At 60.1% G+C, this 55,626-nt stretch carries 58 protein-coding genes (2 of these 58 running past the window's edge); 25 read left to right on the top strand and 33 right to left on the bottom strand.

The window, feature by feature from the left end:
• From aspS to ACR0J8_RS06140, 4 genes are all read right to left on the bottom strand, one after another.
• Nucleotides 1–216, bottom strand: partial view of an aspartate--tRNA ligase gene (aspS, locus tag ACR0J8_RS06155; RefSeq protein ID WP_480524345.1) — the 5' end (the start) only. It extends 1,560 nt beyond the left edge of the window; 216 of the gene's 1,776 nt are visible here — the first part of the coding sequence; its start codon is at nt 214–216; its stop codon lies beyond the left edge, outside the window.
• Nucleotides 217–295: 79 nt separating this feature from the next.
• Nucleotides 296–967 carry a CPBP family intramembrane glutamic endopeptidase gene (locus tag ACR0J8_RS06150; protein ID WP_480524343.1) on the bottom strand — a complete coding sequence of 224 codons (672 nt, stop codon included), beginning with the start codon at nt 965–967 and terminating at the stop codon, nt 296–298.
• Nucleotides 964–1,611 carry an aminotransferase class IV family protein gene (locus ACR0J8_RS06145; protein WP_480524342.1) on the bottom strand — a complete coding sequence of 216 codons (648 nt, stop codon included), beginning with the start codon at nt 1,609–1,611 and terminating at the stop codon, nt 964–966. The genes ACR0J8_RS06150 and ACR0J8_RS06145 overlap by 4 nt, the downstream gene beginning before the upstream one ends.
• Nucleotides 1,566–2,693, bottom strand: coding sequence for an aminodeoxychorismate synthase component I (locus tag ACR0J8_RS06140; RefSeq protein ID WP_480524340.1), 1,128 nt, complete (start codon nt 2,691–2,693; stop codon nt 1,566–1,568). Before ACR0J8_RS06140 ends, ACR0J8_RS06145 begins: the two co-directional genes overlap by 46 nt.
• 178 nt (nt 2,694–2,871) lie before the next feature.
• On the opposite strand from ACR0J8_RS06140, the gene carB reads away from it, so the two are divergent.
• Complete coding sequence (gene carB, locus ACR0J8_RS06135) at nt 2,872–6,225, top strand: carbamoyl-phosphate synthase large subunit (RefSeq protein ID WP_480524338.1); 3,354 nt, start codon at nt 2,872–2,874, stop codon at nt 6,223–6,225.
• Nucleotides 6,226–6,445: 220 nt separating this feature from the next.
• Nucleotides 6,446–7,570, top strand: a complete 1,125-nt coding sequence (locus ACR0J8_RS06130) for a beta-ketoacyl-ACP synthase III (RefSeq protein ID WP_480524337.1) — start codon at nt 6,446–6,448, stop codon at nt 7,568–7,570.
• A 65-nt stretch (nt 7,571–7,635) separates the two neighbouring features.
• Here the strand turns inward: ACR0J8_RS06130 and ACR0J8_RS06125 are convergent, their stop codons facing one another.
• Nucleotides 7,636–8,097 carry a hypothetical protein gene (locus tag ACR0J8_RS06125; RefSeq protein ID WP_480524335.1) on the bottom strand — a complete coding sequence of 154 codons (462 nt, stop codon included), beginning with the start codon at nt 8,095–8,097 and terminating at the stop codon, nt 7,636–7,638.
• Between the two features lie 355 nt (nt 8,098–8,452).
• Between ACR0J8_RS06125 and ACR0J8_RS06120 the strand changes: the two genes are divergently transcribed.
• The gene (locus ACR0J8_RS06120) at nt 8,453–9,031 is read left to right on the top strand and encodes a thymidine kinase (RefSeq protein ID WP_170680897.1); all 579 of its coding nucleotides are present in this window, start codon (nt 8,453–8,455) and stop codon (nt 9,029–9,031) included.
• On the opposite strand, the gene ACR0J8_RS06115 is transcribed toward ACR0J8_RS06120, so the two are convergent.
• The 5 genes from ACR0J8_RS06115 to ACR0J8_RS06095 all read right to left on the bottom strand — a co-directional run bounded on the left by ACR0J8_RS06115 (nt 9,028) and on the right by ACR0J8_RS06095 (nt 12,240).
• On the bottom strand, nt 9,028–9,978 hold the full coding sequence (locus tag ACR0J8_RS06115) for a 2-hydroxyacid dehydrogenase (RefSeq protein WP_480889178.1): 951 nt from the start codon (nt 9,976–9,978) through the stop codon (nt 9,028–9,030). The genes ACR0J8_RS06120 and ACR0J8_RS06115 overlap by 4 nt on opposite strands.
• Nucleotides 9,978–10,316 carry a tRNA-binding protein gene (locus ACR0J8_RS06110; RefSeq protein ID WP_480524331.1) on the bottom strand — a complete coding sequence of 113 codons (339 nt, stop codon included), beginning with the start codon at nt 10,314–10,316 and terminating at the stop codon, nt 9,978–9,980. Before ACR0J8_RS06110 ends, ACR0J8_RS06115 begins: the two co-directional genes overlap by 1 nt.
• Nucleotides 10,309–11,124 (bottom strand): pyrroline-5-carboxylate reductase, encoded by an 816-nt coding sequence (proC, locus tag ACR0J8_RS06105; RefSeq protein WP_480889175.1) that lies wholly within the window; start codon nt 11,122–11,124, stop codon nt 10,309–10,311. The genes ACR0J8_RS06110 and proC overlap by 8 nt, the downstream gene beginning before the upstream one ends.
• Nucleotides 11,125–11,163: 39 nt before the next feature.
• Complete coding sequence (locus ACR0J8_RS06100) at nt 11,164–11,664, bottom strand: type III secretion system chaperone family protein (protein WP_170614734.1); 501 nt, start codon at nt 11,662–11,664, stop codon at nt 11,164–11,166.
• Nucleotides 11,665–11,991: 327 nt separating this feature from the next.
• Nucleotides 11,992–12,240: an accessory factor UbiK family protein gene (locus ACR0J8_RS06095; protein WP_050604795.1), complete on the bottom strand. Its 249-nt coding sequence runs from the start codon at nt 12,238–12,240 to the stop codon at nt 11,992–11,994.
• 98 nt (nt 12,241–12,338) lie between these two features.
• On the opposite strand from ACR0J8_RS06095, the gene lgt reads away from it, so the two are divergent.
• The 4 genes from lgt to ACR0J8_RS06075 all read left to right on the top strand — a co-directional run bounded on the left by lgt (nt 12,339) and on the right by ACR0J8_RS06075 (nt 16,564).
• Entirely contained in the window at nt 12,339–13,226 is an 888-nt protein-coding gene (lgt, locus tag ACR0J8_RS06090; RefSeq protein ID WP_480889171.1) for a prolipoprotein diacylglyceryl transferase, read from the top strand.
• Nucleotides 13,223–14,290, top strand: coding sequence for a class I SAM-dependent methyltransferase (locus ACR0J8_RS06085; protein WP_480524326.1), 1,068 nt, complete (start codon nt 13,223–13,225; stop codon nt 14,288–14,290). The genes lgt and ACR0J8_RS06085 overlap by 4 nt, the downstream gene beginning before the upstream one ends.
• Nucleotides 14,287–15,045: a peptidoglycan editing factor PgeF gene (gene pgeF / locus ACR0J8_RS06080; protein ID WP_170807922.1), complete on the top strand. Its 759-nt coding sequence runs from the start codon at nt 14,287–14,289 to the stop codon at nt 15,043–15,045. The genes ACR0J8_RS06085 and pgeF overlap by 4 nt, the downstream gene beginning before the upstream one ends.
• A gap of 736 nt (nt 15,046–15,781) precedes the next feature.
• The gene (locus ACR0J8_RS06075; RefSeq protein WP_480524323.1) at nt 15,782–16,564 is read left to right on the top strand and encodes a Hint domain-containing protein; all 783 of its coding nucleotides are present in this window, start codon (nt 15,782–15,784) and stop codon (nt 16,562–16,564) included.
• A 117-nt stretch (nt 16,565–16,681) separates the two neighbouring features.
• Here ACR0J8_RS06075 and ACR0J8_RS06070 read toward each other — a convergent pair whose 3' ends face one another.
• Nucleotides 16,682–17,182, bottom strand: coding sequence for an Lrp/AsnC family transcriptional regulator (locus ACR0J8_RS06070; RefSeq protein ID WP_170619551.1), 501 nt, complete (start codon nt 17,180–17,182; stop codon nt 16,682–16,684).
• Between the two features lie 227 nt (nt 17,183–17,409).
• Between ACR0J8_RS06070 and trxB the strand changes: the two genes are divergently transcribed.
• From trxB to ACR0J8_RS06055, 3 genes are all read left to right on the top strand, one after another.
• Nucleotides 17,410–18,351, top strand: coding sequence for a thioredoxin-disulfide reductase (gene trxB, locus ACR0J8_RS06065; protein ID WP_480524321.1), 942 nt, complete (start codon nt 17,410–17,412; stop codon nt 18,349–18,351).
• Between the two features lie 124 nt (nt 18,352–18,475).
• Nucleotides 18,476–20,146: an adenylate/guanylate cyclase domain-containing protein gene (locus ACR0J8_RS06060; protein ID WP_480524319.1), complete on the top strand. Its 1,671-nt coding sequence runs from the start codon at nt 18,476–18,478 to the stop codon at nt 20,144–20,146.
• A 206-nt stretch (nt 20,147–20,352) separates the two neighbouring features.
• The gene (locus ACR0J8_RS06055; RefSeq protein WP_170807918.1) at nt 20,353–22,071 is read left to right on the top strand and encodes a bifunctional sulfate adenylyltransferase/adenylylsulfate kinase; all 1,719 of its coding nucleotides are present in this window, start codon (nt 20,353–20,355) and stop codon (nt 22,069–22,071) included.
• 57 nt (nt 22,072–22,128) lie between these two features.
• Here the strand turns inward: ACR0J8_RS06055 and ACR0J8_RS06050 are convergent, their stop codons facing one another.
• The 4 genes from ACR0J8_RS06050 to ACR0J8_RS06035 all read right to left on the bottom strand — a co-directional run bounded on the left by ACR0J8_RS06050 (nt 22,129) and on the right by ACR0J8_RS06035 (nt 24,642).
• On the bottom strand, nt 22,129–23,001 hold the full coding sequence (locus tag ACR0J8_RS06050; protein ID WP_480889163.1) for a glycosyltransferase family 10 domain-containing protein: 873 nt from the start codon (nt 22,999–23,001) through the stop codon (nt 22,129–22,131).
• The gene (locus tag ACR0J8_RS06045) at nt 22,998–23,885 is read right to left on the bottom strand and encodes a PhzF family phenazine biosynthesis protein (RefSeq protein ID WP_480524315.1); all 888 of its coding nucleotides are present in this window, start codon (nt 23,883–23,885) and stop codon (nt 22,998–23,000) included. Before ACR0J8_RS06045 ends, ACR0J8_RS06050 begins: the two co-directional genes overlap by 4 nt.
• Before the next feature lie 113 nt (nt 23,886–23,998).
• Complete coding sequence (locus ACR0J8_RS06040; RefSeq protein ID WP_170614745.1) at nt 23,999–24,223, bottom strand: DUF1150 family protein; 225 nt, start codon at nt 24,221–24,223, stop codon at nt 23,999–24,001.
• Nucleotides 24,224–24,228: 5 nt separating this feature from the next.
• Nucleotides 24,229–24,642, bottom strand: coding sequence for an Hsp20 family protein (locus ACR0J8_RS06035; RefSeq protein WP_058275530.1), 414 nt, complete (start codon nt 24,640–24,642; stop codon nt 24,229–24,231).
• A 164-nt stretch (nt 24,643–24,806) separates the two neighbouring features.
• On the opposite strand from ACR0J8_RS06035, the gene ACR0J8_RS06030 reads away from it, so the two are divergent.
• The 3 genes from ACR0J8_RS06030 (at nt 24,807) to ACR0J8_RS06020 (ending at nt 26,644) form a co-directional block, all read left to right on the top strand.
• The gene (locus tag ACR0J8_RS06030; protein WP_037308505.1) at nt 24,807–25,031 is read left to right on the top strand and encodes a YdcH family protein; all 225 of its coding nucleotides are present in this window, start codon (nt 24,807–24,809) and stop codon (nt 25,029–25,031) included.
• A gap of 64 nt (nt 25,032–25,095) precedes the next feature.
• A complete protein-coding gene (gene purE, locus ACR0J8_RS06025) occupies nt 25,096–25,584 on the top strand; it encodes a 5-(carboxyamino)imidazole ribonucleotide mutase (protein ID WP_170614746.1) in 489 nt (162 codons plus the stop codon).
• The gene (locus ACR0J8_RS06020; protein WP_480889159.1) at nt 25,577–26,644 is read left to right on the top strand and encodes a 5-(carboxyamino)imidazole ribonucleotide synthase; all 1,068 of its coding nucleotides are present in this window, start codon (nt 25,577–25,579) and stop codon (nt 26,642–26,644) included. Before purE ends, ACR0J8_RS06020 begins: the two co-directional genes overlap by 8 nt.
• 67 nt (nt 26,645–26,711) lie before the next feature.
• On the opposite strand, the gene ACR0J8_RS06015 is transcribed toward ACR0J8_RS06020, so the two are convergent.
• The 6 genes from ACR0J8_RS06015 to ACR0J8_RS05990 form a co-directional block, all read right to left on the bottom strand.
• Nucleotides 26,712–27,863 (bottom strand): alpha-D-ribose 1-methylphosphonate 5-triphosphate diphosphatase, encoded by a 1,152-nt coding sequence (locus tag ACR0J8_RS06015; RefSeq protein ID WP_480524311.1) that lies wholly within the window; start codon nt 27,861–27,863, stop codon nt 26,712–26,714.
• Nucleotides 27,860–28,633: an alpha/beta fold hydrolase gene (locus ACR0J8_RS06010; RefSeq protein ID WP_480524309.1), complete on the bottom strand. Its 774-nt coding sequence runs from the start codon at nt 28,631–28,633 to the stop codon at nt 27,860–27,862. The genes ACR0J8_RS06015 and ACR0J8_RS06010 overlap by 4 nt, the downstream gene beginning before the upstream one ends.
• A gap of 38 nt (nt 28,634–28,671) precedes the next feature.
• A complete protein-coding gene (locus tag ACR0J8_RS06005) occupies nt 28,672–29,514 on the bottom strand; it encodes a DMT family transporter (RefSeq protein ID WP_480524307.1) in 843 nt (280 codons plus the stop codon).
• A gap of 238 nt (nt 29,515–29,752) precedes the next feature.
• Complete coding sequence (gene groL / locus ACR0J8_RS06000) at nt 29,753–31,393, bottom strand: chaperonin GroEL (protein ID WP_170614751.1); 1,641 nt, start codon at nt 31,391–31,393, stop codon at nt 29,753–29,755.
• A gap of 55 nt (nt 31,394–31,448) precedes the next feature.
• The gene (locus tag ACR0J8_RS05995; RefSeq protein WP_480524305.1) at nt 31,449–31,736 is read right to left on the bottom strand and encodes a co-chaperone GroES; all 288 of its coding nucleotides are present in this window, start codon (nt 31,734–31,736) and stop codon (nt 31,449–31,451) included.
• 174 nt (nt 31,737–31,910) lie between these two features.
• Nucleotides 31,911–32,585 carry a DUF2161 domain-containing phosphodiesterase gene (locus ACR0J8_RS05990; protein WP_480524303.1) on the bottom strand — a complete coding sequence of 225 codons (675 nt, stop codon included), beginning with the start codon at nt 32,583–32,585 and terminating at the stop codon, nt 31,911–31,913.
• 121 nt (nt 32,586–32,706) lie between these two features.
• Between ACR0J8_RS05990 and ACR0J8_RS05985 the strand changes: the two genes are divergently transcribed.
• The 7 genes from ACR0J8_RS05985 (at nt 32,707) to ACR0J8_RS05955 (ending at nt 38,880) form a co-directional block, all read left to right on the top strand.
• Nucleotides 32,707–33,687, top strand: coding sequence for a TraB/GumN family protein (locus ACR0J8_RS05985; RefSeq protein WP_480524301.1), 981 nt, complete (start codon nt 32,707–32,709; stop codon nt 33,685–33,687).
• Nucleotides 33,688–33,795: 108 nt separating this feature from the next.
• Entirely contained in the window at nt 33,796–34,716 is a 921-nt protein-coding gene (locus ACR0J8_RS05980; RefSeq protein ID WP_480524300.1) for a manganese-dependent inorganic pyrophosphatase, read from the top strand.
• A 239-nt stretch (nt 34,717–34,955) separates the two neighbouring features.
• Nucleotides 34,956–35,831: a TIGR01459 family HAD-type hydrolase gene (locus ACR0J8_RS05975; protein WP_480524298.1), complete on the top strand. Its 876-nt coding sequence runs from the start codon at nt 34,956–34,958 to the stop codon at nt 35,829–35,831.
• A 100-nt stretch (nt 35,832–35,931) separates the two neighbouring features.
• Nucleotides 35,932–36,375 (top strand): MaoC family dehydratase, encoded by a 444-nt coding sequence (locus tag ACR0J8_RS05970; protein ID WP_170614757.1) that lies wholly within the window; start codon nt 35,932–35,934, stop codon nt 36,373–36,375.
• A 68-nt stretch (nt 36,376–36,443) separates the two neighbouring features.
• Entirely contained in the window at nt 36,444–37,376 is a 933-nt protein-coding gene (locus tag ACR0J8_RS05965; RefSeq protein WP_480524296.1) for a bifunctional riboflavin kinase/FAD synthetase, read from the top strand.
• Complete coding sequence (locus ACR0J8_RS05960; RefSeq protein ID WP_170807905.1) at nt 37,373–37,846, top strand: YcgN family cysteine cluster protein; 474 nt, start codon at nt 37,373–37,375, stop codon at nt 37,844–37,846. Before ACR0J8_RS05965 ends, ACR0J8_RS05960 begins: the two co-directional genes overlap by 4 nt.
• A complete protein-coding gene (locus ACR0J8_RS05955; RefSeq protein WP_480524294.1) occupies nt 37,846–38,880 on the top strand; it encodes a threonine aldolase family protein in 1,035 nt (344 codons plus the stop codon). Before ACR0J8_RS05960 ends, ACR0J8_RS05955 begins: the two co-directional genes overlap by 1 nt.
• Nucleotides 38,881–38,915: 35 nt before the next feature.
• Here ACR0J8_RS05955 and ACR0J8_RS05950 read toward each other — a convergent pair whose 3' ends face one another.
• Together ACR0J8_RS05950 and ACR0J8_RS05945 are read right to left on the bottom strand one after the other, a co-directional pair.
• Nucleotides 38,916–39,740, bottom strand: a complete 825-nt coding sequence (locus ACR0J8_RS05950; protein ID WP_480524293.1) for an alpha/beta fold hydrolase — start codon at nt 39,738–39,740, stop codon at nt 38,916–38,918.
• A 2-nt stretch (nt 39,741–39,742) separates the two neighbouring features.
• On the bottom strand, nt 39,743–40,339 hold the full coding sequence (locus ACR0J8_RS05945; protein ID WP_480524291.1) for a DsbA family protein: 597 nt from the start codon (nt 40,337–40,339) through the stop codon (nt 39,743–39,745).
• Between the two features lie 107 nt (nt 40,340–40,446).
• Between ACR0J8_RS05945 and ACR0J8_RS05940 the strand changes: the two genes are divergently transcribed.
• Together ACR0J8_RS05940 and rpiB are read left to right on the top strand one after the other, a co-directional pair.
• Nucleotides 40,447–41,466 (top strand): ribose-phosphate pyrophosphokinase, encoded by a 1,020-nt coding sequence (locus tag ACR0J8_RS05940; protein ID WP_170614763.1) that lies wholly within the window; start codon nt 40,447–40,449, stop codon nt 41,464–41,466.
• A gap of 67 nt (nt 41,467–41,533) precedes the next feature.
• Complete coding sequence (rpiB, locus tag ACR0J8_RS05935; protein ID WP_480524288.1) at nt 41,534–41,983, top strand: ribose 5-phosphate isomerase B; 450 nt, start codon at nt 41,534–41,536, stop codon at nt 41,981–41,983.
• Between the two features lie 60 nt (nt 41,984–42,043).
• On the opposite strand, the gene ACR0J8_RS05930 is transcribed toward rpiB, so the two are convergent.
• From ACR0J8_RS05930 to ACR0J8_RS05900, 7 genes are all read right to left on the bottom strand, one after another.
• Nucleotides 42,044–42,394 (bottom strand): H-type lectin domain-containing protein, encoded by a 351-nt coding sequence (locus ACR0J8_RS05930; protein WP_170614765.1) that lies wholly within the window; start codon nt 42,392–42,394, stop codon nt 42,044–42,046.
• Nucleotides 42,395–42,511: 117 nt separating this feature from the next.
• Complete coding sequence (locus ACR0J8_RS05925) at nt 42,512–42,922, bottom strand: F0F1 ATP synthase subunit epsilon (protein WP_170817178.1); 411 nt, start codon at nt 42,920–42,922, stop codon at nt 42,512–42,514.
• A 12-nt stretch (nt 42,923–42,934) separates the two neighbouring features.
• On the bottom strand, nt 42,935–44,359 hold the full coding sequence (atpD, locus tag ACR0J8_RS05920) for a F0F1 ATP synthase subunit beta (protein ID WP_170614767.1): 1,425 nt from the start codon (nt 44,357–44,359) through the stop codon (nt 42,935–42,937).
• 18 nt (nt 44,360–44,377) lie between these two features.
• A complete protein-coding gene (locus ACR0J8_RS05915) occupies nt 44,378–45,256 on the bottom strand; it encodes a F0F1 ATP synthase subunit gamma (RefSeq protein WP_170614768.1) in 879 nt (292 codons plus the stop codon).
• Nucleotides 45,257–45,268: 12 nt separating this feature from the next.
• Entirely contained in the window at nt 45,269–46,807 is a 1,539-nt protein-coding gene (atpA, locus tag ACR0J8_RS05910) for a F0F1 ATP synthase subunit alpha (RefSeq protein WP_480889153.1), read from the bottom strand.
• A complete protein-coding gene (locus ACR0J8_RS05905; protein ID WP_480524285.1) occupies nt 46,808–47,368 on the bottom strand; it encodes a F0F1 ATP synthase subunit delta in 561 nt (186 codons plus the stop codon).
• A gap of 313 nt (nt 47,369–47,681) precedes the next feature.
• Nucleotides 47,682–48,416 carry a class I SAM-dependent methyltransferase gene (locus ACR0J8_RS05900; RefSeq protein WP_170807897.1) on the bottom strand — a complete coding sequence of 245 codons (735 nt, stop codon included), beginning with the start codon at nt 48,414–48,416 and terminating at the stop codon, nt 47,682–47,684.
• Between the two features lie 61 nt (nt 48,417–48,477).
• Here ACR0J8_RS05900 and gloB point away from each other — a divergent pair, with 61 nt between their 5' ends.
• From gloB to ACR0J8_RS05885, 3 genes are all read left to right on the top strand, one after another.
• On the top strand, nt 48,478–49,245 hold the full coding sequence (gene gloB / locus ACR0J8_RS05895; RefSeq protein ID WP_480889151.1) for a hydroxyacylglutathione hydrolase: 768 nt from the start codon (nt 48,478–48,480) through the stop codon (nt 49,243–49,245).
• A gap of 174 nt (nt 49,246–49,419) precedes the next feature.
• Nucleotides 49,420–51,744 carry an ATP-dependent Clp protease ATP-binding subunit ClpA gene (clpA, locus tag ACR0J8_RS05890; RefSeq protein ID WP_480524281.1) on the top strand — a complete coding sequence of 775 codons (2,325 nt, stop codon included), beginning with the start codon at nt 49,420–49,422 and terminating at the stop codon, nt 51,742–51,744.
• A gap of 78 nt (nt 51,745–51,822) precedes the next feature.
• Complete coding sequence (locus tag ACR0J8_RS05885) at nt 51,823–52,431, top strand: DJ-1/PfpI family protein (protein ID WP_480524279.1); 609 nt, start codon at nt 51,823–51,825, stop codon at nt 52,429–52,431.
• Nucleotides 52,432–52,441: 10 nt separating this feature from the next.
• On the opposite strand, the gene ACR0J8_RS05880 is transcribed toward ACR0J8_RS05885, so the two are convergent.
• The 3 genes from ACR0J8_RS05880 to ACR0J8_RS05870 form a co-directional block, all read right to left on the bottom strand.
• Nucleotides 52,442–54,121: a peptidoglycan -binding protein gene (locus tag ACR0J8_RS05880; protein WP_480524277.1), complete on the bottom strand. Its 1,680-nt coding sequence runs from the start codon at nt 54,119–54,121 to the stop codon at nt 52,442–52,444.
• 3 nt (nt 54,122–54,124) lie between these two features.
• Nucleotides 54,125–55,303, bottom strand: coding sequence for a biopolymer transporter ExbB (locus tag ACR0J8_RS05875; RefSeq protein WP_170619555.1), 1,179 nt, complete (start codon nt 55,301–55,303; stop codon nt 54,125–54,127).
• Between the two features lie 69 nt (nt 55,304–55,372).
• Nucleotides 55,373–55,626 carry the 3' portion of a gamma-glutamylcyclotransferase gene (locus ACR0J8_RS05870; protein ID WP_480889148.1) on the bottom strand. It continues 277 nt past the right edge of the window, so 254 of the gene's 531 nt are visible here — the last part of the coding sequence; its start codon lies off the right edge, out of view — the gene reads right to left on this strand; its stop codon occupies nt 55,373–55,375.

The following is a 55,626-nucleotide window of genomic DNA, read 5'->3' as shown; positions in this document are numbered from 1 at the left end:
GCGGATGCACCACTCGGACCGCACCTTTTCCAGGGCAGCAAAGGCGGCGCTGTCGCCGTCGCACAGCACCTGGGTTACGCCGAAATGGTCGCGCAGATCGATGAACAGCACGCCGCCGTGATCTCGGACCCGATGCACCCAGCCGGACAGGCGGACGGTTTCACCGACATTGGCGGCGGTCAGAGCGGCGCAGGTGTGGCTGCGGTAGGCGTGCATGGATCATATCCCTTCGGGCGCAGAATTCGTCGCGCCGATACACCCCGTCGGGCTTGGAAAGTCAAGGCAGGTCGCGCCGTCAAAACGGCCTTTGCACGTTGCCCGAGTAGAAATAGACGCCCAGCCCGGCCGCGAAGATGATATTGCCCGCAATCGCGTGCAGCAGCACCGCGTAGAAAAACGACCCGCGCTTGCGGTAGGCCCAGGTGAACAGCAACCCGCCGCCGAAGGTCATAAGGGCGACAATCCAGCTCCAATACATCAGGTGCGCTAGTGAAAACAGCGCGGCATTGAGAAGATAGGCCGCTCGGCTCTCCGGCAGGATCACGTGGTAGCGGCGGAAGAACAGGGGCCGGAAAAGCAACTCCTGAGGCAGGGCCGAGGCCAGCGGATACCCGAGCCAGATGATGGCCAGAAACTCGGGCCGGTGGAGCAGCAGGTAAAACGCTGCGTCCTGCCGTGTCCACAACACCAGGATCGAGCAGAACAGGGCCATGGCGAAGATGAACACCAACAGTTCGGCCCAGGACCAGTTGCGCCAGTTCCAGCGCAGCTCGGCCCATGAAAAGCCGGGCGTGTTGTGCAACAGAACGATCCCGATTGCCGTGAAGATGAATAGCATCGGAAACATCCAGTTCGGCGGGAAAAGGACGGCAATCAGGACCGGGACCGCGAAGAAGAACAATCCGAACTCCAGCCAGAGCCGGACACGGGTTGTCGGCGGAAGGGCCCATTCGCCAAACGCGCTCAATGCTGCACCAGTTCAGCCGGGATCAGGCCGCGCAGGGAATTGCCGACCCAGAGGTTCCGGGCGTTGCGCAGATCGGCCAGGGTAAGGACCGCCTGAGTGGTTTTTCCTGTTTCCAGAAGCTGTTGCCGCAGAATGCCCGGCAGAAGACCGCAGGTCAGTGCCGGTGTCAGGTGCTGGCCCCGCGAGGTTTCGATGAACAGGTTCGTTATGGTGCCCTCGCACAGCTCGTCCAGTTCGTTCAGGAAAATCAGCTCATCCGTTCCGGCAGGCAACGAGGCCCGGGCGGTGTCATAGGTTTCGCGTTGCGTGGTCTTGTGCCGCAACCAGATATCCGACGAAGACAGCCGTGTTTCGGCCACGGCAATCCGCCAGACCGCAGGATTGTCGGCCAACACACCGGTGGTCACCTCGAAACGACCCGACACGTCCATCGTCAGACGACACCGCAGCGGGGTATCGCCCGTTATGGTCTCCAGCGCCGATTGTGCGTCGTCCGGGGAAAACGGTAGGTGCAGGGCGTTTGCGGTGCGCTGCATCCGGTTCAGATGAAGATCCAGCCGGATCATCCCCTGGCCCGGCTGGTAGGCCAGTGTTTCAATCAGGCGGAAGTCAGTCTCGGCTGGCGGGCAAAGCGGGCTTTCCATAGCGCTTCCTCATATTCGGACGGGGCGGTGCTGTCCCAGACGACACCGCCGCCGACATTCAGCGTGGCCGCGCCGTTTTCCACCATCAGGGTACGGATCGCCACGTTGAATTCCGACCGTCCGTCCGGCGCTGCCCAGCCGATTGTGCCGCAATAAATGTCGCGCGGCCAGAGTTCGAGGTCGGACAAAATCTCCATCGCGCGGATTTTGGGCGCGCCGGTGATGGAGCCACAGGGAAAAAGTGCCGTGAGGATATCGGACAATTCCGCGCCCATATGAAGTTGCGCCTGCACCAGCGAGACCATCTGATGCACGGTGGCGTAGGTTTCCACCTTGAACAGTTCGGGCACCCGGACCGATCCGGGCAAGGCGACGCGGCTGATATCGTTGCGCAGCAGATCAACGATCATCAGGTTCTCGGCGCGGTTCTTGTCGTCGGTCGACAGGAATGCGCGGCGGCGGGCGTCTTCCGCCATGTCCTCGCTGCGCGGCTGAGTGCCTTTCATCGGGCGGGTTTCGATCCCGCGGTCGGCGTCGGTGCGGAAAAACAGCTCGGGCGAGCGGCTGAGCAGATCGGGCAGATCATCCTGCTCGATCAACGCGCCATGGCCGACAGGCTGGCCTGCAGCAAGGGCCGCGTATAGCGCGGCGCTGTCGCCTTCGACCGTCAGATCGATCGGAAAGGTCAGATTGGCCTGATAAATGTCCCCGGCCCCGATCGCGTCATGAACCTGCCGAAAGGCGCGGGTATACCGGGCCTCATCCCAGCGTGGCTGAAAACCGGTCACCCCGCCGGTGGCAGGGGGAAGATCACGCGTTGTGGGCGCGTCATAAACGCCAAAACACAGAAGCGGCAGGCGGCGATCTTCCGGCAGGTGGTCGTTCAGGCGCGGCTCTAAAACATAGCCAAGCTCGTAACTGGCGTAGCCTGCCAGCCATGCACCGTCAGCGCGCGCCGAATCCAGCGCCGCCATCGCCTGGGGCACGTCCTCCGCCCTGTCCGCGCGGATCACTCTGGCTGGCCGGTCGAAACTGGTTCCGGGTCCGGCTGGCCCCTGATCGAAACGAATTCGCACGTGCATCCTCAATTTTCCGTGCTGCGCGGTATAGAGAATACGGCGGTAAGGGAAAGAGGGGAAAGCGGCAATTTCATCCCTGTTTCCGATCCCCCTTGAACCTTTTGGCGCGGTCCCTATAACGCAGGACAATTTGGGCACTCGGAGGGTGCCCTGACTCGCGGACAATCGAAGGAACCAGGCCATGCCCAGAAGAACCGACATCCAGTCGATCATGATCATCGGGGCCGGCCCCATTGTCATCGGACAGGCCTGCGAATTCGACTATTCGGGCGCACAGGCCTGCAAAGCGCTGCGGGAAGAAGGGTACCGGGTCATTCTGGTGAACTCGAACCCCGCCACGATCATGACCGACCCCGGTCTTGCGGATGCCACCTATATCGAACCGATCACGCCCGAGGTGGTTGCCAAGATCATCGAGAAAGAGCGCCCCGACGCCCTGCTGCCCACGATGGGCGGGCAGACCGGTCTGAACACCTCGCTGGCTTTGGAAGAGATGGGTGTGCTCGAGAAGTTCGGGGTTGAGATGATTGGCGCCAAGCGCAATGCCATCGAAATGGCCGAGGACCGCGCCCTGTTCCGCGAGGCGATGGACCGGCTGGGTCTTGAGAACCCCAAGGCAACCATCGTGACCGCACCCAAGCGCGAGAACGGCTCCACCGATCTGGATGCCGGCGTACAAATGGCGTTGGATGAGCTGGAAGAAATCGGCCTGCCTGCGATCATCCGCCCCGCCTTTACACTGGGCGGAACCGGCGGTGGTGTTGCTTATAACCGCGAGGATTATATCCATTTTTGCCGCTCGGGCATGGATGCCTCGCCGGTGAACCAGATCCTCGTCGATGAAAGCCTGCTGGGCTGGAAGGAATACGAGATGGAGGTGGTGCGCGACACCGCCGACAACGCCATCATCGTCTGTTCCATCGAAAACGTGGACCCGATGGGCGTGCACACCGGCGACTCGATCACCGTGGCCCCTGCCCTGACGCTGACCGACAAGGAATACCAGATCATGCGCAACGGCTCGATCGCCGTTCTGCGTGAGATTGGCGTCGAAACAGGTGGGTCGAACGTGCAGTGGGCGATCAACCCCGAAGATGGCCGCATGGTCGTGATCGAGATGAACCCGCGCGTGTCGCGCTCCTCGGCGCTGGCCTCGAAAGCGACCGGTTTCCCGATTGCCAAGATCGCCGCCAAGCTTGCTGTGGGCTATACACTGGACGAACTGGACAACGACATCACCAAGGTCACGCCCGCGTCGTTCGAGCCAACCATCGACTATGTCGTCACCAAGATCCCGAAATTCGCCTTCGAGAAATTCCCGGGCTCGGAACCCTACCTGACCACCGCGATGAAGTCGGTGGGTGAGGCGATGTCCATCGGCCGCACGATCCACGAATCGATGCAGAAGGCGCTGGCGTCGATGGAATCGGGCCTGACCGGATTTGACGAGATCGAAATTCCGGGGTTGAGCATCGGCCTGTGGGACGAGGTCGAAAGCGGCGACGACAAGGCGCACGTCATCAAGGCGATCAGTCAGCAGACGCCCGACCGCCTTCGCACCATCGCGCAGGCCATGCGCCACGGCCTGACCGATGACGAGATTTTCGGCGTCACCAAGTTTGACCCGTGGTTCCTGGCACGCATCCGCGAGATCATCGAGGCCGAGCGCACGGTCCGCAAAGACGGCCTGCCGGTAACCGAGGACGGCATCCGCAAGCTGAAAATGCTTGGCTTCACCGATGCGCGTCTGGGCAATCTGTCTGGCCGCGACGAAGCAAACGTCCGCCGCGCCCGCCGCAACCTGGGTGTGAATGCCGTGTTCAAACGCATCGACACCTGTGCCGCCGAGTTCGAAGCGCAGACGCCCTATATGTACTCGACCTACGAAGCCCCGATGATGGGTGAGGTTGAATGCGAGGCACGTCCGTCGGACCGCAAGAAGGTTGTCATCCTCGGTGGTGGCCCGAACCGGATCGGTCAGGGGATCGAATTCGACTATTGCTGCTGTCACGCCTGTTTCGCGCTGACCGAGGCTGGGTATGAGACCATCATGGTCAACTGCAACCCCGAGACGGTCTCGACCGACTATGACACCTCGGACCGCCTGTATTTCGAGCCGCTGACCTTTGAACACGTCATGGAAATCCTGACGAAGGAACAGGAAAACGGCACGCTGCACGGTGTCATCGTTCAGTTCGGCGGTCAGACCCCGCTGAAACTGGCCAACGCGCTGGAGGCCGAAGGTATCCCGATCCTTGGCACCACACCGGACGCCATCGATCTGGCCGAAGACCGCGAACGGTTCCAGGCGCTGGTCAACGATCTGGGTCTTAAGCAGCCCAAGAACGGTATCGCCTCGACCGGCGAACAGGCGCTTGAGATCGCCGAAAAGATCGGTTTCCCGCTGGTGATCCGCCCGTCCTACGTGTTGGGTGGCCGCGCGATGGAAATCGTGCGCGATATGGATCAGCTGAAACGCTATATCAACGAGGCCGTGGTGGTTTCAGGCGACAGCCCGGTTCTGCTGGACAGCTATCTGGCCGGTGCGGTCGAACTGGACGTGGATGCCCTGTGCGACGGCACTGACGTGCATGTGGCCGGCATCATGCAGCATATCGAGGAAGCAGGTGTGCATTCGGGCGACTCGGCCTGTTCGCTGCCGCCTTATTCGTTGTCGAAAGAGATCATCGGCCAGATCAAGGAACAGGCGTTCAAACTGGCCAAGGCGCTGAACGTCGTCGGCCTGATGAACGTGCAGTTCGCGATCAAGGACGACGAGATTTTCCTGATCGAGGTCAACCCGCGCGCCTCGCGCACCGTGCCCTTCGTGGCCAAGGCGACCGACAGTGCGATTGCCTCGATTGCCGCGCGGGTGATGGCCGGAGAGAAACTGTCGAACTTTCCGATGCGTCCAGCCTACAAGACCGTGGACGACACCAAGATCGCCGATCAGATGACACTGGCCGACCCGGACATGCCGTGGTTTTCGGTTAAAGAGGCGGTGCTGCCCTTTGCCCGCTTCCCCGGCGTCGACACAATCCTAGGCCCCGAAATGCGCTCGACCGGGGAAGTGATGGGCTGGGACCGCAGCTTCCCGCGCGCCTTCCTGAAGGCGCAGATGGGCGCCGGGATGGTCCTGCCGTCTTCGGGGCGCGCGTTCATCTCGATCAAGGATGCGGACAAGGGCCGGACGATGCTTGAAGCGGCGCAGGTGCTGGTGGCGCAGGGCTTTACACTTGTCGCGACCCGGGGCACGCAAAGCTGGCTGGCTGAACAGGGCGTGCCCTGCGACGTGGTCAACAAGGTTTATGAAGGCCGCCCGGACGTGGTCGACATGCTGAAAGACGGTCAGGTTCAGTTGCTGATGAACACCACCGAAGGCGCGCAGGCGGTCGAGGACAGTAAGGCCATCCGCTCGATCGCGCTTTATGACAAGATCCCGTATTTCACCACAGCCGCTGCCAGCCATGCTGCCGCTCTGGCGATCAAGGCGCAGGCCGAGGGTGATGTCGAGGTCAGGTCGCTGCAGGGCTGACACGGTTCAGCGCCATTTGAATGTTACTCGAAACCCTCGGAGCATTCCGGGGGCTTTTTCTGGCTCGGGAAGGTTGTTCACATAGTCGGGTAAGCAAAAGCAATCACGCCGGAGGTTACATCACCCGGCGTGTTCCCGCGCATTCCCTTAGGTCACCCAACCTTGATCTGCCCGCCTTGCATCGGCATTTTGTGCTGATCCAGACCAATCAGGACCGACCATGTATACGCCTGCCATCACCGGCTCCGGGGTTTTCACACCCGAAAATGTCATCACCAATGCCGAGCTTGTCGAAGCGTTCAACGCCTATGCCGACAAACAGAACGCCGCGAACGCGCAGGCCATCGCGGACGGGCGCATGGAGGCGATGCAGCATTCGTCGGAAGAGTTCATCCTGAAGGCGTCAGGGATCGAAAACCGTTATGTGATGGACAAATCCGGCGTTCTGGATCCGGACGTGATGCACCCGCTTCTACGGCAGCGCGGCGATGATGAGCCGGGGATCATGACCGAAATGGCGGTGGATGCCTGCAAAAAGGCCATGACGCAGGCCGGTCGCACGGCGGATGACATTGATCTGGTGATCTGCGCTGCCTCGAACCACGAGCGCGCTTATCCTGCCATTGCGATCGAGATACAGCAGGCGCTTGGTATCTCGGGCTTCGGGTTTGACATGAATGTCGCCTGTTCCTCGGCCACGTTCGGGATTCAGGCGGCTGCGGATATGGTCCGGTCGGGGTCTGTCCGGGCGGCGCTGGTGGTCAACCCCGAGATCTGCTCGGGCCATCTGGAATGGCGCGACCGCGATTGCCACTTCATTTTCGGCGATGTTGCAACCGCCACGCTGATCGAGCGGCAGGAGGATGCCACGGGCGCCCATTTTGAGATTCTCTCGACCCGCTGCGCCACGGCATTTTCCAACAACATCCGCAACAACAACGGCTTTTTGCGCCGCGCCCGACCGGCCGGGATGGAAGATCGGCGCGACATGCAGTTCATGCAGAACGGGCGCAAGGTGTTCAAGGAGGTGCTGCCAATGGTCAGCCAGCACATCACCGATCACATGGAGGCCGAGGGGCTAGGCAATGACGATCTGAAACGGCTGTGGCTGCATCAGGCCAACAAGACCATGAACGATTTCATCGGCAAAAAGGTTCTGGGCCGCGTGCCCGATCCGGGTGAGCAGCCCAATATCCTGCAAGATTACGCTAACACCTCATCCGCCGGGTCGATCATTGCATTCTCGAAATACTCGGACGATTTGGAAGATGGCCAGATCGGCCTGATCTGTTCCTTCGGGGCCGGCTATTCGGTCGGGTCTGTCATCGTGAAGCGGAGAGGCTGAGTTCACAATCATTCGGGCAAGCGTCTGTTCACGAAAATCGCATCTCGGACCCGAGTTCCGGCGGTTCAGCTGACGCTTTCTTCTTCCAGATGCAGCTTCATTTCGATCAGCACCTGCTGCAACAGGCTGGTTTCTCTCAGCAGCCGCTTTGCCTCGTTCACGGTGATGATACCGTCTTCGATGGCAGCCTGGTATTCGGTCATCAGCATCGCAAAACGCTGACTTAAGGCGATGACATCCGAGTTCACGCCACCGGTGCGCGGTGTGTCGGAATTCCGGCCGTCATACGACAATGTGATGTTATTGAGATCGGCCAGCGCAGAGGTAACGTGGGGAAAGCCTGCCACCGTCTCAAGCCGCGCTACGGCGTCCACCGGCATGAACCGGTCACTGTGTTCGGCGTTGTCTGAATAGTACCGCCCAAGTGTCGCTTTGGACTTGCCCGTTATCTTACAGGCAGATTCGATTCCCACATCTTTGACCAGTGCTTCGGTATGCTTTTTCAGATAGGCCCCGATATCTGCCATTGTTTTACCTTTGTTACCTGTAATCACCCTTCAGCCGACCGCATTTGGGGGAAAGGGTGGGGTAATTTCCCATATTCGATTCATAATTGAAATGTCATATATTGGCTATCCCTCAGATATGCGGGGATTTTGTGAGTGAGTGGCGGCATTTCAAGCCGGTAATGAGTGATCGCGGAGCTGATTTTTGGCTCCGCTCTGTTTAGGCCATATGTTGGCCGACGGCGTCGTTGTTGTGGGCGCGCGGGTTCCATCCCCAGAGAGCATCTGCTCGGCCCATGCAACCGCAACGGCGACGTCGCTTCCTCAATGCCATTGATGACTTGCCCACTTGGTTCACCCGATTTAGACCCGGCCCATGGCAAAACTGTATTTCAACTATTCCACCATGAACGCGGGCAAATCGACCGTGTTGCTGCAGGCGTCGCACAACTATCGCGAGCGGGGCATGGATACCTATCTGATGACCGCCGCGCTGGACGGACGGGCCGGCGTCGGTCGCATCGCCTCTCGCATCGGCATATCCGCCGAAGCGGATGTGTTCGCAACGGAAGACGACGTTTTTCAGATGATCCAAGATCGCCGGAACAAAGGCAAAATCGCCTGCGTCTTCGTCGATGAGGCGCAGTTTCTGACCGAGGATCAGGTATGGCAACTGGCCCGCGCGGTGGACGATCTGGATGTTCCCGTGCTGGCATATGGGTTGCGGGTCGATTTTCTGGGAAAGCTGTTCCCGGGCTCGGCCGCCCTGCTGGCGCTGGCCGACGAGATGCGCGAGGTGCGCACCATCTGCAGATGCGGACGTAAGGCGACCATGGTGATCCGGCAGGACGAAAACGGCCAGGCCATCACCGAAGGCGCACAGGTGCAGATCGGCGGCAACGAAACCTATGTTTCGCTGTGCCGCAAACACTGGCGCCAGGCGGTGGGCGTCTAAACCGGGTTGAGCAACGGACGCCCCGCAACAAAGGCCGCGACATTGTCCAGCGCCATCTGCCCCATATCGGTACGCACCTCTTCGGTGGCCGTGCCCAGATGCGGCAACAATGTCACGTTTTCCATATCACGAAGGGCCTGAGGGACGATCGGTTCGAATTCGTATACGTCCAGACCCGCGCCCGCGATTCGGCCGTCTTGCAGGGCCGCGATCAGGGCCGCCTCGTCCACGACCTCGCCCCGCGCGATATTGATCAGCAGGCCGGACGGCTTCATCGCCTCAAGAACCTGCGTGTTGACCAGATGCCTCGTTTGCGCGCCGCCGGGGACGGCAAGCAACAGGAAATCGACAGACGCAGCAAGGTCGGTCAGTTTGGGGATGTAGTCCGCGGGAAAATCGACGTCCTTTGGGCTGCGGGACTGATAGGCAACCTGCATACCGAACCCGAAATGACAGCGCCGTGCGATGGCCTGCCCGATACGGCCCATGCCCACGATGCCGACCCGCTTGCCGGTCACGTGGTGGCCCAGCATCTGGGTCGGGTGCCACCCCCGCCAGCCAGCCGAACGGACCAGCCGCTCACCCTCGCCCGCACGGCGAGCAGTGGACAGCAGAAGGGTCATGGCGATGTCAGCGGTGGCGTCCGTGACAGCGCCAGGCGTGTTGGCAACGGCGATACCTGCCGACCGTGCCGCATCCACGTCGATATGGTTGTAACCCACGCCGAAATTGGCCAGCAGCTTGCATCGCGGTGCGGGCACCTCACCGATGATCTGCGCCGAGAACTGATCGCCCAACGTCGGAACCACCAGATCGAACTCGGTCAAGGCACGATGCATTTCAGCGTGGTCAAGCGGCGTGGTTTCAGACCTGATCTGGACGTCGAACTCGGCACGGGCGCGGGCTTCGACGGCGGGTGTCATCGGTCGGGTGATCCAGAGCTTCATCAGTGCATCCGCCCGCCCAGCGGGACCTTGCCGTCAGGGCCGATAAGAACGATTTCGCCGTTTTCGTCCGGCAGCCCCAGCAACAGAACTTCGGACATGAAACGTCCAATCTGACGCGGCGGAAAGTTGATCACGGCCATCACCTGTTTGCCGACTAGCCCCGCCGGGTCGTAATGGGCCGTGACCTGAGCCGAGGTTTTGCGCTCGCCGATCTCGTCGCCGAAGTCGATCCACATCTTGATCGCGGGTTTGCGGGCCTCGGGATATGGTTCCGCGCGCACCACCTGACCCACGCGGATATCGACCTTGAGAAAATCGTCGAAGGAAATTTCACTCACGCGACAGCTCCCTTGACCGGTTGGTTGCAGCGCCGACGGCGCGGTGCAGAAGATCCGGGAACCCGGTTTCCTCGTGCATCAGAACCTCAAGCGCGGCCTGCGTTGTCCCGTTGGGCGAGGTGACATTGATGCGCAGTTGTGCGGGGTCTTCCTCGGCTGCCATGGCCAGCGCACCGGCCCCAGCCACGGTGGATTTGGCCAGCTTCATCGCCAGTTCGTGCGGCAGGCCATGCGCCTCGCCCGCCTTGGCGAGCGCTTCGATCAGGTGAAAAACATAAGCTGGACCCGAACCGCTGAGGCCGGTTACGGCATCCATCTGGTCCTCATTCTCCAGCCGGACCGTCTGTCCGATGGCCGAGAGCAGGGATTCGGCCAGATCCGCATCGGCGTCTGTGGCGTTGGCGTTGCCGATCAGCGCGGTAATGCCCTGGCGGATCGCGGCGGGCGTGTTTGGCATGGCGCGGATGATCGGGGTACCCTGCCCCAGAACGTCCTCGAACGTGGCCAGCGAAGTTCCGGCTGCAACAGAGATGAACAGGCTGGTGCCACCGCCCAGCGCCTTGATCGCGGGCAGCGCGTCGCCCATCATCTGCGGTTTGACGGCAACAAGCACCACGGCGGGCGCTTCGGGCAACGGTGTGTTGATGTTCACGCCCTGCGCCTTGAGCCAGTCGGAAGGGTAAGGGTCGATAACCCAGACCGAAGATGCGGGAAGACCATGCTCAAGCCATCCGGCGAGCATGGCGGACCCCATCTTGCCACATCCCAAAAGCACAAGCCCCTGATCGGCGACGCGTGACATATCCATGATTGCCCCTCTCGTAACGTAACGATTCAGGGCAAAGCTTTACGCGCGGCCGTAGGCCTCTGCAATGGCGACCTGAATGGCCTCTTCCGGGGTACGGTTGCCCCATGTGACCAGTTGTATCGCCGGGTAATACCGCTCGGCGCTGAGAACGGCGGCGTTGATCATCGTATCGATCTGCTCGGCGCTGGCCATCTGGCCGCCCGCCAGCACCAGACCATAGCGGTAGACCATCAGTTTCTGGTTGGCCCAGTAGGTAAAGGCCCCAGCCCAGCACTGATCGTTCATCTTGTTGAGCAGCTCGTAAAGCTGCATTTCCCGTTCGGCCGGCGGTTCCATTTCAAACGAACAGACCATCCGCAGTGTTTCGTCATAGTTGGACCAGGCCAGCGTGATCGAATAGGTCCGCCACTGGCCTTCGACGGCCATGGCAATCTGGTCATCGCCGATGCGGTCAAAGTCCCAGTCGTGGTGTTCGGCCAGATGTTCAACAATATCAATCGGATGAAGGTCTTCTTCTAGAAACTGTTCGGAAAGGGCCATAATGCCACCTCGCTCCTTCTCTAGCATTTCGGGGCTGGCAGCGCCCCATTGCTAGTTGCCTGCTCTACAAGCCGGGCTTCCCCCTTGGGCCTGTACTAAATATGGTGCGATGTGGTTGATATTCTGACAACCCCCATTCTTGGGGATAACAGCAATAAGTTGTGGACAGCCTGCAACGGCATCCAAAATATTGGCACTTTGCCCAGCTTTTTCTTGATTAAATTCTGCGACGCGTCAAAATACACCGCATCGCACAACCCGTTAATTCGGATTGCGCGGCAGAAAATTTTGTCCTGAAAACTTGGTCAACGCGGCGCAAATGGAACGTTACTTGTCCAGTTTCGCCTCAAGCGCTGCAATTCGCGCTTCGAGCGCCGCATTTTCTTCGCGCGCTTTCTGGGCCATGGCACGGACGGCATCAAATTCTTCGCGGGTGACGAAATCACGGTCGGCCAGCCAGCGGTCGATCATCGACTTCATCGCGTTTTCGGCCTCTTCCCGCGCGCCCTGTGCCACGCCCATCGCGTTGGTCATCAGCTGGGATACGTCGTCCAGGATTTTGTTGCGGGTTTGCATGTCTCTAACTCCGGTTTCGCGGTTGGTCCCTATATGGGTAAAGAATGAGCCGGACTCAAGGTTGACTTGCCCTGCAAAGCCCGGGCAATGAGACGCACATGCAGGCTGTTCTGAAATTTCCCGATCTGTCGCCCGAATTGTTCTCGATCTCGCTGTTCGGGATGGAGTTCGCGCTGCGATGGTACGCACTGGCTTACATCGCCGGCATTCTGATCGCGTGGCGGATGGCGCTGTCCGCATTGCGTCGCCCTGCCCTGTGGCCCGGCGAGGTGCAGCCTCTGCGCAAGGAACAGCTGGAGGATCTGGTCACGTGGATCATCCTTGGCGTCATTCTGGGCGGACGGCTGGGGTTCGTGCTGTTTTATCAGCCCGGATACTACCTGTCGCATCCGCTGGATATCCTGAAAGTCTGGCAAGGCGGCATGGCCTTTCACGGCGGATTGCTGGGCGTGGTTGTCGCCGCATATCTTTATGCAAGGCGGCATAATATACCGGCGCTGTCTCTGGCCGATCTGATCGCCCACACCGTACCGCCGGGATTGTTGCTTGGGCGACTGGCCAATTTCATCAATGCGGAACTCTGGGGGCGGCCAAGCGATGCGCCATGGGCTGTGATCTTTCCAGGCATGGCCGCGCAGGACTGCCCCGGCGTTGTGACGGGCATGTGCGCGCGCCACCCTTCACAATTGTATGAGGCTGCACTTGAAGGCATCCTGCTTGGCGCGCTTTTGCTGTGGCTGGCCTATCGGCGCGGGGCGTTCCGCAAACCCGGCCTGATTACGGGCGTGTTTCTGACCGGATACGGCGCATCCCGCTTTATCGTCGAGTTCTTCCGCCAGCCGGATGCGCAGTTTGTTTCTCCCGGCAACCCGTTGGGTCTTGCGTGGCATGTGGACGGCTATGGGCTGACGATGGGACAGTTGTTGTCTTTGCCGATGATCGCTCTTGGTCTTTGGTTTGCCCTGCGTGCCCGGGCGGCGCAATGACCCTGACCGATCACCTGCTGGCACGGATCGGGCAGGACGGCCCGATGACCATTGCCGATTACATGAGCGAATGCCTGCTGCATCCTGATTTGGGATACTACACAACCCGCGACCCGCTGGGCGTGCAGGGCGATTTCATTACCGCACCCGAAATAAGCCAGATGTTCGGAGAAATGCTCGGCTTGTGCCTGGCGCAAAGCTGGCTGGATCAGGGAAGTCCGTCGCGGATTGCATTGGTTGAACTCGGTCCCGGTCGCGGAACCCTGATGGCCGATATCCTGCGCGCGACGCGGGAGGTTCCCGGCTTTCATGACGCGGCGCGGGTGCTGTTGCTGGAGGCATCACCCACACTGCGCGCCATGCAGGCGGAGACTCTGAAGGACTACGCACCCGTTTGGATCGACGCGATCGATGAATTGCCAAGCCTTCCCACTTATCTTGTAGCTAATGAGTTCTTTGATGCCCTGCCCATCCGGCAATTCCTGCGTGACGGCGAGGGTTGGCGCGAGCGTCTGATCGGCGCGGATCAGGGTGCGCTGCATTTTGGTCTGGGGCCATTGGGGTCGCAAATTGCCCTGCAAGACCGGCTTGAGGATACAATGGATGGCGATTTGGTCGAGCTTTGCGCAGCTGCGGCGCCTTATCTCACCGAAACTGCCGGTCGCATAGCGGCGTATGGAGGAGTTGGCCTGATCGTGGATTACGGCGACTGGCGATCGCTGGGCGACACGTTGCAGGCACTGCGCGGGCATCAGCGGTCAGACGTGCTGACGGATCCGGGCCAGGCCGACCTGACGGCCCATGTTGATTTCGAACCCCTTGCAGCGGCCAGCCGGACAGCGGGCTGTGCCCACACGCGCCTGACCCCACAGGGCGTTTTCCTTGAGCGGCTGGGGATAACGGCACGCGCGCAAAGACTAGCTCAATCGTTAACCGGTCCGGCACTGGATTCGCTGGTCTCGGCACATCGCCGGTTGACGCATCCCGAGGAAATGGGAAACCTGTTCAAAGTGCTGGGCCTCTATCCGGCAAACGCTTCTCCACCACCGGGACTGGAACCATGACGCTCGAGATTCTGACATCTGATCTTCTGTCCCCTGTCCGACATGGGTTTTTCAGCCGCCGCGGCGGGGCGTCATCCGGAATCTTCTCGGGGCTGAACTGCGGGTACGGGTCGTCTGACCAGACCGACGTTGTAACCGTGAACCGCAGCCGGGTGGCCGATGCGATGGCAGTTGCCCCCGACGCGCTGATCGGTGTGCATCAGGTGCATTCCCCGACCGTCCTGACGGTCGATGCCCCGATTACCGGAGAGAAGCCAAAGGCGGACGCGGTTGTGACCGCAACGCCCGGGCTGGCCCTGACGATCCTGACGGCCGACTGCCAGCCAGTGCTGTTTGCTGATCCAAACGCAAATGTGATCGGGGCCGCACATGCCGGGTGGCGCGGTGCCCTGGATGGTGTGCTGGAAGCCACGTTGGAGGCCATGGTGGCCCTGGGCGCGCGCCGCGAAGACACCATTGCGGTGATCGGCCCCACGATCTCGCAACGCGCATATGAGGTCGGGCCGGAGTTTTTGGATGACTTTGCCGCGGACTCGCCCGATAACATGCGGTTTTTCGCAAATGGGCAAGGCGATCGGCTTCATTTCGATCTGCCCGCCTTTGGCCTGCACCGGCTGCGGGCGGCGGGTATCGGGCAGGCGGAATGGACACGGCATTGCACCTATTCCGACCCCGAAAGGTTCTATTCCTACCGCCGGTCGACACACGCCAAAGAGGCGGACTACGGGCGCCTGATCTCCGCGATCAGATTGTAGTTTTAGGCAAGATTAAGGCAATTTTGCCGCTTTTCCGCCACATTTGTGGTGTTTATTCTAATCAGAATCGAACGGAAATTATTGTCCGCTGTCAAACAGTTATACGTTTTGACCTTTGATTGGCGCGGCAATGTTAACAAAAGGGAGCCGCTTACCTTCAATTTGTCCTCAATTGATCCCGGATCAGCCTTATCGGTGCCGCAAATCAGCGTCACAAATGGTTCACACAAGGGAAAACGGGCCTAAGCCCCAATAATTGAGCAGGACAAAGTTATGAAGACGAGATCACGCTTTCTATGCGCTGTTTTCGCGGCGATCAGGGATCAAAACCCTGACATGCCATGGAAGCGAGTTTCCAGCAGATCTGTCAGAGTTGCACGCCGTCTGACGGCGCGGCGCTGATCATGAAGGCCCGCGGAACCATGCTGCCGGTTCCAAGGGCTAATACGTGCAACGGGAGGGTGCTCCGGCCCGATGCACGAGCTGCCACGACCATACTGCGTGGCGCTGATACGGGGCGTGTGTGCGTGAACAATTTCAGTTTGCGTTTGTGTGAGTTTGTCTGGGGGGTCAATGTGTTGACCAAAGTTATGCGATATTGCGTCGCGACGCGCGGGAATTCCGACTGCCGTCCTGTGGTCTCTCGTTTCATTCAAGACAAAGAACAACACCGATCTGGTGGGTCTGCCCTAGGGTTCGGCCTGCATGACCGGTATATAGAGGGGACGGAATAAATATGACTATTCCAAATTCATTGGCACGCGCCGCCAGAAATGCCGTCGAAACGTCGGCGATGCTGCGCGAAGCCCAACAACCGCCAGTAAAGGCAAAGGCGCAGCTGCGGCGCTACGAGGTGAGCACGTTGCTGAAAAACGGTGAAGTTTCGCAAACCCGCCATATCGCACCGGCGCTGCCCATGTTCGAGGATGCGTTCTGCGCCTTCACGCGCGGTTCGCTGGTCGATACCGAACACGGACCGATTGCAATCGAAGATCTGATGCCGGGGGATACGGTCCTGACACAGGATGGCACCTCGGAAACCGTGCTGTGGAAAGGATCCGTCACGCTGATTCCAGGACGCGAAGATTCTCGCGGCCGGACGCGGCCATTGACCCGGATCATGGCCGACACGTTCGGAATGCAGAAACCGATGTCCGGTGTCATCGCCGGACCAGCGGCCCGGCTGCTGGGCTGCCCGGCCCATTTGCGCCACCTGCATGGCGGCGCGCCGATTCTGGCACCGGTTCGGGAGTTCCAGGACGGAATGGGCGTTATCGAAACATTGCCGCCCACTCCGGTCGAACTGTTTCATATCTGCCTCAAACGGCATTCGGTGATAAGTGTTGATGGGTTATCTTTTGAGTCTTATCATCCAGGTGTTAATGCTGTTCGGATGATCAGCCACTCTTTGCGGTCGATCTATTTGAACCTGTTTGCTCATATCGAGTCGCTCAACGATTTTGGCCCGCTGCTGATGCCGCGCGCCGGAGATGGAGAGGTGGACGCGATATCAGCGTGAAATGTTAACGATTACTGCATAGTGGGGGCATAATGCAGCTAATACTCAGTTGGATCTTATCTTTGGCGGTCGCCGCAATGCTGCCGCCGGTTACGGCACATCCAAAACGCGCGGGGGTTACGCCGTCCGGTTCATTCGTTCTTCCAGAACGTCGAAGGGCACGCCGGGCTCGTCTTTTGCGCCGCGGATGACAAGCGACGTCTTGACGCTGGCCACGTTCGGCGTGGTCAGCAAGTCGCCTGTCAGAAACTGCTGAAAGCTGCTGAGATCTGGCGCAACGCATTTCAGGATGAAATCGACTTCGCCGTTCAGCATGTGGCATTCGCGGACCAGTGGCCATTCCCGGCACCGATTTTCGAACGCGCTGAGTTCGGATTCGGCCTGGCTTTCGAGGCCGACCATGGCAAAGACCTGCACTTCGAACCCAAGTTCGCGGGCGTTGACGTCGGCGTGGTAGCCGTGGATCAGGCCTGATTCCTCGAGCGTGCGCACCCGGCGCAGACACGGTGGGGCTGATATTCCCACGCGTTTGGCCAGTTCTACATTGGTCATGCGACCGTCTGCCTGCAATTCCGCCAGAATTTTGCGGTCAATCTCATCCAGCCGTGTAGCGACCATGGAATGCTCCTGAATTTTCAGTTGTTATATCAGCGCCCGGCTAATGCGCAATATTATTTCACCGCCGCGCAATATTGTTTATTTGTAATGCAAATTTCATCGACAACGCCTGCCCCGCCTGCCGTACAGGAACCGTCAGGAAAGGGCTTTAAGCCCGATCAAGCGGTCGCTATATCCATCCTCAACGGGCCGAGCGCCCACATCAGGCAGATCGAGTTGGGGGTACCATGGCCGACACAAAACACACCAAGGTTCTGATCATCGGGTCGGGACCGGCCGGATACACGGCAGGCGTTTATGCGAGCCGCGCAATGCTGGAGCCGATCCTGGTACAGGGGATTGAGCCCGGCGGCCAGCTGACCACCACAACCGATGTCGAGAACTACCCCGGTTTTACCGAGGTGCAGGGCCCCGACCTGATGATCAAGATGCAGGAACACGCAGCGGCGATGGGCTGCGAGATCATCGGAGACATCATCAGCGATCTGGATATCAGTAAGCGCCCGTTCACCGCGAAGGGTGACAGCGGCACGGTTTATACGGCAGACGCGGTCATTCTTGCCACTGGCGCCCGCGCCAAATGGCTTGGCCTGCCCTCGGAAGACAAGTTCAAGGGCTTTGGCGTGTCTGCCTGCGCCACCTGCGACGGGTTCTTCTATCGTGGACAGGAAATCGTGGTGATCGGTGGCGGCAATACCGCCGTCGAAGAGGCGCTGTTCCTGACCAATTTTGCCAGCAAGGTCACGCTGATTCACCGCCGGAATGAATTGCGGGCAGAAAAGATCCTGCAGGATCGCCTGTTCAAAAACGAAAAGATCGAGGCGCTGTGGTTCCATGAACTGGACGAGGTGATCGGAACCGATGCTCCGCTGGGCGTGGAAGGCGTGCGCGTGAAGAACGTGAAAACTGGCGAGATCACAGAAATTCCATGCAAGGGCGTATTCGTGGCCATCGGCCACGCTCCGGCCAACGAACTGGTCAAGGAAACGCTGGAAACCCATATGGGTGGCTATGTCGTGACCAAGCCGGGGTCCAGTGAAACCTCGGTTCCCGGTGTTTTCGCTGCGGGTGACCTGACGGACCATATCTATCGCCAGGCCGTCACCAGCGCCGGTATGGGCTGCATGGCTGCCCTGGACGCCGAGCGTTTCCTGGCCGAACAGGAATAAGCAATTGGCTGAATTCACCAGCGCCGCACGGTGAATTCAGTCCTTCGCCCGATGGCCGTCTTGACCGCCGCCCTACCCCGTATCAGACTTTGGGGGCACGAAAGGCCGGATATGGGTGGCATCTTTGAGTAACGTTCTGTGGCGCGGCGGATGGGCTACCCGTCTTCGGATCGGCAGCGGCCTTGTCCTGTTTACCTTTGCCTTCTTTCATTTCATCAACATTGGCCTGGGCCTGTTTCACACAGACTACCTGCATGGCATGCAGGATGGGCGTCAGGCTGTCACCCGGCACGATGCCGGGGCAATCCTTCTGTATGCGGCGCTGTTCACCCATGCCGGTCTGGCACTTTATTCCATTGCCCAGCGCAGAACCCTGCGCATGCCGTTCAGCACAGGATTGCAGGTTGTTCTGGGGTTGCTGATCCCGCTGCAGCTGATCTCTCACATTGTTCATACACGGTATGCGCACGAGATTTTCGATGTGAATGACGAGATGGGCTATATCATCATCCTGATGTGGCCCAGCATCGCGATCTGGATGCAAAGCCTGTTGCTGTTGTTGGTCTGGATACATGGCTGCATCGGCCTGCATATGTGGCTACGCCTGACCCGTTGGTGGTCTCGGGCCGTGCCTTATCTGATTGGATTGGCCGTTTTCATCCCAACCTTTGCGCTTGCGGGGCTGCTCACAGAGGGACGGCGGCTGTGGTTGGATTTCGCCGATGATGACCTGCGCGAGCAGTATATCGAGCACTACAACTGGCCCTCCCCCGAAGCTTTTCAGACCATGTTCGGTGTCAAAAATACCTCGCTACTGGTGTTTTGGGTGGCCCTTGGGGCGACGCTGCTGATCTATTACGGGCGCAAGATGTGGCGGCGCAGGCATTCGGTGCGTGTCCGGTATGTGGACGGCCCCGAGGTAGTGGCAGAGAAAGGCATGACCCTGCTTGAGATTTCTCAGGCCAACGGCATCCCGCACACTGCATTGTGCGGCGGCAAGGGGCGTTGCACCACCTGCCGTGTAATTGTCGAGAAAGGCGCGGACGATCTTCCGTCCCCCAGTGCAGTCGAGGCACGCAGTCTGAGCGCGGTGAACGCCCCGCAGGGCGCACGCCTGGCCTGTCAGATTCGCCCGACCGAATCCGCAACCGTGTTCCGCATGTTCCGCCCTGAAGGCCGCCGCGGGCGCGCGCATGCCAGTCAGGGAAAAGAACGCCAGCTTGCCGTGCTGTTTCTGGACATGCGGGGGTTCACCGCGCGCACGACCGGCCAATTGCCGTATGACATCGTGTTCCTTCTGAACCGGTTCTTTGACGCGATCGTGCCGCCCATCACTGCCCAGGGCGGTGTTGTCGACAAGTACATGGGCGACGGGCTGCTGGCCGTGTTTGAAACGCCGGATACCGCAAGCTCGGCCCGGGCCGGGCTGAAGGCGGCAGCCGAGATCAGCCAGGCGCTGCAGCAGTTCAACCGTCAGCTTGAGGGCGAAGGCGCACCGGGTGTTCGGATCGGCATGGGGTTGCATCTGGGCGATCTGGTACTGGGCGAGATCGGCGCTGCCGGTTCGGCTTCGCGCACCATTATCGGGGATGCCGTGAACGTGGCCAGCCGGTTGGAAGCCGAAACCAAGGCACTGGGTGCGGAACTGCTGGTGTCCGAGACGCTTTTGCAGGCGGCGGAGTTTGATTACAGCGTTTCAGACATCCACTTTTTTGAGCTGCGCGGTGTGAGCCACCCGGTGCCGGCCCTGACCGTCAAACGTGCATCGGAACTTGAGCTGAGCGTCGCGGCATAGGAACACATTCGCTGAAAGCGGCGGAATTGTTGCCAATTTGAAGAACCTCGATCGCAATTGCATTCCAAACATGGAAAATCCTTCCAATCCGGGAGAATTCGACGCATATCGTCCTTTGTTTCATGAAGGTATATGGACTCCGGGCCTGCATCGGGGCACATGCGCCGCGACGACAGGCAACACCACACTGTAATAAGAGTATTCTGATGACGATGTTAAGCAATCTGGCACCGATCCCTGAACTGTACGTATCCTATGACTCGGCCCAGAAACTGAAGGTCGAAGCCGCCGATCTGACAAGCTGGGACCTGAGCCCGCGCCAGATCTGCGATCTGGAGCTGCTGATGAATGGCGGGTTCAACCCGCTCAAGGGTTTCCTGTCCGAGGCCGACTACGACAACGTCGTGGAAAACATGCGCCTGGCTGACGGCACCCTGTGGCCGATGCCGATTACGCTGGATGTCAGCGAAGATTTTGCCGAGAACATCGAACTGGGTCAGGACATTGCCCTGCGCGACCAGGAAGGCGTCATTCTGGGCACCATGACCGTGACCGACCGCTGGACGCCGGACAAGGCGCGTGAGGCCGAGAAAGTCTTTGGCGCGGACGACGACGCGCACCCGGCCGTGAACTATCTGCACAACGTGGCCGGCAAGGTATATCTGGGCGGCCCCGTGGTCGGCATTCAGCAACCGGTCCACTACGATTTCCGCGCCCGCCGCGACACCCCGAACGAGCTGCGCGCCTATTTCCGCAAGCTGGGCTGGCGCCGCATCGTGGCGTTCCAGACCCGTAACCCGCTGCACCGAGCGCATCAGGAACTGACCTTCCGCGCCGCCAAGGAGGCGCAGGCCAACCTGCTGATCCATCCGGTTGTCGGCATGACCAAGCCGGGTGATGTCGATCACTTTACCCGCGTGCGCTGCTATGAGGCGGTACTGGACAAGTATCCCGCATCCACCACATCGATGTCGCTGCTGAACCTGGCGATGCGCATGGCCGGCCCGCGCGAGGCGGTCTGGCACGGCCTGATCCGCGCCAACCACGGCTGCACCCATTTCATCGTGGGCCGCGACCATGCCGGCCCCGGCAAGAACAGCCAGGGCGAGGATTTCTATGGCCCCTACGACGCGCAGGATCTGTTCCGCCAGTTTCAGGACGAAATCGGCGTCGAGATGGTCGACTTCAAACACATGGTCTATGTGCAGGAGCGTGCTCAGTACGAGCCGAATGACGAGATCCTGGACAAGGACAAGGTCACGATCCTGAACATCTCGGGCACCGAACTGCGCCGCCGTCTGGCCGAAGGTCTGGAAATCCCCGAATGGTTCAGCTTCCCCGAAGTCGTTGCAGAACTGCGCAAGACCAAGCCGCCGCGCAGCCAGCAGGGCTTTACGGTGTTCTTCACCGGTTTCTCGGGCTCGGGCAAATCCACCATCGCCAACGCGCTTATGGTCAAGCTGATGGAAATGGGCGGCCGCCCTGTGACTTTGCTGGACGGTGACATTGTGCGTAAGAACCTGTCATCGGAACTGGGCTTCTCGAAGGAACACCGGGATCTGAACATCCGCCGCATCGGCTATGTGGCGTCTGAAATCACCAAGAACGGTGGCATCGCCATCTGCGCGCCGATCGCGCCTTATGCCACAACCCGCCGCGCGGTTCGCGAAGAGATCGAACAGTTCGGCGCGTTCTGCGAGGTTCACGTGGCCACCACGATTGAGGAATGCGAGCGCCGCGACCGAAAGGGCCTGTACAAGCTGGCGCGGGAAGGCAAGATCAAGGAATTCACCGGCATCTCGGACCCTTACGATGTACCGCAGAACCCGGAACTGCGCGTCGAAACCGAAAATGTCGAGGTCGACAACTGCGCCCACCAGGTACTGCTGAAACTGGAAAGCATGGGCCTGATTGCCGCGACCTGAGCCGGTTTCAGAACCTGAACACGGAAGCCCCCGGTCTATGCCGGGGGTTATCTTCTCTCAACTTCCGGAATTCAGTTCCGCGCGAAGCGCCTCGACTGCGCGGCGCTCGAAGGCGCCAAATTCGGCGGCTTTGGCCTGAATGGCCTGCACATGCGGCAGACGGGCGGTGAAATCCTCTGGCGATGCATCCGCAATCGCCTGCTGAATTTCAGCCTTGGATTCGCACAGGATCATGCCCGAAGTGTCCATAAAGTCGTCGATATTCGGGCATCCCCAGTAGATCGGCACGGTCGAACACAGGATCGCATCGATCAGCTTTTCCGAGAAGTAGTTCCGTTCCCGGACGTTCTCGATAACCACCGAGTACCGGTATGGGGCCAGACCATCGGACTTGTTTTCAAACGGTTTGTAACCCCGGCCCATTACATCGACATCCGCGCCACTTTCCCGGACCCAGTCAATCAGTTCGTGCCGCAATTCATGCCCAACCTGATCTCGTTTGGCCGACGCGATGAGGGAACAGGAGCGGTTTTTTTCAATTTTCAGATCCTGCCAGTCCGACACCTGCGTATCGCCGTAGGGCAGGAACACGGCGTTTGGGATGGTCTGCAGAAGGATGTCGTGAAAGGTGAACACCCGGAAAAAACGGCGATGGGTCCAACGCAGCATCCGGTCGTGCTTGGCGTGAATGGCCGAAGGTTCCCCCATCATCAACGAAATGCGCGCGCGTGTGCCCCGACGCAGCCGCAGATGTACGGTAGAGTTGGGGTACATGATCAGGTGATCGGTGCGCTCGAGATCGCCGATGGTCTTGCCGATCAGGCGCTCCGGGCAGCCCTCGGGCCAGATGAGATCGGACAGGGGAACTGCCCCCAGTTTCGGCCCAAGACGGTGGCCATATGGCAAAACGGCAATCGCGGGACGGGTCATTGCAAAGTCTCTGGCAGGTCGACCTGACCACGCATCAGGACATGGCCGCGACCGGCAACCCTGATCCCGGTCATCGCGTCCGGGGGGCCGACTCGCGTGACGGTTGCCTGTCCGGGGCGGCCCATGTCGTGCCCCTGCTCTGCCACAAAGGTGTCCTTCGGCATCAGGCCGTATTTCCACAGGTAAGCCGCCATGGCGCCCGTGGCCGAGCCGGTGAACGGATCCTCTGGCGGGCTGGGTGGCGCCAGCAGCAGGCGCGAGAATGTGTCACCGACAGACGTTGCACCCTTCAGCGTCACCAGGAAGGGTTCGGCCATATCTGAGCCCGAAAAACCTGCCTTCTCGGCCACCTTGCGCAGAGGCTCTTCGGACAGTTTTGCGGCGCGCAGGGCATCATGATCGCCTAGCACGGTGATGCAGAACGGCAATCCGGTCGACACGAACTGGGGCGGGGAGATGATGGCGCTTTCAGGCAGGCCGATCGCGGCGGCAACAAGTTCCGCCGGCACGTGCTGGCCAAATTGGGGGGCAACCTGCGTCATCTCAATTTCATCGCCGCTCAGGCGGACCGATACGATCCCTGCCCCGGTTTCCAGCGTCAGGCTGTTACCTTCGAACAACCCGCGCGACCGCATGGCTGCTACGGTGGCGATGGTGGGATGCCCGGCAAATGGGATTTCGCGGCTGGCCAGGAAGTAACGCACATGCACATCAGCGACTTCCGAAGGGCCGGTGAAGGTGCATTCCACAAGCGAGGTTTCGCAGACATAGGCCATGCACACTTCCTGCGACAGCACAGCACCACCGTGGACCACGGCACACCCGTTTCCGCCAAATGCCCGGTCGCTGAAAGCGTCTACCCAGTCAAAATCGAACCAGCTCATGCGTCACTTTCCCCGAACGATATGAATTACGGGCGCATCCGGCCCTTCCGGTTCGCATGTGTCGCCGCTATGGCGGTCATTGTCACGCTAAAAACAGCCGGAGGCGGGGCCGTTCAGTGAACGGCCACCGGTGAAAAGTCATGTTCACGGGCCAGGACAAAGGCCAGTTTCCGGTCGGCGACCAGCGCCAATTGCTGTCCGTCGGAATCGTGAACCGCGTAAAGCTGATCCAGATCACCGGCCTGCTCTCGCACTTCCAAGGGAAGATCGGCAACATCGACCGCTTTGACATACACGATCCGGTCGCCTTCGGTGTTAATCTCAATCGGTGTATTCATTGCTCTTACCCCTTCCTTATGTTGATCGTCTGCACCACGGTTTCCGGCACGGCGCGGGTCAGGTCCACGTGCAGCAGACCGTTTTCCATGATCGCTTCGCCAACCTCGACCCCATCAGCCAGCACAAACATGCGCTGAAACTGACGCGCCGCGATGCCACGGTGCAAAAAGATGCGCCCCTCGCTGTCGTCGCGTTGACGGCCCCGGATCACCAGCTGGCGATCCTCGATGGTGATCGACAGATCTTCTTCCGCGAACCCGGCCACGGCCAGGGTGATGCGATACGAAAAATCCGATGTCTGTTCGATATTGTAGGGCGGGTATCCTTCGTTGCCAGCCTTTGCAGACCGTTCCAGAAGGCGTTCCAACTGCTCGAACCCCAAAAGATGCGGGTATGAGCCAAGAGTAAGTTTTGACACGTTTTCTCGTCCTTTTATGTCAAAGCGACGGGTGGTGCGGCCCCGTTGCGGCAACCGCGTGTTATAGAATATGGGAATATGCAGGGATGTCCACAAGGTCTGGCCCGATAAACCCTGACACACTATCTTGTGTGGAAAGCACCACAACTACGACTGAGTCGCCTATGAATGCGCCTACCGATCTTTCCATGAAAACTGATGAGGTTTTGCGGGTTGAACTTGAGGTGTTCCGACGTCAGCACCGCGATCTGGACGAAGCGATCGAGGCGCTGCAGGCAACGGGTACCTCGGACCAGCTGACCATCAAACGTCTGAAAAAGCAGAAACTGCGGCTGAAGGACATCATCCGGCTGATCGAGGACCGCCTGACCCCCGACATCATCGCCTGACGCATTGCCAGACAGGTGGATTTGGCTATAGTGCGCGCTCTTTGAAAAGCCGGGGAAAATGCGGATGGGTGAGATCAAGGTAGGCATCATCATGGGCAGCCAGTCGGACTGGCCCACGATGAAGGAAGCCGCGGATATTCTGGACGAACTGGGTGTTGCCTACGAGGCGCGCATCGTGTCGGCCCACCGCACGCCGGATCGCCTGTGGGACTATGGAAAAACCGCTGTGTCGCGCGGCTTGCAGGTGATCATTGCGGGTGCTGGCGGGGCCGCGCATCTTCCGGGCATGATGGCTTCGAAAACACGGGTTCCGGTGATCGGGGTGCCGGTTCAGACGCGGGCCCTGTCGGGTGTCGATTCCCTCTATTCCATCGTACAGATGCCGAAAGGGTTTCCGGTGGCGACCATGGCCATCGGATCGGCGGGTGGTGCCAATGCCGGGTTGATGGCTGCTGGTATCCTGGCCCTGCAGGATGCCGAACTGGCCGGACGGCTGGATGCCTGGCGTGAGGCCCTGTCGGCCTCTATCCCCGAGGAGCCTGCCGATGACTGAAGCATTGCAAACCGGGGCTCGGATTGGAATTCTGGGCGGTGGCCAGCTGGGCCGGATGCTGTCGGTCGCGGCGGCCCGACTGGGGTTTGTCACCCATGTTTATGAGCCGGGCGCTAACCCGCCTGCTGGCCACGTTGCCGACCGCGTGACCACTGCCGCCTATGACAATGCCGACGCCATGCGTGCCTTTGCCGAAGACGTGGATGTCATCACCTATGAGTTCGAGAACATCCCGACCGAGGCACTGGATCTGCTGGAAGCGCATCGCCCCATTCGCCCGGGCCGCGAAGCCCTGCGGGTCAGTCAGGACCGGCTGACCGAGAAGAGCTTTCTGCAGGGACTGGGCCTTAAAACGGCACCCTTCGCCGACATCACAGATCTGGACAGCCTGCGCGCAGCGATTGATGAGATTGGCACACCCGCCATTCTGAAGACCCGCCGGTTCGGTTATGACGGCAAAGGTCAGGCCCGGCTGCGCGCGCCCGGCGACGCCGAATCCGCACTGGCCGATATGGCGGGCGCGCCTGCTATTTTGGAAGGCTTCGTGGATTTCTCGCACGAGGTGTCCGTCATCGCCGCCCGAGGTCTGGACGGTCAGGTTGCCTGTTTCGATCCCGGTGAAAACGTCCACCGTGACGGTATCCTGCATACAACGACCGTACCGGCGCGGCTGTCGCCGTCGCAGCGAACGGATGCCGTGCTGCTGGCGGCCAATATTCTGAACGCGCTGGATTATGTCGGGGTGATGGGCGTTGAACTGTTTGTCACGGCCGAGGGTCTTATCGTCAACGAGATCGCCCCGCGTGTTCACAACTCGGGACATTGGACCCAGAATGGATGCGCCGTGGATCAGTTCGAACAGCATGTCCGCGCTGTCGCAGGGTGGCCTCTGGGGGATGGCCAGCGGCATTCCGACGTGGTCATGGAGAACCTGATCGGCGCCGATATGGACCGTGTGCCCGATCTGGCCCGCGAACGGGATGTGGCGCTGCATCTCTACGGCAAGGCCGACGTCAAGGCAGGCCGCAAGATGGGCCATTTCAACCGGGTCATCCGCTGAAGGTTATCGAGCCTGCGTGCGATGCCTCAGTCGAAGCTATTCCTGAACAATAGAAAACGCAGCGCGCTTATGCCACCAGGCGCGCCGCGATATCCCCGGACATGTAGCTGACGCGCCCACCCGCCAGAGTGGCCGCGACACGGTTGGTGGCGGTTTCCAGGATCACCAGATCGGCCCGTTTGCCCGGTGCAAGCGTGCCGCGATCCGTCAGACCCAGCACCTGCGCAGGCCCTGACGAGACCAGCGCCCAGGCCCCGGCCAGATCCAGCAGACCGCTTTTGGCCAGCATCAGGGCCGCGCGGCGCGGGCTGGGGTAATGGTAATCCGACGCCAGCGCGTCGCACAGGCCCATCGTGATCAGGTCAAGCGCGCTGGCATTGCCTTTGTGCGAGCCGCCCCGCACCACGTTCGGAGACCCCAGTATGACGTGATCACCGGCAGCACGGGCCGCCTCGGCCGCTTCCAGCGTTTCGGGAAATTCTGATATCCGGGCCCCACGCGCGCGCCAGTCTGCCCGGGCCCGGGCCGTGGCGTCGTCATGACTGCCCAACCGGACACCGCGATCGGACAGCGTGTCGCATAGCCGTTCCAGCGCTGCCGGTACTTCCCCTGACCGGGCATGCATTTCTTGCAGCATTTCAAGATGCGCTTCGGGGCTGCGCCCGGCCTTGAGCGCCTGCCCGGTCAGACGCGGCGGTGTGCGTCCTTGCGCCAAGCGGTCATGCGGCAGATGGTCATTGAACACCACATAAGGCACCTGCCACCGGGCAATACGCTCGGGCAGGTCCGCATAGTCGTCCAGCATGTGGGTTTCAAACCGCAACTGGGGTAACAGATCCGTCACGATGGTATCCCTGACCCCGGCAATCGCATCAAAGACCTGGCCCGCAAATCCCGGGCCACGCACGCCGCCCTCCCAACTGTGGAACTGGGCCAGCACGGCTGTGGTAATACCATTGGCGGCCAGTTCCGCCTCGGCCGACACCAGACCTTCGGCCATTTGCTTCATCGCTCCGCGACGCGGCGCAAGATGACGCTCAAACCCGTCCCCGTGCAGATCGACGATCCCGGGCAGGATGGTGTATCCCGACAGATCGATCTGCCGTCCGGTCCCCGAGGACTGAATGATCCCGTCTGCCACAGCCAGTTCGGTTCGCGTCACTTCGTGACCCGACACAAGAACATCCGCCCGGGTGAAGGTCAGTTCAAGTGCGGTCATCGCGTCGGCTCCGACGGAGGTTCTGAACAGTCCTCTCCGATACAGATCTCGTCAATGACATCCATGACACCGTCGAGCCAGGTGATCTGCGGATCAAAGCGGCCAAACTCGATGAAATGCAGCGCCTGCGCCATGACCCGGGGGTTGTTCATCATGAAGGTATGGGTCACCGGCAATACGATGTGATCGGCCATGCCCGCGACACGGGTGGTTCGCACTGACACCTTTCCATCATCCCGCCCCTCGATCATCGACGAAAACAAAGGGTTCAGCGAGTTCTCTCCCGCGATTACGCCAAGATCGAATTCGACCGGCGGCAACTGGCCCGGAATACCCTCCGGTCCCGTTCCCAGCGCCAACCCGGCAGGACCGTTGAGCATACCGAAAACCTCCCATGAGCCAAGCTCGTCAACCAGTTGGCTGCCCTGGTTTGGCGGACCCAGCATGACAACGCGGCCCAGGTTGTCCGGTGTATTGTCTTGCAGCCAGTACCGCAGAAGAATCCCGCCCATCGAATGGGCCACGACATTCGCGGTCTCGTCCCCGCAGGCGGCAAGGGCGCCCGGCACGGTCTGCCGGGCCAGTTCGGGTATGGGCAGATCCGTTGACGGGTAATCCGGACGCACGACTTTGTAGCCGTGGGCGCTAAACAATTGCTCCATCACCGAAAACGAAGCCTTGGTTCGCGCAAGCCCATGCAGCAAAACAACGCATTTCGCGCTGGCAAAAGATGGAGCGAGGCAAAGAAGCAATACGACCAGAAATCTCATAGCCGCCAGATAAGGCTTATCGTGGATCGTGAAAACCCCTAGCCGGTCTTCCGTCGCGATACGGCCATCGCAATGCCGCCCAGAACCGCGACGGTTCCAACAGCCAGACGCAGACCTGCCGTTTCCCCCAGCAGGGCAATGCCAGCCGCGATGGCGATGATCGGAACGCTCAGTTGCACCACGGCCGCAGTCGCAGGCAAAAGCTTCGGCAGAACCCGATACCACAGCGCATAACCCAGCCCCGAAGTCACGGCGCCGGACAAAATCGCCAGCGCATACCCAGTGGGTTCCATCTGCCAAACTCCGCCCAACAAAAACAGCGCAACGGCCGTGACCGGCAGGGCAACCACGAAATTGGCAGCTGTCCCTTGCAACGCGTCGGGCTCGGACCGGCCTGCCAGCGAATAAGCGGCCCAGCCCACACCCGCCGCTGTCATCAGCGCGGCGCCGGACAAGTCGACCTGAACAGCACCAGATGGCCACAACACATACCCAAGTCCGGCAAGCGCAATCCCCGCTCCGGCCACCTGGCGCGCGGTGGGACCCGAACCTGACACGGCGCCAAAGGCAAACATGGAAATCTGTACAACCCCGAACAGGATCAACGCCCCCAATCCCGCATCAAGCGTCAGGTACGCCATCGAAAACCCGATCATATAAATGGACAGTGACCCGGCCCCGATAACCCTGCGCTTGTGAAATACCGGCAGATGCTCGCCTTGTTGCCGGACCAACACGACCAGCATCAAGGCCCCAGACAGAACCCGCACCACGGCAAATCCCGCCGGATCGGCGGCCCCGCTGTCGATTGCCAGCCGGTTCAGGATCGAGTTCGCCGCGAAGGCGCACATGGTCAGGGTGGTCAGCAGGAACAGTCTCATATCAACCGCATAGCCGGTTCGCCGCGAACTGGACAGTCCTTTCCGCAAACACCCGGCGCTTCATCTTTTCCCAAATACTCCCGCCGGAGGCATGGCCGCATCGCGGCCATCGAAACCGAAACGGGGCCGCCCGAAGACGACCCCGTTCCTTTGCACTGTGCGTCCCCGTGAAGCAGCCTGGCCATGGGGTCTGGCGCCTGTCGGGGCCGTCAGAATTCGCCGGAGCGAATTCGACGTCTTACATCATGCCGCCCATGCCGCCCATGTCGGGCATGCCGCCGGCGGCAGGTGCGTCTTTCTGCGGCTTGTCTGCAACCATCGCTTCGGTGGTGACCAGCAGACCGGCAACCGATGCCGCGTCTTCCAGAGCGGTACGGACAACTTTGGCCGGGTCGATCACGCCGAACGAGAACATGTCGCCATATTCTTCGGTCTGCGCGTTGAAGCCGAAGGCAGCATCCGAGGATTCGCGAACTTTGCCTGCAACAACCGCACCGTCGACACCTGCGTTCTCGGCGATCTGGCGCAGCGGCGCTTCGATAGCCTTACGAACGATGTTGATGCCTGCGTCCTGATCAGCGTTTGCACCCTTCAGAGCTTCCAGTGCTTTACCGGCCTGAACCAGAGCAACACCACCGCCCACAACGACGCCTTCCTGAACGGCAGCGCGTGTTGCGTTTAGAGCATCGTCCACACGGTCCTTACGCTCTTTCACTTCAACTTCGGTCATGCCGCCGACGCGGATAACAGCAACACCGCCTGCCAGTTTGGCAACACGCTCTTGCAGCTTCTCACGGTCGTAGTCCGACGAGGTTTCTTCGATCTGGGTGCGGATCTGGGCAACACGTGCTTCGATCTCGGCTTTCTCGCCAGCACCGTCGACGATGGTGGTTTCGTCTTTGGTGATTTCGATCTTCTTGGCGGTGCCCAGCATGTCCATGGTCACGGACTCGAGCTTCATGCCCAGATCTTCGCTGATGACCTGACCGCCGGTCAGGATTGCGATGTCCTGCAGCATGGCTTTGCGGCGATCGCCGAAGCCCGGTGCTTTGACAGCAGCAATTTTCAGGCCGCCGCGCAGTTTGTTGACAACCAGAGTTGCCAGCGCTTCGCCTTCAACATCCTCGGCAATGATCAGCAGCGGCTTTTGCGACTGGATCACCTGCTCGAGCAGCGGAACCATCGGCTGCAGCGAGGACAGTTTCTTTTCGTGCAGCAGGATCATGCAGTCGTCGAGCTCTGCGATCATCTTGTCTGCGTTGGTGACGAAGTAGGGCGACAGGTAGCCACGGTCGAACTGCATACCTTCGACAACGTCGGTTTCGGTTTCCAGACCTTTGTTTTCTTCGACGGTGATAACGCCTTCGTTGCCAACCTTCTGCATCGCGTCTGCGATCTGCTGACCGATTTCGGCTTCGCCGTTGGCCGAGATGGTGCCAACCTGAGCAACTTCTGCCGAGTCCTTGACTTCGCGCGAAGCGGCCTTGATGCCTTCAACAACCTTGGCGGTTGCCAGGTCGATGCCGCGCTTCAGGTCCATCGGGTTCAGGCCTGCTGCAACCTGCTTCAGACCTTCTTTGACGATGGCCTGTGCCAGAACGGTTGCGGTGGTGGTGCCGTCGCCGGCTTCGTCATTGGTGCGGCTGGCGACTTCTTTCACCATCTGCGCGCCCATGTTTTCGAACTTGTCTTCCAGTTCGATTTCCTTGGCAACCGAAACACCGTCTTTGGTGATGCGCGGCGCGCCGAAGGATTTGTCCAGAACCACGTTGCGGCCTTTGGGGCCCAGGGTCACTTTAACCGCGTCAGCCAGGATGTTCACACCCTTCAGCATACGGTTGCGGGCATCGGTGTCGAACTTGACGTCCTTTGCAGCCATGTCGTTTCTCCTTGAGAAATATGTTGGAAATGAAGATCAGAGAAAGCGCGCAGGCTTACTCGATGATCCCCATGATGTCGCTTTCTTTCATCATCAGCAGCTCTTCGCCGCCGACGTTGACCTCGGTGCCCGACCATTTGCCGAACAGGATCTTGTCGCCGGCTTTTACGGCCATTGCGATCAGTTCGCCGCTGTCCTTGCGTGCGCCTTCGCCGGTTGCAACGACTTCGCCTTCGCTGGGCTTTTCTTTTGCGCTGTCAGGAATGATCAGGCCGCCTGCTGTTTTTTCGTCGCTTTCAACGCGACGGACCAGCACACGGTCATGAAGCGGTTTCAATGCCATCTTTGCAGCTCCTTGGGCTCAAAGTTTGTTTATCCTCCCCTCACCTAACGGCGAGGCGCTAGCACTCGGGTCATCCGAGTGATAACGACGCATAGCTAGGGAGTTGGAAAGGCCGAGTCAACAAGATGTGAGAAACTTTTTGCGTCCGGGATTCCAGCGGGGCCGTTTCGGGCTTCAGTCCTGCTGTTCCCAGCTGTAGGCCCAGTGCTTCAGCCCCTCGGATCCACAGGCCGACAATTGGTAGACCCCCTTTTCGACTTTTTCGAACCAGCCATAGTGATTGTCGCGCATGATGCGCGTCGCCCCGGTAACTCCGGTTGCGCTGGCCACGTCAGATCCCTTGGTCGCGCCGCATTCCGCCAGATATGCTGCACATTTCAGGGCGTCTTGGCGGTACCCGGTCACGATTCCATGCCGCGTGGCCCCGCCCGCATTCGGGTCGCCCTGCAGCCGGTCGAATTCCCGCAACAACCGCGCGGCCCTTACCTTGTTCTTGCGGGGCGCGTAAGGCCCCGGGTCGCAATGCACCTCGGCCCGGCCGTCTTCCCGGACGGTGATCAGGCCCAAACCCAGCCTACGGCACAAGGACAGGTTATCCCTCAGCGCCCGCCTTGCGGTCCGGCCCTTGGGTTTACGCACGCCGACATAGACCTGATCGGTCACTTTCAGGCGCGTGATCGCCTGATGAAACAGGGCCAGCGAAAACCCCAGCTTCAGTTCGACAATGACCGGATCATCGCCGTCGCGCGCGGCAACGATATCGGCTGCGCCGACCTCGCCCTTGACGGTGTATCCCTGACGCTCAAGCAACGCCTTGATCGGCGGGTAAAGGTCCTGTTCGCGCTTCATCTCACCATGCTAGGCTATTCGGCCGGGATTGCCAGACGTTGCCAGCCCCTTCAGCTTGCGCCCCGCCGAAAGGAAAGGCAATGTCGCGCCCGATAGGATAGCCGTCAAACCGGGGAAAACGATGCGCCTTCTGATATTTCTGTTGTGCCTGATCTTGCCTGCCAGCCTTCACGCCGCTTGCGAAGGCCGTGACCTGAGGGCGGACATGACACCCGAGATGGCGACCCGCCTTGAACACGCCTTGGACGGCATCCTCTTTCCCGAAGGCAACCACTGGGTTGCTGTCAGGGGCGACACGGTGTTGCATCTGATCGGAACCCTGCACGTCAATGACCCGCGCATGTCCGCCGTGGTCGAGCGGCTGGAACCACTCCTGAAAGACGCCGACGCCTTTTTCTTTGAAACCTCGCAGGCCGAGATGAAAGCGTTCGAGCAGGCTCTGGCCAAGGACCCCAGCCCTTTGCTGATCACATCGGGGCCGACTCTGATTGATCTGATGCCGGCCGAGGATTGGGCCGCCCTGTCAGCCACCTTGGCCAAACGCGGCATTCCCGCCTGGACCGCCGCAAAGTTGCGCCCCTGGTTTTTGAGCCTGACATTGGGCGTGCCATCCTGCGTGGCACAGACCCCGGACGGAGACCGCGGCATGGATGCACGCCTGTCCGAACTCGCCGATACTCACGGTATCCCGCAGCATTCGCTGGAACAGGTCGAAGATGTCATTGCGATGTTCGAAAGCCATCCGATCGAAGAACAGGCCCAGTCACTGGCCCGGCTTGCCGGCGCGCTGGAGGCCAGCGAAGACCAGCTGGCCACGATGACCAACGCCTATCTGGAAGAAAAACATGCCGAAATCATCCAGCTTTCCTTGCTGCAGGGGTTCGACGCATCAGATCTGACGCAGGAAGAATTTGATGCCGAATGGAAGGCGTTCGAGCAGCAATTGCTGATCCAGCGCAACGACAACTGGCTGAAGCACATTCTGGAACTGAAGAACCAAACGGCCGTCATCGCCGTGGGTGCGGGGCATCTGGCCGGTAAGCAGGGGTTGTTGCATCAATTACAGCTTGCAGGTTTCACGCTGACCCGCGCGCCCTTCTGATCTGACAGTCAGGTTTGACGAACAGTCGCATCTGGCGCACAGCCGGGTGACAAGCCTGTCTGTCCACCCTATAAGGCCCGCAAAATCCCATTTCTGCAGGACACTGACATGACAATCCAGGTTTTCGGCCACAAGTCCCCCGACACTGACTCGACCGGCTCGCCCATTCTGTGGGCCTGGTATCTGAACGAAATCCAGGGCGAGAAAGCTGAGCCTGTGCTGCTGGGTGAGCCTAATACCGAAGCCGCCTTCATGCTGCGCCACTGGGATCTGCCGAAACCGCGGATCATCGATGACGTGAGTGAGGGCGCTCCGGTCGTCATCGTCGACACCAACAACCCCGCCGAGCTGCCTGCCGGTATCAACGGCGCCGATATCCGCGCCATCATCGACCACCACAAGCTGGTCGGCGGCCTGGAAACCAAAGGCCCGATCGACATTACCGTCCGCCCGCTGGCCTGTACCGCAACCATCATGATCGACCTGATCGGGGATGACGCGGCCAGGATGCCTGACGCCATCAAAGGCGCGGCGCTGACTTGCATCCTGTCCGATACGCTGGAGTTCCGCTCGCCGACCACGACCCCGCGCGATCGTGCGGTCGCGGAAAAGCTCGCCGCAGAACTTGAGTTGGATATTGCGGAATACGCTGCCGACATGTTCGCCGCGAAGTCGGACGTTTCGTCCTTTTCCGACGCGGAACTGATCCGCATGGACAGCAAGGAATACGAAGTCGACGGCACCAAATTCCGCGTCTCGGTTCTAGAAACCACCGCGCCCGGTGTTGTTCTGGACCGCAAGGACAGCCTGGCAGGCTCGATGGCGGATGTCGCCAGGGAAGATGGTGTGGATCAGGTTCTGCTGTTCGTTGTGGACATCCTGAACGAAGAAGCCACCCTGTTGGTTCCGAACGATCTGGTCAAATCCGTTGCCGAAAAAAGCTTTGGCGCCTCGGTCGACGGCGATGCCGTGGTTTTGCCCGGCATCATGAGCCGCAAGAAACAGATCATCCCGAACCTCAAGGTCTAACACCGAACTCTTTACAGAAAGTTAGGCACCCCTATCGGGCACCTTTTTTTTGCGAGGCTCTGCCTCGCGCTCCGGGATATTTTTGGCCAGATGAAGTTTGGATCCCCTGCTTCATCTGGCTGAAAGTATCCTGGGGGAGACGCCCGAAAGGCGGCGGGGGCAAAGCCCCTACTGGCCAAACCGGTATTCCTCTGCCATAGGCTTTGATGACTTTCCCACCGCGTCAACAGGGGCCTGACATGACACAGATCATCCAATCGCTTGACGAGGTTTCCGACCGCTACAAAGCTCTGTTCGTCGACCTGTGGGGCTGCGTGCACAATGGCATTACAGCCTTCCCCGAAGCAGTTGCTGCGCTGCAATCTTACCGCGCGTCGGGTGGTTTGGTGGTTCTGGTCACAAACTCACCAAAACCCCGTGCCGGTGTGGCAGTGCAACTGACGCAGTTCAACGTACCGGCCGACGCCTATGACACTATCGCCACCAGTGGCGACTCGGCCCGGTCAGCCATGTTCCGGGGCACGGTTGGCCAGAAAGTCTATTTCATGGGCGAATGGGAGCGTGACGAAGGGTTCTTTGAACCACTCAAGCTGTTGCATCACCCAATCCAGATCGAACGGGTGCCGCTGGATGAAGCCGAAGGAATTGTTTGCTGCGGCCCGTTCGACCCCATGGCGGACCCGGCGGTCAACCGGGCCGATTTTCTGTACGCCAAACAAAAAGGGCTGAAGCTGCTCTGCGCAAACCCCGACATAGTCGTTGATCGTGGTGAAGTACGGGAATGGTGTGCAGGGGCTCTGGCCCGCCTTTACACCGAAATGGGCGGTGAGAGCCTTTATTTTGGCAAGCCTCATCCGCCGATTTATGATCTGGCCCGGCGCAGGCTGCAGGAACTGGGCGCAGACATTGCCGATGCCGATATTCTGGCAATCGGTGACGGTCCACATACGGACATCGCCGGCGGTATGGGGGAAGGGATTGATTCCCTGTTCATATCCGGCGGTCTGGCTGCATCCGAGACAAAAACATCATACCAGCCTGACCCGGATGCGCTAAACAGCTATATTGAAAAAGAAAAAATAAATCCAACCTATTCGATCGGCCGTCTGAGGTAGTAAATAGGGCTTGATTTTCTGCACTTGCGAAGTAATAAAGTTGCCAATCGATGGCTACGGGCGGTTTTTTATTTCTCCGCCAACTGCAAGTGAGGGCAACATGTTGGACAATCTTCCGCGCGGAACGATCTGTATCGAAGACATTGAAATGGGCATGAGCCGCCACCTGCGCAAAGTGGTGACGGACGAGGACATCGAGATGTTTGCCCAGGTGTCGACCGACCGGAACCCGGTTCATCTGGACGACGATTATGCCCGCGACACGATTTTCGAAGGGCGCATCGCGCATGGGATGCTGACGGCCGGCCTGATTTCGGCGGTAATCGGTGAGCAGCTGCCCGGTCACGGTACCGTATACATGGGCCAGTCGCTGAAGTTTCTGGCTCCGGTCCGCCCCGGCGACATGGTTTATGCCGAGGTCAAGGTCATCGACATCGACTTCTCGAAGCGGCGCGTCAAGCTGGACTGCCATTGTTCTGTCGAAGGCAAAAAGGTTTTGGTTGGCGAAGCCATGGTTCTGGCCCCCTCGCGGAAATTCGACTGAGGCGAACTCTGTCTGATCTGCTATCGGCAGGTCTTGAACCCGCCTCTCAGTCCCGCTAGGCAGACGCCATGCGCATCATCCGGGATTTTCAGTTTGTCGAGCCTCAGGACCGGGGCGCCAGCGTGGCGATCGGGAATTTTGACGGCGTTCATATCGGCCATCAGTCGGTCATCGAACTGGCGCGCAAAGCCGCGCCGGATGCGCCCTTGGGTGTCATGACGTTCGAGCCGCATCCGCGCGAGTTTTTCGCGCCGGACAGCCCCCCCTTTCGGCTGATGCGCGGCAACAGCAGAGCGCATCGGCTGGAAAAGCTGGGGGTGCAGAAGTTGTATGAGCTGCCCTTCAACAGTGCGCTGGCCGGCCTGACCCCCGAGGAATTCGCGCGCGATGTCATTTGCAAAGGCCTGGGTCTGGCACATGTGGTGGTGGGGGCCGATTTCTGTTTTGGCAAGGGACGCAGCGGCACAGCCGATGACATGGTCCGGTTTGGCCGGGACATGGGGTTTGGTGTCACCATCGCGCCGCTGAAAGAACGGTCCGAGCATGTGGTCTCATCCACCGCGATCCGACAGGCGCTGAGTGACGGGCGTCCCCTCGACGCCGCCTCGATGCTGGGTCACTGGCACCGGATCGAAGGCGAGGTCATCGGCGGGGAACAACGCGGGCGCGAACTGGGTTTTCCGACGGCCAACATGTCCATCGAAGGGTTGCATCCGCCGAAATTCGGCGTCTACGCGGTGCTGGTTGACGTTCTGGATGGACCCAATCAGGGCAGCTATCGCGGTGCCGCATCTGTTGGGACGCGCCCGATGTTCAATGGCGCAGTGCCGAATATTGAGACCTTTCTGTTCGACTTTTCGGGCGATCTTTACGGGGCCACATTGTCGGTGGGGCTGGTGGACTATCTGCGCCCGGAGATGACGTTTGAGAGGCTGGACGGGCTGGTCGCGCAGATGGATGCGGATTGTGCCCGTGCCCGCGAGATTCTGGCGGGACAATGAAAAAAGACCCGATCGAACGCGGTGGCCTGCCGCATCGCTTTTGGGAGCGTAAGCCCCTGCGTCGCCTGAACGAGCGCGAATGGGAGGCCCTGTGTGATGGCTGCGGTAAATGCTGCCTGAACAAGCTGGAAGATGAAGACACGGGCGAGGTCGCCCTGACCTGCGTCGCCTGCCGCCTGCTGGACGACGAAAGCTGCCGCTGCACGCAATACGACATCCGCCATCAGTTCGTGCCGGAATGCATCGTGATGACCCCGGACAATATTGACGATCACGCCTATTGGCTGCCGCAGACCTGTGCCTACCGGCTGCTGTGGGAAGGCAAGCCCTTGTATGACTGGCACCCCTTGATATCGGGGACGCCGGACAGCGTTCATGCGGCCGGGGTTTCCGTTCAGGGGCGCACCGTTTCCGAATTCGAGACCCCTCTGGAAGAGTGGGAAGACCATATTATCGAGGAGCCCGTCTGATGTTTTTCGCCTCTGACAATTCCGGACCAGTCCATCCTGAAGTGCTGACCGCGCTGAGTGAAGCCAATGATGGCTATCAGATGGCGTATGGCGCCGACACGCTGATGAACGAGGTGCGCGACCGGATCCGGGGCGTCTTCGAGGCGCCGGGCGCGGCGGTATACCTGGTGGCGACAGGCACGGCTGCAAACTCGCTGGCGCTGGCGACACTGGCGAACCCTTGGGACACCGTCTTTTGCTCGCCCGTCGCCCACATTCACGAGGATGAGTGCAACGCGCCCGAGTTCTACAGCGGCGCCAAGCTGACGCTGGTGCCCGGCGGCGACAAGATGCAGCCAGAGGCATTGCGCAGCAGCATTCTGGGCGAGGAGACCCGCGGCGTACATGGTCCGCAGCGCGGTCCTGTTTCGATCACTCAGGTGACCGAGCGCGGGTCTGTCTATTCGCTCGCCGAATTGCAGGGGCTGTGCGGTGTGGCACGGGAATACGGCCTGCCGGTGCATCTGGACGGGGCACGGTTCGCCAATGCTCTGGTCGCGCTCAACTGTTCCCCTGCCGAAATGACGTGGAAAGCCGGGGTGGACGCCGTAAGCTTTGGCGGCACCAAGAACGGGCTGATGGGTGTCGAGGCTGTCGTTTTCTTTGACGAAAGCAAAGCCTGGGAATTTGAGTTGCGCCGCAAGCGGGGCGCGCATCTGTTTTCCAAACACCGCTATCTGTCCGCGCAGATGGCGGCCTATCTGCGGGATGATCTGTGGCTGCGCGCAGCCCGGCAGGCGAACGCGAATTGCGCAAGGCTGGCGGCAGGATTGCGGGCGGCCGGTTCGGATTTCCTGCACGAGCCGCAAGCCAATATCGTTTTCGCCCGTTTCCCGAGGCACCTGCATCGTCGATTGCACGAAAAGGGCGCGGTCTATCACATGTGGGGTGATGAACTGGACGGGGCGGACGAAGACGAAATGCTGGCCTGCCGCCTTGTCTGCGACTGGTCCATCAGTGCGGAACAGATCGACCGGTTTCTGGCCCTTTTCTGACGGTTGTCGGGGGCGTCGCCCCCGCCGCAGCAAATTCAAACGGAAGAAGCCAACGGAATTCGGAAGAACTCCGACAGGCTGCGCGCCGTCTCTTTTGGATGGGAAATCGGCAGCATGTGCCCTGCCTCCGGGATGATTTCGGTGGTTGCCGCAGGCAGACGGCGTTGCAGGCTGTTGCATATTGCGGGGATGACCGGGTGCGTCAGCGATCCGCTGAGGATCCGGACCGGCATCTGGGCGCGTTCCAGTTTTTCCGGTTGCAACAGGCCCGCACCGTCCTCGGATAGGGCATTGTTGGAGGCCGGGACTACATGCACCCCGCGAATCATTGCGGCGCGGGTACGGTCCGGCAGATCCGCCCAGCGGGGGCTGTCCTGTGTGCTCCACATGCGGTTGAACAGGCGGGCTGCCTGCGATGCGTTGCCTGTGGCGAGCGCGGAAACAAAGGGTTCTGCATCTCGCTCATGCTGATCGTAGAGGTCCGGGGCATCCAGCTTTGCCAGGGCAAAAAAGACCGGCTCAATCAGAATAGCGCGGCGCACGAGGTCGGGGTGTTCGACCGCTAGGCGCAACGCGATCATCGCACCAAAGGAGTGGCCGATCACATCCATCGGTTTTTGCAGCTGGCTGGCCGCCAGTTCGGTCATCCGGTCAAAAAAGTCGCCCCGCCCGTCCCAATCGGGGCTGCGGCCGTGTGACAGCATGTCCGGCGCAATCATGCTTGCCTGCCCGCCCAGCGCAGCTGCAAGGCCCGACCAGGCGCCGGAATGGGCAATGGTGCAGTGCAGGGCGAGCATCTGATGCGCGCCCTTGCCCAATGTTCGCACAAAGACTTCTTGCGGCACAGTACGGCCTGTCATGCCTACAGCGTCGCCAGGTGCCGGTCCAGTTCGTCCAGCCTGTCCTGCCCCCAGAACCTCTGGTCATCCGGGGTGATATAGAACGGCGCGCCGAACACGCCGCGATCGACGGCCTCTTCAAGATTGGCGGCGTAGGTTTCCGCACCCACAAGCAGGCCGCTGTCGGCAAGTCCGGGATCGAACCCGGCCTTTGACAGGCAATCGCGGATCACATCATCCTGAGCGATGTCCTTTTCCTCGGCCCAGCAGGCACGCAGGATTGAATGGCAAAGCTGCCCGACATCGCCGGACCCGTCCTGAACGGCGGCGATCACGGCGTAGGATGAGGGGGCCATATTCGTTGGCCAGTGCGCGGGTTGCAGGTTGAATTCCATTCCCAGATTTCTGGACTGGCGCAGCAATTCCTGAGCCCGGTATTCGATGCGAGAGATGTGCCGATCCTTCGGCGGAACCCCACCAGTGCGCGAGAACAGAGCGATAATGTCCAACGGCTTGTAGTTGATCGTCGCACCGTGCTTTGCCGCGATCTCTTCCAGCCGGGTTCCGGCCAGATAGGAATAGGGCGAGAGTGTCGCAAAATAGTAGTCAATCTGGGTCATGTGCACTTTCTCCGCTGCGTTACCTTTGCGGAACGGTAAGGCCATGCTAAGCGGTGTCAACATCACGAATCTGTCACATTGCCATTGCTGCCCGGGGACCTCAGCCGATGCCGACACTTCACGAACCCAAGCTAATCGCTGGGAACGCCAACCTTCCGCTTGCCAAAACCATAGCCCGCCGCATGAGCCTTTACCGCGGCGTCGATCAGGGGCTGGTCGATGCGCGGGTCGAACGGTTCAACGATGGCGAGATCTTCGTCGAAGTGTTCGAGAATGTGCGCGGCGAGGATATGTTCATCATCCAGCCGACCTCGAACCCGGCCAATGACAACCTGATGGAACTTCTGATCATCGCTGACGCCCTGCGTCGGTCGTCGGCCCAGCGGATCACTGCCGTGATCCCCTATTTCGGTTATGCCCGTCAGGACCGCCGCACAAAGGCGCGTACGCCGATCTCTGCCAAGCTGGTCGCCAACATGCTGACCGGCGCCGGAATCGAGCGGGTCCTGACCATGGACCTGCACGCGGCCCAGATTCAGGGTTTCTTCGATATTCCGGTGGACAACCTCTATGCCTCGCCGATCTTTGCCCTGGATGTGAAACACCAGTTCAAGGACAGCCTGGATGAAATCATGGTGGTGTCGCCCGACGTCGGCGGCGTAGCCCGTGCGCGCGAACTGGCCAAACGGATCAACGCCCCCCTGTCGATCGTGGACAAACGCCGCGAGAAAGCCGGTGAAGTGGCCGAGATGACCGTAATCGGCGACGTCAAGGACAAGATCTGCCTGATCGTGGACGACATGTGCGACACTGCCGGTACGCTTTGCAAAGCGGCGCAGGTGCTGCTGGATAACGGCGCGAAAGAGGTTCACTCGTACATCACCCACGGCGTCATGAGCGGCCCGGCGGTCGAACGTGTGACCAACTCGGTCATGAAGTCGCTGGTTCTGACCGACACGATCCAGCCCACCGACGCAATCGCCAAGGCCAAGAACATCCGGATTGTCCCGACGGCACCGATCTTTACCCAGGCGATCCTGAACATCTGGAACGGCACAAGTGTTTCTTCGCTGTTCGAAGACAAGACACTGACACCAATCTACGAATCCCTGTATCAGATGAACTGACAGGAAAGGGGCGCCTGGACAGGGCCCGCCTTTCTTACACGCGCATCTCAGAACGGACAGCCTTTTCATGACTGACAACAAACGCGTCGCCCTTTCCAGTGACCATGCCGCCATCGCACTGCGCCAGGCAATCGCCGCACATATCGCGGACGCCGGGTGGGAGGTCGTGGATATCGGCCCGACCACCCCGGAAAGCACACATTATCCCCTGCATGGCAAGGCCGCTGCCGAGCGCGTCGCCTCGGGCGATTGTGCTCTTGGCATCCTGTTGTGTGGCACCGGTCAGGGCATCATGATGGCGGCAAACAAGGTTCCGGGCATCCGCTGCGGTGTGTGTTCCGACACATTCTCGGCCCGGATGATCCGGCAGCACAATGATGCCAACATGCTGTCCGTGGGCGCGCGCGTCATTGGCGAAGGTCAGGCGCTGGATATCGTGGACGCGTTTTTGGGGGCCGCGTTCGAAGGTGGCCGCCACGCAACACGCGTGGACATGATCGAAGGCACCGACGCGTAAGAAACGGGCTTCAGGTGAGCATTTGACGACAAGAGCGCGGCTTCCGTTCTGAAGGTGCGCTCAGGATATATGCCAGTCATCCTCGTGCGGCACCTCGCCAATCGCGGTCCACGAGGCGCGGATGCGGGCAACGCGCGTATCCGACCAGGTGCGGAAGACGGCGCAGAACCCTTCGGGCGTAATGTTCTCGGCCTTGATTTCGGCGCGCAGCGCCGAGGACGTGTCCACATCCCACAGCGAAATGCCGATCTGTACCATCGGCGCCGAGCGAAACGGTTGGCTGAATGCGACGGTCGTCCGGCGTTCCCGCGCCCCCTCACCTGTCCACATTTCACCGCCATTGGCAAAATCGGAAAACAACAGGGCCTCGCCTTGATCAATGCCAATCGGATGGGTTTGAAAAGTTTTCATTCTGTCGTCGTTGTTCTTGAATTCCCGCAACTTATTCCGGCAATCGGGCAAAAGCACGACAAAAAAACGGCCCCGCAAACGCGAGGCCGTTCTAATTCATAAGCGATCAAGCCCGCGTTACAGGCTCATATGCGTTCCAAGCGCTTCCATGTCGGCCAGCAGTTTGGCCGCGTCGTCGACGATGGTCTGATCGTCGCCACCTTTTGCCGCTTCGTGCGACTCGCGGGCCTCGGCGATCAGATCGTCGATATGCGCACGGGTCACTTCTGAAACCGGAATGGCCTTTTCGGCCAGAACCGACAAGCTGTCGCCGTTGATCTGGGCAAACCCGCCGGTGACCAGATATTCACTGGACCCTTCGGGCGCCTCAACCTTCAGCAGACCGGGGCGCAGTGTGGTGATGGTGGGGGCATGATCGGGCATTGCCGTCATGTCTCCGTCCGCGCCGGGAATCTGGACCGCCGTCACCGCGAGCGAAGCAAGGCTCCGCTCGGGGCTGACGAGGTCGAATTGCATCGTGTTTGCCATCAGGGTTTCTCCTTAGGCAGCCGCTGCAGCCATCTTCTCGGCTTTGGCGATCACGTCTTCGATGCCGCCGACCATCAGGAAGGCCGCTTCGGGCAGGTGATCGTATTCGCCGGCCACAACGGCCTTGAACGACGAGATGGTGACATCAAGTGGAACCTGAACACCCGGAGAACCGGTGAAGACTTCGGCCACGTCGAACGGCTGCGACAGGAAGCGCTCGATCTTGCGGGCACGGGCCACGGTCAGTTTGTCCTCTTCCGACAGTTCGTCCATGCCGAGGATGGCGATGATGTCCTGCAGCGACTTGTAGCGCTGGAGAATCTGCTGAACGTCGGTCGCAACCTTGTAGTGCTCTTCACCGACGATGGCCGGGTCGAGCAGACGCGAGGTCGAGTCGAGCGGGTCAACCGCCGGGTAGATACCCTTTTCCGAGATCGCCCGGTTAAGAACGGTGGTCGCATCCAGGTGCGCAAACGAAGTTGCCGGCGCGGGGTCGGTAAGGTCGTCCGCTGGCACGTAGATCGCCTGAACCGAGGTGATCGAACCAGCTTTGGTCGAGGTGATGCGTTCCTGCAGGGCACCCATGTCGGTCGCCAGTGTCGGCTGATACCCCACCGCCGAAGGAATACGGCCCAGCAGAGCCGAAACCTCGGAACCCGCCTGCGTAAAGCGGAAGATGTTGTCGACGAAGAACAGAACGTCGGTACCGGACTGGTCGCGGAACTGCTCGGCCAGGGTCAGACCGGTCAGAGCAACACGCGCACGCGCTCCCGGAGGTTCGTTCATCTGACCGTAAACCAGGGCCACTTGGCTTTCCGACAGGTTGTCGGGCTTGATCACGTTCGATTCGATCATCTCGTGGTACAGGTCGTTCCCTTCACGGGTCCGTTCACCAACTCCCGCGAACACCGAGAAGCCCGAGTGCACTTTTGCGATGTTGTTGATCAGTTCCATGATCAGAACGGTCTTGCCAACGCCGGCGCCGCCGAACAGGCCGATTTTACCGCCCTTTGCGTAGGGGGCCAGCAGGTCAACAACCTTGATGCCGGTGACCAGAACTTCGGATTCGGTCGACTGTTCGGCAAAGGTCGGTGCGGGCTGGTGGATCGCGCGGGCTTCTGTCGCCTCAACCGGGCCTTTCTCATCGATCGGCTCGCCGACCACGTTCAGGATGCGGCCCAGAGTGGCGTTGCCTACGGGAACCGAGATCGGTGCGCCGGTGTCGGTCACTTCTTCGCCACGGACCAGACCTTCGGTCGCGTCCATCGCGATGGTGCGGACAGTGTTTTCACCCAGGTGCTGAGCAACTTCCAACACCAGGCGCTTGCCGTTGTTGGTGGTTTCCAGCGCGTTCAGAATTTCAGGCAGCTGATCGTCGAAGTGCACGTCGACGACGGCCCCGATGATCTGTGTGACTTTGCCTTTTGCATTCGCCATGTTTCGTCTCCGGTTTTCTTACAGCGCTTCGGCGCCGGAAATAATTTCAATCAGCTCGTTGGTGATCACGGCCTGACGCGAGCGGTTGAACTGGATCGTCAGCTTGTCGATCATTTCACCCGCGTTACGTGTCGCGTTGTCCATCGCGGACATCCGTGCACCCTGTTCGGACGCTCCGTTTTCGAGCAGAGCCGAGAAGATCGCGGTCGCAACCCCCTTGGGCAGCAAGTCGGCCAGAATGGCCTCTTCGCTGGGCTCGTAGTCGAAAATGGCACCGCTGTCGTCACCTGCCGCTTCGTCCTCGAACGAGGCGGGAATGACCTGCTGTGCCGTCGGGATCTGGGTCACAACGTTGACGAACTTCGAGTAGAAGATCGTGGCAACGTCGAACTCTCCCCCGTCGAAACGAGACAGGACGTCCTTGGCGATGTCTTGCGCGTTGGAATATCCCAGACGCTTGACCTCGCTCAGGTCGATATGTCCAACGAACAGATCGCCAAAATCACGCTTGAGCGCGTCGCGGCCTTTCTTGCCGACGGTCAGAACTTTGACCGTCTTGCCATTCAGGCGCAGCTCTTCCGCCTTTTGACGGGCCAGCTTGGCGATGTTCGAGTTGAAGCCGCCACACAGGCCGCGTTCAGCTGTCATCACAACCAGCAGATGGACATCATCACTGCCCGTACCACGGAGCAGCTTGGGGGCGCTGTCGCTGCCCCCGACCGAAGCCGCCAGCCCCGCCATCACGGCATTGAACCGCTCGGCATAGGGGCGCGAGGCTTCGGCAGATTCCTGGGCGCGGCGCAGTTTTGCTGCCGCGACCATCTGCATGGCCTTGGTGATCTTGCGGGTCGATTTGACCGACTCGATCCGGTTTTTAAGGTCCTTCAGACTAGGCATCGGAACCCCCTATCAAGCGAAGGTTGCGGCGTATTCGTCGATCGCTGCCTTGATCTTGTCGGACGCGTCGCCTTTGACCTTCGGATCTTCGTCGGTGATCCACTTCAGCAGGTCGGCGTGCTTGCCGCGCAGGTGCGCCAGAAGACCGGCCTCGTAGCGGCCAACATCCGATACGTCGATCTTGTCGAGGTAGCCGTTGGTGCCTGCGAAGATGACGCAGACGATTTCCGCGTTGGTCAGCGGCGAGTACTGCGGCTGTTTCATCAGCTCAGTCAGACGCGCACCACGGTTCAGCAGCTGCTGAGTTGCGGCGTCAAGGTCGGAACCGAACTGCGCGAACGCAGCCATTTCGCGGTACTGGGCCAGTTCCAGCTTAACCGGACCGGCAACCGATTTCATCGCGTTGGTCTGGGCCGACGAGCCCACACGCGAAACCGACAGACCGGTGTTCACGGCAGGACGGATGCCCTGGTAGAACAATTCGGTTTCCAGGAAGATCTGGCCGTCGGTGATCGAGATCACGTTGGTCGGAATAAACGCCGAAACGTCACCACCCTGAGTTTCGATAACCGGCAGAGCGGTCAGCGAGCCCGCACCGAAATCTTCGTTCAGCTTCGCCGAACGTTCCAGCAGGCGGGAGTGGAGGTAGAAAACGTCACCAGGATAGGCTTCACGTCCGGGCGGACGGCGCAGCAGCAGCGACATCTGACGATAAGACACGGCCTGTTTCGACAGGTCATCATAGATGATCAGCGCGTGACGGCCGTTGTCACGGAAGTACTCGGCCATCGCGGTGGCGGCGTAAGGCGCCAGGAACTGCATCGGTGCCGGGTCGGACGCTGTTGCGGCCACCACGATCGAGTATTCGATGGCGCCGGACTCTTCCAGTTTCTTCACCAGCTGCGCAACGGTCGAACGCTTTTGGCCAATCGCAACGTAAACGCAATACAGCTTCTTCGACTCTTCGTCGCCTGCTGCGTCGTTGTAGACTTTCTGGTTCAGGATGGTGTCCAGAGCAACGGCGGTTTTGCCGGTCTGACGGTCACCAATGATCAGCTCACGCTGGCCGCGGCCGATCGGGATCATCGCGTCAACCGATTTCAGACCGGTTGCCATCGGCTCGTGCACCGATTTACGCGGGATGATGCCGGGGGCTTTCACGTCTGCAACGCCGCGCTTGGAAGCGTTGATCGGGCCTTTACCGTCCAGCGGGTTGCCCAGACCGTCCACAACACGGCCCAGCAGTTCGTCACCGATCGGAACGTCCACGATCGAGTTGGTGCGCTTGACGGTGTCACCTTCTTTGATGTCACGGTCGGAACCGAAGATAACGACACCAACGTTGTCGCTTTCCAGGTTCAGCGCCATGCCCATGATGCCACCGGGGAATTCGACCATCTCACCGGCTTGCACGTTGTCCAGGCCGTATACACGGGCAATCCCGTCACCGACGCTCAGCACGCGGCCGATCTCGGCCACTTCGGCTTCCTGACCAAAATTCTTGATCTGGTCCTTCAGGATTGCAGAAATCTCTGCAGCTTGGATTCCCATTTATCCGACCTCTTTCATTGCATTCTGTAGGGAGTTCAGCTTCGAACGGATCGAACTGTCGATCATTTTCGAGCCCACTTTAACGACAAGACCGCCGATGAGGGTTTCATCAACAGTCGCATTGATTGTCACGGTCTTGCCCACACGCTCGGACAGCGTCTTGGACAGTTTTTCCATTTGCGTCTTGGTCAGCGCCTTGGCCGAGGCGACATCGGCGGTCACTTCGCCGCGCTCGTCCGCCAGCATGTCGCGCAGAACCTGCACCAGCTGCGGCACAACGAACAGGCGACGCTTTTGCGCCATCAGACCCAGCGTGTTCTGCAGGATGGAGTTCAGCCCCATCTTGGCGGCAATTGCGGTAATTGCGCCTTCCTGTTCGGCGCGTGAAACCAGAGGCGAGGCGATCAGGTCGCGCAAATCGGCGCTTTCGCCCAAAGCTGCTGCCAGATCATTGATGCCGGTTTCCAGACCTGCGAGGTCATTATTCTCTTTGGCAATCTCGAAGATTGCGGTGGCATAGCGCTCGGCGATGCCTGTGGAAATCGAAGCTGGTTCGGACACGTCCACCCTTCCGATATTTTGGGCCCCGAATTCGCGTGCGGCAGCTACCCCGGGGGCGTGAAGAAACCCCGTCCTTGTAGGGCGGGGATCAAAATCACCGGGGATGTAGCAGAGGTGTTCCAACCTCGCAATATAGTATAGTGATTACGATGTTATCCACAAATTGTTTTATTTCATGCACTTACGCAAAGTGCGACCCTTTGGACACGTCTGAAGGGGTGAAAAATGTTACCAAATTGCAGCTTTTGGCGATTCCTGTGGCCTATTTCCCTCAGATTTGGGCACCAGACATGGGTGTCCATCACCTGTTCTGTCAGGCCGGCTTGAGCAGGCCGTCCAGCGCCTTGATCGGGCGTTTGACCGCATCTTTGGTCACGGTGCCACTTGGCGGCCGGATAAGCTTGGTCGCCTCGACCATGAGAACGCCGCCCGCCATAATTGTCGGCAGACGTTGCCCCGTCTTTTCGATCAGATTGCCGGATTTCAACCAGAACCGTCGATAGGATGGCGGCATGTAAAGAGCCGAGCAATGCGTTTCCGGAACGAAATGATGGGCCTTGAGCTGGGATTCCAGCTGCGATGCGGAATACGGGCGACCAAATCCAAACGGCGTCCGGTCGGACCGCGACCACAGACCCGCCCTGTTGGGTACGACAAACAGGATACGCCCCCCCGGCCCCAACACGCGCCAACATTCCTCCAGCAACTGGGTGGGCCGCTCAGAGGTTTCCAGACCGTGCATAACCACCAGCTTGTCCACATGACCGGTTTCGATGGGCCAAAGCGTCTCTTCGGTCAGGACCGAGACGTTGGGCATTCCTGCGGGCCAGGGCATCACACCCTGCGGGCCGGGCATCAGCCCGATCACACGCCGCGCATCCTTCAGATAGGGGCGCAACAAGGGCACGGCGAATCCAAACCCGACAACAGTCTGCCCCTTGGCTTCGGGCCACAGCTCGACCATTCGACCACGGATCGCCGCCTGCGCGGCACGTCCCAAAGTGCTGCGGTAGTAGAAATTCCTCAGATCCTGCACATCAAGATGCATTGCGGACACCCGGTCAATCGGCTTAGCTGTCGGCAGTCTAGCAACGAAAGGGCAAAAGGCCATGCCTCTTGAGATCGTCACCATCCCATGCCTCAGCGACAATTACGCCTTTCTGGCGCATGATGCGGCCAGTGGCCAGACCGCATTGATCGACGCGCCTGAATCTGGACCGATCCTGGCCGCGCTTGAGGCCCGCGGCTGGAAACTGTCTCATGTCCTGCTGACCCATCACCACTGGGATCACGTAGATGGTCTGGCCGGAATCCTCGAACATCACCCTGCCAAAGTGATCGGAGCCGCCGCTGACGCCCACCGCCTGCCGCCTCTGGATTTGCAGGTGCGCGAAGGCGATACTTTCGAAATCGGCGGCGAACCCGTTCATGTGCTGGACGTCTCGGGCCATACGATCGGACATATCGCGTTTTACATGCCGGAGAGCACGGCTGTGTTCACCGCAGACAGCCTGATGGCCTTGGGCTGCGGCCGTCTGTTCGAAGGCACACCTGCGCAAATGTGGGCTTCGCTTGGAAAACTGGCCGCCCTGCCCGACGAGACGATCGTCTGTTCCGGCCACGAATACACACAATCCAATGCAAAGTTCGCGATCACTGTCGATCCGGACAACGCGGCGCTGCAGCAGCGCATGCAGGATATCGACCGCGCAAGGGCTGCCGGCGAGCCAACCGTTCCGTCGACTCTGGCGCTTGAGAAGGCCACAAATCCGTTTCTACGGGCCACGGATCCGGGGATCAAGATTCAACTGGGGATGGAAAATGCCGATCCTGTATCGGTATTTGCCGAAATTCGGGCTAGAAAAGACCGGTTTTAGGACCTATTTGCCCCACGTCTCGGTCACGGTCACACGAAATGTGACTGTCAAGAGCAAGAAAACCCTTGAAGCCGCGCCACGATCAACCAAACTCTAATAGTATGAGGACATGGTTGGGATGGGGATCCGACCTTTAATGCGCCCCCTTCTGACCCAAGACAGAGGAGCACCCGCGTGCCTTCATTCTCGAGCACATTAGAACAAGCCATTCACGCGGCCCTGGCTGCGGCGAACGAACGGCGACATGAATTCGCAACGCTGGAGCATCTGCTGCTGGCGCTGCTGGAAGAACCCGATGCGGTGCGCGTGATGAAGGCGTGCAGCGTCGATCTGGATGAGTTGCGCAGCACCCTTGTCGAGTTCATCGACGAGGATCTGTCAAATCTGGTAACGGATATTGACGGATCCGAGGCGGTGCCGACCGCAGCCTTCCAGCGTGTCATCCAGCGCGCGGCGATTCACGTTCAAAGCTCTGGCCGGACCGAAGTCACCGGGGCCAACGTTCTGGTCGCCATCTTCGCCGAACGCGAAAGCAACGCGGCCTATTTCCTGCAGGAGCAGGACATGACCCGCTATGACGCGGTGAACTTCATCGCACATGGCGTGGCCAAGGATCCTGCCTATGGTGAAAACCGTCCCGTTTCCGGCGCGGATCAGGTTGAGGAAGAGGTTCAGTCTAGCGCGGGTGAAGGCGAACAAAAAGAAAGCGCGCTGGGCAAGTATTGCGTCGATCTGAACGCCAAGTCGCGGGCCGGAGATGTCGATCCGCTGATCGGGCGCGCAGATGAGGTCGAACGCTGCATCCAGGTGCTGTGCCGCCGTCGCAAGAACAACCCGCTGCTGGTGGGTGATCCGGGTGTAGGCAAAACCGCCATCGCCGAGGGTCTGGCGCATAAGATCGTCGCGGGTGAAGCTCCGGATGTTCTGGCCAACACCACGATCTACTCGCTCGACATGGGTGCGTTGCTGGCCGGAACCCGATACCGCGGTGATTTCGAGGAGCGTCTCAAGGCTGTCGTGACCGAGTTGGAAGACCATCCTGACGCGGTCTTGTTCATCGACGAGATTCACACCGTGATCGGTGCCGGCGCCACTTCGGGCGGCGCGATGGACGCGTCGAACCTGCTGAAACCTGCACTGCAGGGCGGCAAGCTGCGTACCATGGGCTCGACCACGTACAAGGAATTCCGCCAGCATTTCGAAAAGGACCGCGCGCTGAGCCGCAGGTTCCAGAAAATCGACGTGAATGAGCCTTCGGTCGAGGACAGCGTGAAAATCCTGCGCGGCCTAAAGCCCTATTTTGAGAAGCATCACGAGATCAAATACACCGCTGATGCGATCAAAACCGCTGTGGAACTGTCGGCGCGCTATATCAATGACCGCAAACTGCCCGACAAGGCGATCGACGTGATCGACGAGGCCGGTGCGGCCCAGCATCTGGTCGCGGAAAGCAAACGCCGCAAGACCATCGGTGTGAAAGAGATCGAAGCGGTGGTCGCCAAGATCGCCCGCATTCCGCCCAAGAACGTCACCAAGGATGATGCCGAGGTTCTCAAAGACCTGGAAGCTTCGCTGAAACGGGTGGTGTTTGGTCAGGACGAAGCCATCGAGGCGCTGTCCAGCGCGATCAAACTGGCACGCGCGGGTTTGCGTGAGCCTGAAAAGCCAATCGGCAATTACCTGTTCGCCGGCCCGACCGGTGTGGGTAAAACCGAGGTTGCGAAACAGCTGGCCGATACGCTGGGTGTGGAACTGCTGCGGTTCGACATGTCCGAATACATGGAGAAACACGCGGTTTCCCGTCTGATCGGTGCGCCTCCGGGGTATGTCGGGTTCGACCAGGGCGGTCTGTTGACCGACGGCGTCGACCAGCATCCACATTGCGTCCTGCTGCTGGACGAGATCGAGAAAGCGCACCCGGACGTGTTCAACATCCTGTTGCAGGTGATGGACCACGGTGAGCTGACCGATCACAACGGCCGCACGGTGAACTTCCGCAACGTGGTCTTGATCATGACCTCGAACGCGGGCGCGCAGGAACAGGCCAAGGCCGCCATTGGCTTTGCCCGTGATCGCCGCGAGGGCGAGGACACCGCCGCAATCGAGCGCATGTTCACGCCGGAATTCCGCAACCGTCTGGACGCGGTGATATCGTTCGCGCCGCTGCCGAAAGAGGTCATCCTGCAGGTGGTCGAGAAGTTCGTCCTGCAGCTTGAGGCGCAGCTTTTGGATCGCGGCGTCTCGATCGATCTGACCCCCAACGCAGCCGAATGGCTGGCCGACAAGGGTTATGACGACAAGATGGGTGCCCGCCCGTTGGGACGGGTTATTCAGGAGCACATCAAGAAACCACTGGCCGAGGAACTGCTGTTCGGAAAACTCGCCAAGGGCGGTGTGGTCCGCGTATCCGTCAAGGACGGCGAGCTGGATCTGGAAATCCTCGGCCCCGATCAGCCGCGTATTCCGGGCGACAAACCTCCGCTGCTGACGGCAGATTAACCCGAAGAATGAAACGACAGCCATCGCCTGCCAACCCAAATTGGCAGGCGATTTTCGTTCAAAGGACAGGAGACAGGGATGCGCAAAATCGGCGCTTTGATTTTTCCCGGGTTTGAGTTGCTGGATGTGTTCGGCCCGATGGAGATGTTCGGCTTGCTCTCCGATGAATTCACCCTGGAGCTTGTGGCGGAAACCAGTGGACCGGTTGAAAGCAATCAAAAACTGAAGGCTTTTGCCGACACGACGATCGACGCAGCGCAGGGCTATGACATTCTTTTTGTGCCGGGCGGAGCTGGCACCCGCAAGGAAGTCAACAACTCACGCTTGTTGGATTGGATTGCGGACGGTTCGGATAAGGCGGAATTCACCTTGAGCGTATGCACTGGCAGCGCCCTTCTTGCCAGGGCCGGAGTATTGGACAACCGACGCGCCACGACCAACAAGGCGGCCTATTCGTGGGTCTGCGCGCAAGGGCCCGACGTCGAGTGGGTTCCCCAGGCCAGATGGGTTGAAGACGGGCCATTCCTGACCTCATCCGGCGTTTCCGCCGGAATGGATATGGCTCTGGGCGCCATTGCCCTGATGCACGGAACGGATGTAGCCGAAAAGGTGTCGGTCTGGTGTGAGTATACCTGGCACAAGGACAAGACCCGCGATCCGTTTGCCCGCGTGCATGGGCTGACGTGATGTGAAGGGATCAGCGCTCGGTCAGTTTCAGCTCGATCCGCCGGTTCTGGGCGCGGGCTTCGGGCGTATCTGACGGATTGACGGGCTGGAATTCACCAAAGCCATTTGCGGCAAGCCGGTCTGGCGGGATGCCCAGCGCGTCGACCATGTAGCGAACAACGGACAAGGCGCGCCCCTGGCTGAGTTCCCAGTTGTCCTGATACCGCCCTGTCCCGGCCAGCGGTACGTTGTCGGTGTGCCCGTCCACCCGAATGACCCAATTCAAACCTTCAGGGATTTCCGCCGCCACGCTGCGCAGGATATTGGCCACCTTGGCGACCTCCAATTGCCCTTCCGGGGAAAGGACGGCCGAGCCGGTGTCGAAAAGAACCTCGGACGAGAACACGAACCGGTCGCCTTCGATCCGTACGCCTTCCTGATCCCCAAGAACCTCGCGCAGGCGCCCGAAAAACTCGGACCGGTACCGTTGCAGATCTTCGGCCTGCGCCGCCAGCTGCTGGTTCTGACCCGACAGCGCTTCGGCTTCGGCCTCAAGCCGTATCCGCTCGGCCTCTTCCAGCAAGCGGCGACGGCGTTCTTCCGAGGCCGCCCGCGCCAAGGCGGCGTTCAGGTCCTGCCCCAGTGTCTGGATGCGAATGTTGGCCGATGCGTTACGCTCTTCGTAGTCATCCAGCAGGGCCTGCAACGATCCAAGCTGCCCGCGCAGTGCAGCCATCTGTTGATTCAAAAGCGCCGTTTGCCGCTGCGCTTCTGCAGAGATTTCTTTTTCATCCGCAATCGTATTGCGTGCCACTGCCAGCAATGTTGCCCGCTCTTCTGCCAGTGTCTTCTGCGCCTCGGCATCCGCTTGCGCCTGGGTCTGCGCGGCCAGGGCGGCCTTGAGTTGCGCCTTCAATTCTTCCGGATCCAGATCGCCAAAGCGACGCTCCAGCTCGGCCTTGGCCGCCTGCGCCGCGGCGAGCAGGGTCAGAGTATCCTCGGCGTCCTTGCGCTGCGCCTCAAGTGCCAGGGTCATCGCCGTCAGCTCCGCATCGGCGTCCTGAAGACGGTTGCGCAGGTTTTCGGCGGCGGCGGCTTCGGCCAATTTCGCAGCCTCTTCCGCGCTCAGTGTTTCTTCAAGCTCAGCGATCCGGCTGCTTTGGGTTGCCTCGTTCGCCTCCAGGTCAGCAACGAGCGCTTCCAACGCTTCACGGCGGGCGGCAGCCAAACGGGCAGCGTCGGCCTGCGCGTCGATTTCGGCCCGGCGTTGGGCTAGCGCAAGGTTCAGGGCCTCCTGTTCGCTCAGCAATTCCTCGCGCTGGGATTGAAGATCAGCAATCGCCCCGCGCGCCTGTTCCTGATCGACCAGCAGAGCCGCGACCTGAGCCTCGAAATCCGTGATCCGGGTCTGCGCCTGTGACAAGTCATCTTCGGCCTGCGTCAAGGTCGCGTTGAGCGCGCCCAGACGGGCCTGCAAACGACTGTTTTCACGCTCTTCCAGCCCCAGTGCGCCCGCCAAAGCGGCGACTTCGTCGGACAGGGCGGTCAGCTCATCCTCCTGCCCCGAAATAGTCTCGCGCAGGACGAATTGCACCACCATGAAGATGGTCAGAACGAAAGTCAGAACCATCAGCAGCCCGGTCATCGCATCCACAAAGCCCGGCCAGACCGAACCCTGGAAACGTTGACCTGTGCGGCGGGACAGAGCCATGGTTTACTCGCCTTCCGGTGTGCTGCGCACGGCGCCCTTGGGCAGGGTCAGCGCCCTGACAAGCAATTCGATATCCTTGCGCATCTCGTTCATGCTTTCCTGACGGCCAGCCGAGATTTCCTCGAGGATACGCAGCAGCTGTACGTCCATCGACCGCAGGCGCATCCGGCTTTCGGCGTCGATCCCGTCGCCGGCGCCATGTTCGCGCATGTGATCCAGCAGCGCGTCCTGACCAAGGGCCACGCGTTCCAAAGCAGATGTCACACCTTCGGTTTCAGACTGCCGCTGGTTCATGTCCCCGATGGTTCGAACCAGCTGACCCATCTTGGCCGAAAGGTCGGCGCGGTCAGCTTCCTGCGCGGAAAACAAATCCTGCAGCGCGTTCATCTGTTCGGACATCGCATCCAGAACCGGCGTCAGAACCGCGATTTCTGCGCCGCCTTCTTCACTTGCCGCGAACCCGACGCGGGTGATCGATGACAGCCATTCCTCAAGCTCGCGGTAGAACCGGTTTTGGCCGTGCCCGGCAAAGAGTTCCAGCAGGCCAACGATCAAGGAGCCAGCCAACCCCAGCAGCGAGGATCCAAATGCGACGCCCATACCCTGCAACTGCGCCTCGAGCCCGGTCATCAGACGGTTGAACACCGCCAGCCCTTCTTCGCCTTCCTGCGGGTTCAGGCTGCGGATGGTGTCGACAATGGCCGGAACGGTGGTGGCAAGGCCAAAGAATGTACCCAGAAGGCCAAGGTAAATTAGGACGTTGGTGATATAGCGTGTGATCTCACGCTCTTCCTCGACCCGTTCGGCGACGGAATCCAGAATTGACCGGGTTGAACTGGAACTGATCTGCGACCGCGCACCGCGTTCGCGCAGCAGCGAGGCGAGCGGTGCCAACAGCTGCGGTGTCCGGGCATCCTCGCGCACGACACCGCCGACAAATGCCTCGATCCAGCGGACGGAGCCGATCAGCTGCCCCACCTGATAGAAACAGGCCAGAACGCCGATGACGAAAACAAGCAGAATGAACCCGTTCAGATAGGGGTTCGCCTGAAACACCGGCAGCACGTATGGCAGCGCCATGAACACACCCAGCCCTGACAGGCCAATCGCGATCAACATCATCACGATCTGTCGGATGGGATGCGAGAAATGGGGTCTCGCGCCCTGATGTGCCTGCGCCATGCGCGTCATTCCCGGTTTTTGCCTGCTCTGCGCTGAAACTAGCGAACTTCCGCCGGTGACGCCAAGGGTTTATGCGGTAATGCTGCGCACCCGTTGCGACAACCACTCAAGATCGGGATCGCGCAGACCGATCTCGGCCAGATGTTCGGTCGTATTGTACAGATATTCGGTGTTCGGACCGCGCCCGCCCACGGCATGGGCGATAATCTGAGCCTGTTCTTCCAAGGGCATGCCGCCGCAATACTGCACGTGGGCCTCGTCGATCACATAGGTCACGGCATTCACCACCGTACCGCAGTCCAGATGCACATCCAGCATCTTCT

The organism is Ruegeria sp. N11, assembly GCF_056531525.1.
Note: the sequence above shows the minus strand (reverse complement) of the source record. Positions and strands in the feature narration are given on the sequence as shown.

Coding starts and splice junctions, on each gene's coding strand:
- ACR0J8_RS06145 (WP_480524342.1), bottom strand. CDS start 1,611: ATGGAAAGCCCGCTTTGCCCGCCAGCCGAGACTGACTTCCGCCTGATT.
- ACR0J8_RS06140 (WP_480524340.1), bottom strand. CDS start 2,693: ATGCACGTGCGAATTCGTTTCGATCAGGGGCCAGCCGGACCCGGAACC.
- carB (WP_480524338.1), top strand. CDS start 2,872: ATGCCCAGAAGAACCGACATCCAGTCGATCATGATCATCGGGGCCGGC.
- ACR0J8_RS06130 (WP_480524337.1), top strand. CDS start 6,446: ATGTATACGCCTGCCATCACCGGCTCCGGGGTTTTCACACCCGAAAAT.
- ACR0J8_RS06125 (WP_480524335.1), bottom strand. CDS start 8,097: ATGGCAGATATCGGGGCCTATCTGAAAAAGCATACCGAAGCACTGGTC.
- ACR0J8_RS06120 (WP_170680897.1), top strand. CDS start 8,453: ATGGCAAAACTGTATTTCAACTATTCCACCATGAACGCGGGCAAATCG.
- ACR0J8_RS06115 (WP_480889178.1), bottom strand. CDS start 9,978: ATGAAGCTCTGGATCACCCGACCGATGACACCCGCCGTCGAAGCCCGC.
- proC (WP_480889175.1), bottom strand. CDS start 11,124: ATGGATATGTCACGCGTCGCCGATCAGGGGCTTGTGCTTTTGGGATGT.
- ACR0J8_RS06100 (WP_170614734.1), bottom strand. CDS start 11,664: ATGGCCCTTTCCGAACAGTTTCTAGAAGAAGACCTTCATCCGATTGAT.
- ACR0J8_RS06095 (WP_050604795.1), bottom strand. CDS start 12,240: ATGCAAACCCGCAACAAAATCCTGGACGACGTATCCCAGCTGATGACC.
- lgt (WP_480889171.1), top strand. CDS start 12,339: ATGCAGGCTGTTCTGAAATTTCCCGATCTGTCGCCCGAATTGTTCTCG.
- ACR0J8_RS06085 (WP_480524326.1), top strand. CDS start 13,223: ATGACCCTGACCGATCACCTGCTGGCACGGATCGGGCAGGACGGCCCG.
- pgeF (WP_170807922.1), top strand. CDS start 14,287: ATGACGCTCGAGATTCTGACATCTGATCTTCTGTCCCCTGTCCGACAT.
- ACR0J8_RS06075 (WP_480524323.1), top strand. CDS start 15,782: ATGACTATTCCAAATTCATTGGCACGCGCCGCCAGAAATGCCGTCGAA.
- ACR0J8_RS06070 (WP_170619551.1), bottom strand. CDS start 17,182: ATGGTCGCTACACGGCTGGATGAGATTGACCGCAAAATTCTGGCGGAA.
- trxB (WP_480524321.1), top strand. CDS start 17,410: ATGGCCGACACAAAACACACCAAGGTTCTGATCATCGGGTCGGGACCG.
- ACR0J8_RS06055 (WP_170807918.1), top strand. CDS start 20,353: ATGACGATGTTAAGCAATCTGGCACCGATCCCTGAACTGTACGTATCC.
- ACR0J8_RS06050 (WP_480889163.1), bottom strand. CDS start 23,001: ATGACCCGTCCCGCGATTGCCGTTTTGCCATATGGCCACCGTCTTGGG.
- ACR0J8_RS06045 (WP_480524315.1), bottom strand. CDS start 23,885: ATGAGCTGGTTCGATTTTGACTGGGTAGACGCTTTCAGCGACCGGGCA.
- ACR0J8_RS06040 (WP_170614745.1), bottom strand. CDS start 24,223: ATGAATACACCGATTGAGATTAACACCGAAGGCGACCGGATCGTGTAT.
- ACR0J8_RS06030 (WP_037308505.1), top strand. CDS start 24,807: ATGAATGCGCCTACCGATCTTTCCATGAAAACTGATGAGGTTTTGCGG.
- purE (WP_170614746.1), top strand. CDS start 25,096: ATGGGTGAGATCAAGGTAGGCATCATCATGGGCAGCCAGTCGGACTGG.
- ACR0J8_RS06020 (WP_480889159.1), top strand. CDS start 25,577: ATGACTGAAGCATTGCAAACCGGGGCTCGGATTGGAATTCTGGGCGGT.
- ACR0J8_RS06015 (WP_480524311.1), bottom strand. CDS start 27,863: ATGACCGCACTTGAACTGACCTTCACCCGGGCGGATGTTCTTGTGTCG.
- ACR0J8_RS06010 (WP_480524309.1), bottom strand. CDS start 28,633: ATGAGATTTCTGGTCGTATTGCTTCTTTGCCTCGCTCCATCTTTTGCC.
- ACR0J8_RS06005 (WP_480524307.1), bottom strand. CDS start 29,514: ATGAGACTGTTCCTGCTGACCACCCTGACCATGTGCGCCTTCGCGGCG.
- groL (WP_170614751.1), bottom strand. CDS start 31,393: ATGGCTGCAAAGGACGTCAAGTTCGACACCGATGCCCGCAACCGTATG.
- ACR0J8_RS05995 (WP_480524305.1), bottom strand. CDS start 31,736: ATGGCATTGAAACCGCTTCATGACCGTGTGCTGGTCCGTCGCGTTGAA.
- ACR0J8_RS05990 (WP_480524303.1), bottom strand. CDS start 32,585: ATGAAGCGCGAACAGGACCTTTACCCGCCGATCAAGGCGTTGCTTGAG.
- ACR0J8_RS05985 (WP_480524301.1), top strand. CDS start 32,707: ATGCGCCTTCTGATATTTCTGTTGTGCCTGATCTTGCCTGCCAGCCTT.
- ACR0J8_RS05980 (WP_480524300.1), top strand. CDS start 33,796: ATGACAATCCAGGTTTTCGGCCACAAGTCCCCCGACACTGACTCGACC.
- ACR0J8_RS05975 (WP_480524298.1), top strand. CDS start 34,956: ATGACACAGATCATCCAATCGCTTGACGAGGTTTCCGACCGCTACAAA.
- ACR0J8_RS05970 (WP_170614757.1), top strand. CDS start 35,932: ATGTTGGACAATCTTCCGCGCGGAACGATCTGTATCGAAGACATTGAA.
- ACR0J8_RS05965 (WP_480524296.1), top strand. CDS start 36,444: ATGCGCATCATCCGGGATTTTCAGTTTGTCGAGCCTCAGGACCGGGGC.
- ACR0J8_RS05960 (WP_170807905.1), top strand. CDS start 37,373: ATGAAAAAAGACCCGATCGAACGCGGTGGCCTGCCGCATCGCTTTTGG.
- ACR0J8_RS05955 (WP_480524294.1), top strand. CDS start 37,846: ATGTTTTTCGCCTCTGACAATTCCGGACCAGTCCATCCTGAAGTGCTG.
- ACR0J8_RS05950 (WP_480524293.1), bottom strand. CDS start 39,740: ATGACAGGCCGTACTGTGCCGCAAGAAGTCTTTGTGCGAACATTGGGC.
- ACR0J8_RS05945 (WP_480524291.1), bottom strand. CDS start 40,339: ATGACCCAGATTGACTACTATTTTGCGACACTCTCGCCCTATTCCTAT.
- ACR0J8_RS05940 (WP_170614763.1), top strand. CDS start 40,447: ATGCCGACACTTCACGAACCCAAGCTAATCGCTGGGAACGCCAACCTT.
- rpiB (WP_480524288.1), top strand. CDS start 41,534: ATGACTGACAACAAACGCGTCGCCCTTTCCAGTGACCATGCCGCCATC.
- ACR0J8_RS05930 (WP_170614765.1), bottom strand. CDS start 42,394: ATGAAAACTTTTCAAACCCATCCGATTGGCATTGATCAAGGCGAGGCC.
- ACR0J8_RS05925 (WP_170817178.1), bottom strand. CDS start 42,922: ATGGCAAACACGATGCAATTCGACCTCGTCAGCCCCGAGCGGAGCCTT.
- atpD (WP_170614767.1), bottom strand. CDS start 44,359: ATGGCGAATGCAAAAGGCAAAGTCACACAGATCATCGGGGCCGTCGTC.
- ACR0J8_RS05915 (WP_170614768.1), bottom strand. CDS start 45,256: ATGCCTAGTCTGAAGGACCTTAAAAACCGGATCGAGTCGGTCAAATCG.
- atpA (WP_480889153.1), bottom strand. CDS start 46,807: ATGGGAATCCAAGCTGCAGAGATTTCTGCAATCCTGAAGGACCAGATC.
- ACR0J8_RS05900 (WP_170807897.1), bottom strand. CDS start 48,416: ATGCATCTTGATGTGCAGGATCTGAGGAATTTCTACTACCGCAGCACT.
- gloB (WP_480889151.1), top strand. CDS start 48,478: ATGCCTCTTGAGATCGTCACCATCCCATGCCTCAGCGACAATTACGCC.
- ACR0J8_RS05885 (WP_480524279.1), top strand. CDS start 51,823: ATGCGCAAAATCGGCGCTTTGATTTTTCCCGGGTTTGAGTTGCTGGAT.
- ACR0J8_RS05880 (WP_480524277.1), bottom strand. CDS start 54,121: ATGGCTCTGTCCCGCCGCACAGGTCAACGTTTCCAGGGTTCGGTCTGG.
- ACR0J8_RS05875 (WP_170619555.1), bottom strand. CDS start 55,303: ATGGCGCAGGCACATCAGGGCGCGAGACCCCATTTCTCGCATCCCATC.